The sequence below is a fragment of the Streptomyces sp. NPDC002386 genome (assembly GCF_053593175.1).
In genome coordinates this window covers 172,247-229,103 of sequence record NZ_JBSFBX010000009.1, presented here as the reverse complement: position 1 = coordinate 229,103, position 56,857 = coordinate 172,247, and the positions used below count along the sequence as shown (strand labels likewise).

The 56,857-nt window shown below is 71.6% G+C and carries 53 protein-coding genes and 2 pseudogenes (2 of these 55 cut by a window edge); 11 read left to right on the top strand and 44 right to left on the bottom strand.

Annotated features, from left to right (window positions below; genetic code table 11):
- The 3 genes from ACWCPN_RS20085 to ACWCPN_RS20075 all read left to right on the top strand — a co-directional run.
- Window positions 1-192 carry the final stretch of a tyrosine-type recombinase/integrase gene (locus ACWCPN_RS20085; protein ID WP_451207812.1) on the top strand. The gene continues 1,071 nt to the left of window position 1, outside the view, so only the last 192 of its 1,263 coding nucleotides appear in the window; its start codon lies off the left edge, out of view; it ends in the stop codon at window positions 190-192.
- 365 nt (window positions 193-557) lie between these two features.
- Complete coding sequence (locus ACWCPN_RS20080; protein ID WP_451207809.1) at window positions 558-959, top strand: DUF7144 family membrane protein; 402 nt, start codon at window positions 558-560, stop codon at window positions 957-959.
- A gap of 117 nt (window positions 960-1,076) precedes the next feature.
- Window positions 1,077-1,943 (top strand): hypothetical protein, encoded by an 867-nt coding sequence (locus ACWCPN_RS20075; RefSeq protein ID WP_451207806.1) that lies wholly within the window; start codon window positions 1,077-1,079, stop codon window positions 1,941-1,943.
- Between the two features lie 102 nt (window positions 1,944-2,045).
- Here ACWCPN_RS20075 and ACWCPN_RS20070 read toward each other — a convergent pair whose 3' ends face one another.
- A complete protein-coding gene (locus tag ACWCPN_RS20070) occupies window positions 2,046-3,185 on the bottom strand; it encodes a PP2C family protein-serine/threonine phosphatase (RefSeq protein WP_451207803.1) in 1,140 nt (379 codons plus the stop codon).
- Between the two features lie 70 nt (window positions 3,186-3,255).
- A pseudogene (locus ACWCPN_RS20065) lies at window positions 3,256-3,582 on the bottom strand (LysE family translocator); the annotation flags it as partial.
- Between the two features lie 118 nt (window positions 3,583-3,700).
- Here ACWCPN_RS20065 and ACWCPN_RS20060 point away from each other — a divergent pair.
- Window positions 3,701-4,357, top strand: a complete 657-nt coding sequence (locus ACWCPN_RS20060; protein ID WP_451207800.1) for a YceI family protein — start codon at window positions 3,701-3,703, stop codon at window positions 4,355-4,357.
- 72 nt (window positions 4,358-4,429) lie between these two features.
- Here the strand turns inward: ACWCPN_RS20060 and ACWCPN_RS20055 are convergent, their stop codons facing one another.
- The 5 genes from ACWCPN_RS20055 to rpsB form a co-directional block, all read right to left on the bottom strand.
- Complete coding sequence (locus ACWCPN_RS20055; RefSeq protein ID WP_451207796.1) at window positions 4,430-5,533, bottom strand: phosphatidate cytidylyltransferase; 1,104 nt, start codon at window positions 5,531-5,533, stop codon at window positions 4,430-4,432.
- A complete protein-coding gene (gene frr / locus ACWCPN_RS20050; protein ID WP_067041614.1) occupies window positions 5,533-6,090 on the bottom strand; it encodes a ribosome recycling factor in 558 nt (185 codons plus the stop codon). The genes ACWCPN_RS20055 and frr overlap by 1 nt, the downstream gene beginning before the upstream one ends.
- Window positions 6,091-6,274: 184 nt before the next feature.
- Window positions 6,275-7,033 carry a UMP kinase gene (gene pyrH, locus ACWCPN_RS20045; protein ID WP_199212182.1) on the bottom strand — a complete coding sequence of 253 codons (759 nt, stop codon included), beginning with the start codon at window positions 7,031-7,033 and terminating at the stop codon, window positions 6,275-6,277.
- Between the two features lie 192 nt (window positions 7,034-7,225).
- On the bottom strand, window positions 7,226-8,062 hold the full coding sequence (tsf, locus tag ACWCPN_RS20040; RefSeq protein ID WP_451207791.1) for a translation elongation factor Ts: 837 nt from the start codon (window positions 8,060-8,062) through the stop codon (window positions 7,226-7,228).
- A gap of 173 nt (window positions 8,063-8,235) precedes the next feature.
- Window positions 8,236-9,150 (bottom strand): 30S ribosomal protein S2, encoded by a 915-nt coding sequence (gene rpsB, locus ACWCPN_RS20035; protein WP_451207788.1) that lies wholly within the window; start codon window positions 9,148-9,150, stop codon window positions 8,236-8,238.
- Window positions 9,151-9,438: 288 nt separating this feature from the next.
- Between rpsB and ACWCPN_RS20030 the strand changes: the two genes are divergently transcribed.
- Window positions 9,439-10,014 (top strand): murein hydrolase activator EnvC family protein, encoded by a 576-nt coding sequence (locus tag ACWCPN_RS20030; protein WP_451207785.1) that lies wholly within the window; start codon window positions 9,439-9,441, stop codon window positions 10,012-10,014.
- Window positions 10,015-10,540: 526 nt separating this feature from the next.
- Here ACWCPN_RS20030 and ACWCPN_RS20025 read toward each other — a convergent pair.
- The 17 genes and pseudogenes from ACWCPN_RS20025 to ACWCPN_RS19945 all read right to left on the bottom strand — a co-directional run bounded on the left by ACWCPN_RS20025 (window position 10,541) and on the right by ACWCPN_RS19945 (window position 23,679).
- Window positions 10,541-11,098, bottom strand: a complete 558-nt coding sequence (locus tag ACWCPN_RS20025) for a TetR/AcrR family transcriptional regulator (protein WP_451208046.1) — start codon at window positions 11,096-11,098, stop codon at window positions 10,541-10,543.
- A gap of 65 nt (window positions 11,099-11,163) precedes the next feature.
- Window positions 11,164-12,006, bottom strand: coding sequence for an RNA polymerase sigma factor WhiG (whiG, locus tag ACWCPN_RS20020; RefSeq protein ID WP_199212180.1), 843 nt, complete (start codon window positions 12,004-12,006; stop codon window positions 11,164-11,166).
- A gap of 356 nt (window positions 12,007-12,362) precedes the next feature.
- The gene (dprA, locus tag ACWCPN_RS20015) at window positions 12,363-13,523 is read right to left on the bottom strand and encodes a DNA-processing protein DprA (RefSeq protein WP_451207781.1); all 1,161 of its coding nucleotides are present in this window, start codon (window positions 13,521-13,523) and stop codon (window positions 12,363-12,365) included.
- Window positions 13,520-15,139: a YifB family Mg chelatase-like AAA ATPase gene (locus ACWCPN_RS20010; protein WP_451207778.1), complete on the bottom strand. Its 1,620-nt coding sequence runs from the start codon at window positions 15,137-15,139 to the stop codon at window positions 13,520-13,522. Before ACWCPN_RS20010 ends, dprA begins: the two co-directional genes overlap by 4 nt.
- Before the next feature lies 1 nt (window position 15,140).
- The gene (locus tag ACWCPN_RS20005) at window positions 15,141-15,536 is read right to left on the bottom strand and encodes a YraN family protein (protein WP_451207775.1); all 396 of its coding nucleotides are present in this window, start codon (window positions 15,534-15,536) and stop codon (window positions 15,141-15,143) included.
- 85 nt (window positions 15,537-15,621) lie between these two features.
- Complete coding sequence (locus ACWCPN_RS20000) at window positions 15,622-15,930, bottom strand: DUF2469 domain-containing protein (RefSeq protein ID WP_003965949.1); 309 nt, start codon at window positions 15,928-15,930, stop codon at window positions 15,622-15,624.
- A 56-nt stretch (window positions 15,931-15,986) separates the two neighbouring features.
- Window positions 15,987-16,511: an NUDIX hydrolase gene (locus ACWCPN_RS19995; RefSeq protein WP_451207771.1), complete on the bottom strand. Its 525-nt coding sequence runs from the start codon at window positions 16,509-16,511 to the stop codon at window positions 15,987-15,989.
- Complete coding sequence (gene lepB, locus ACWCPN_RS19990) at window positions 16,501-17,277, bottom strand: signal peptidase I (RefSeq protein WP_451207768.1); 777 nt, start codon at window positions 17,275-17,277, stop codon at window positions 16,501-16,503. Before lepB (ACWCPN_RS19990) ends, ACWCPN_RS19995 begins: the two co-directional genes overlap by 11 nt.
- A 111-nt stretch (window positions 17,278-17,388) precedes the next feature.
- Window positions 17,389-18,402 (bottom strand): signal peptidase I, encoded by a 1,014-nt coding sequence (lepB, locus tag ACWCPN_RS19985; RefSeq protein WP_451207764.1) that lies wholly within the window; start codon window positions 18,400-18,402, stop codon window positions 17,389-17,391.
- Window positions 18,293-19,387 (bottom strand): annotated as a pseudogene (lepB, locus tag ACWCPN_RS19980) (signal peptidase I); the annotation flags it as partial. The gene lepB (ACWCPN_RS19985) and the pseudogene lepB (ACWCPN_RS19980), both read right to left, overlap by 110 nt.
- A complete protein-coding gene (gene lepB / locus ACWCPN_RS19975) occupies window positions 19,380-20,084 on the bottom strand; it encodes a signal peptidase I (RefSeq protein WP_365129421.1) in 705 nt (234 codons plus the stop codon). The gene lepB (ACWCPN_RS19975) and the pseudogene lepB (ACWCPN_RS19980), both read right to left, overlap by 8 nt.
- A 45-nt stretch (window positions 20,085-20,129) precedes the next feature.
- Window positions 20,130-20,480, bottom strand: coding sequence for a 50S ribosomal protein L19 (rplS, locus tag ACWCPN_RS19970; RefSeq protein ID WP_199212174.1), 351 nt, complete (start codon window positions 20,478-20,480; stop codon window positions 20,130-20,132).
- Between the two features lie 135 nt (window positions 20,481-20,615).
- Entirely contained in the window at window positions 20,616-21,449 is an 834-nt protein-coding gene (trmD, locus tag ACWCPN_RS19965; protein ID WP_392295154.1) for a tRNA (guanosine(37)-N1)-methyltransferase TrmD, read from the bottom strand.
- Entirely contained in the window at window positions 21,446-21,991 is a 546-nt protein-coding gene (gene rimM / locus ACWCPN_RS19960) for a ribosome maturation factor RimM (RefSeq protein ID WP_451207759.1), read from the bottom strand. Before rimM ends, trmD begins: the two co-directional genes overlap by 4 nt.
- A gap of 83 nt (window positions 21,992-22,074) precedes the next feature.
- Window positions 22,075-22,314 (bottom strand): RNA-binding protein, encoded by a 240-nt coding sequence (locus ACWCPN_RS19955; protein WP_109381758.1) that lies wholly within the window; start codon window positions 22,312-22,314, stop codon window positions 22,075-22,077.
- A 5-nt stretch (window positions 22,315-22,319) separates the two neighbouring features.
- Window positions 22,320-22,739, bottom strand: a complete 420-nt coding sequence (rpsP, locus tag ACWCPN_RS19950; protein WP_132889815.1) for a 30S ribosomal protein S16 — start codon at window positions 22,737-22,739, stop codon at window positions 22,320-22,322.
- A gap of 343 nt (window positions 22,740-23,082) precedes the next feature.
- Entirely contained in the window at window positions 23,083-23,679 is a 597-nt protein-coding gene (locus tag ACWCPN_RS19945; RefSeq protein WP_365129418.1) for a hypothetical protein, read from the bottom strand.
- Between the two features lie 524 nt (window positions 23,680-24,203).
- On the opposite strand from ACWCPN_RS19945, the gene ACWCPN_RS19940 reads away from it, so the two are divergent.
- Window positions 24,204-25,106, top strand: coding sequence for an SAM-dependent methyltransferase (locus ACWCPN_RS19940; RefSeq protein WP_451207755.1), 903 nt, complete (start codon window positions 24,204-24,206; stop codon window positions 25,104-25,106).
- Window positions 25,107-25,140: 34 nt separating this feature from the next.
- Here ACWCPN_RS19940 and ftsH read toward each other — a convergent pair whose 3' ends face one another.
- The 6 genes from ftsH to nsdA form a co-directional block, all read right to left on the bottom strand.
- Complete coding sequence (ftsH, locus tag ACWCPN_RS19935) at window positions 25,141-27,078, bottom strand: ATP-dependent zinc metalloprotease FtsH (RefSeq protein WP_451207752.1); 1,938 nt, start codon at window positions 27,076-27,078, stop codon at window positions 25,141-25,143.
- 92 nt (window positions 27,079-27,170) lie between these two features.
- Window positions 27,171-28,718: a signal recognition particle protein gene (gene ffh, locus ACWCPN_RS19930; protein WP_365129415.1), complete on the bottom strand. Its 1,548-nt coding sequence runs from the start codon at window positions 28,716-28,718 to the stop codon at window positions 27,171-27,173.
- A 118-nt stretch (window positions 28,719-28,836) separates the two neighbouring features.
- Window positions 28,837-31,287, bottom strand: coding sequence for a [protein-PII] uridylyltransferase (locus tag ACWCPN_RS19925; protein ID WP_451207749.1), 2,451 nt, complete (start codon window positions 31,285-31,287; stop codon window positions 28,837-28,839).
- A 25-nt stretch (window positions 31,288-31,312) separates the two neighbouring features.
- Entirely contained in the window at window positions 31,313-31,651 is a 339-nt protein-coding gene (locus ACWCPN_RS19920; protein WP_100828472.1) for a P-II family nitrogen regulator, read from the bottom strand.
- Window positions 31,648-32,991, bottom strand: a complete 1,344-nt coding sequence (locus ACWCPN_RS19915; protein ID WP_451207746.1) for an ammonium transporter — start codon at window positions 32,989-32,991, stop codon at window positions 31,648-31,650. The genes ACWCPN_RS19920 and ACWCPN_RS19915 overlap by 4 nt, the downstream gene beginning before the upstream one ends.
- A gap of 330 nt (window positions 32,992-33,321) precedes the next feature.
- Entirely contained in the window at window positions 33,322-34,800 is a 1,479-nt protein-coding gene (nsdA, locus tag ACWCPN_RS19910; RefSeq protein WP_199213677.1) for a transcriptional repressor NsdA, read from the bottom strand.
- Between the two features lie 456 nt (window positions 34,801-35,256).
- Here nsdA and ACWCPN_RS19905 point away from each other — a divergent pair, with 456 nt between their 5' ends.
- Window positions 35,257-35,919, top strand: a complete 663-nt coding sequence (locus ACWCPN_RS19905) for a bifunctional DNA primase/polymerase (protein WP_451207743.1) — start codon at window positions 35,257-35,259, stop codon at window positions 35,917-35,919.
- A 155-nt stretch (window positions 35,920-36,074) separates the two neighbouring features.
- Here the strand turns inward: ACWCPN_RS19905 and ftsY are convergent, their stop codons facing one another.
- Window positions 36,075-37,277, bottom strand: a complete 1,203-nt coding sequence (ftsY, locus tag ACWCPN_RS19900) for a signal recognition particle-docking protein FtsY (RefSeq protein WP_199212169.1) — start codon at window positions 37,275-37,277, stop codon at window positions 36,075-36,077.
- A 169-nt stretch (window positions 37,278-37,446) separates the two neighbouring features.
- Here ftsY and ACWCPN_RS19895 point away from each other — a divergent pair, with 169 nt between their 5' ends.
- Entirely contained in the window at window positions 37,447-38,919 is a 1,473-nt protein-coding gene (locus ACWCPN_RS19895) for a cytosine permease (RefSeq protein WP_451207740.1), read from the top strand.
- Window positions 38,920-39,013: 94 nt separating this feature from the next.
- Window positions 39,014-39,985, top strand: coding sequence for an LLM class flavin-dependent oxidoreductase (locus ACWCPN_RS19890; protein WP_451207737.1), 972 nt, complete (start codon window positions 39,014-39,016; stop codon window positions 39,983-39,985).
- 204 nt (window positions 39,986-40,189) lie between these two features.
- On the opposite strand, the gene ACWCPN_RS19885 is transcribed toward ACWCPN_RS19890, so the two are convergent.
- From ACWCPN_RS19885 to ACWCPN_RS19870, 4 genes are all read right to left on the bottom strand, one after another.
- A complete protein-coding gene (locus ACWCPN_RS19885) occupies window positions 40,190-41,608 on the bottom strand; it encodes a sugar porter family MFS transporter (protein WP_199212167.1) in 1,419 nt (472 codons plus the stop codon).
- Window positions 41,609-41,834: 226 nt separating this feature from the next.
- On the bottom strand, window positions 41,835-45,419 hold the full coding sequence (gene smc, locus ACWCPN_RS19880) for a chromosome segregation protein SMC (protein ID WP_451207734.1): 3,585 nt from the start codon (window positions 45,417-45,419) through the stop codon (window positions 41,835-41,837).
- Window positions 45,420-45,662: 243 nt separating this feature from the next.
- Entirely contained in the window at window positions 45,663-45,866 is a 204-nt protein-coding gene (locus ACWCPN_RS19875) for a hypothetical protein (protein ID WP_018544743.1), read from the bottom strand.
- A gap of 381 nt (window positions 45,867-46,247) precedes the next feature.
- Window positions 46,248-46,529, bottom strand: coding sequence for an acylphosphatase (locus tag ACWCPN_RS19870; RefSeq protein WP_199212165.1), 282 nt, complete (start codon window positions 46,527-46,529; stop codon window positions 46,248-46,250).
- Window positions 46,530-46,710: 181 nt separating this feature from the next.
- Between ACWCPN_RS19870 and ACWCPN_RS19865 the strand changes: the two genes are divergently transcribed.
- The gene (locus ACWCPN_RS19865) at window positions 46,711-47,805 is read left to right on the top strand and encodes a CAP domain-containing protein (RefSeq protein ID WP_451207730.1); all 1,095 of its coding nucleotides are present in this window, start codon (window positions 46,711-46,713) and stop codon (window positions 47,803-47,805) included.
- Window positions 47,806-48,883: 1,078 nt separating this feature from the next.
- Here ACWCPN_RS19865 and ACWCPN_RS19860 read toward each other — a convergent pair.
- A complete protein-coding gene (locus tag ACWCPN_RS19860) occupies window positions 48,884-49,468 on the bottom strand; it encodes a flavodoxin family protein (RefSeq protein WP_199212163.1) in 585 nt (194 codons plus the stop codon).
- A 117-nt stretch (window positions 49,469-49,585) separates the two neighbouring features.
- On the opposite strand from ACWCPN_RS19860, the gene ACWCPN_RS19855 reads away from it, so the two are divergent.
- The gene (locus tag ACWCPN_RS19855; protein ID WP_199212162.1) at window positions 49,586-49,984 is read left to right on the top strand and encodes a winged helix-turn-helix transcriptional regulator; all 399 of its coding nucleotides are present in this window, start codon (window positions 49,586-49,588) and stop codon (window positions 49,982-49,984) included.
- A gap of 187 nt (window positions 49,985-50,171) precedes the next feature.
- Here the strand turns inward: ACWCPN_RS19855 and mutM are convergent, their stop codons facing one another.
- From mutM to recG, 8 genes are all read right to left on the bottom strand, one after another.
- Window positions 50,172-51,029, bottom strand: coding sequence for a bifunctional DNA-formamidopyrimidine glycosylase/DNA-(apurinic or apyrimidinic site) lyase (gene mutM, locus ACWCPN_RS19850; RefSeq protein ID WP_392295145.1), 858 nt, complete (start codon window positions 51,027-51,029; stop codon window positions 50,172-50,174).
- Between the two features lie 83 nt (window positions 51,030-51,112).
- The gene (gene rnc / locus ACWCPN_RS19845; RefSeq protein ID WP_451207725.1) at window positions 51,113-51,904 is read right to left on the bottom strand and encodes a ribonuclease III; all 792 of its coding nucleotides are present in this window, start codon (window positions 51,902-51,904) and stop codon (window positions 51,113-51,115) included.
- A gap of 8 nt (window positions 51,905-51,912) precedes the next feature.
- Window positions 51,913-52,086, bottom strand: a complete 174-nt coding sequence (rpmF, locus tag ACWCPN_RS19840; RefSeq protein ID WP_003951102.1) for a 50S ribosomal protein L32 — start codon at window positions 52,084-52,086, stop codon at window positions 51,913-51,915.
- 2 nt (window positions 52,087-52,088) lie between these two features.
- Complete coding sequence (locus tag ACWCPN_RS19835) at window positions 52,089-52,733, bottom strand: YceD family protein (protein ID WP_451207721.1); 645 nt, start codon at window positions 52,731-52,733, stop codon at window positions 52,089-52,091.
- Between the two features lie 145 nt (window positions 52,734-52,878).
- Window positions 52,879-53,967 (bottom strand): cell division initiation protein, encoded by a 1,089-nt coding sequence (locus ACWCPN_RS19830; protein WP_451207718.1) that lies wholly within the window; start codon window positions 53,965-53,967, stop codon window positions 52,879-52,881.
- A gap of 57 nt (window positions 53,968-54,024) precedes the next feature.
- Entirely contained in the window at window positions 54,025-54,504 is a 480-nt protein-coding gene (coaD, locus tag ACWCPN_RS19825) for a pantetheine-phosphate adenylyltransferase (RefSeq protein WP_365130122.1), read from the bottom strand.
- 26 nt (window positions 54,505-54,530) lie between these two features.
- Window positions 54,531-55,118 carry a 16S rRNA (guanine(966)-N(2))-methyltransferase RsmD gene (gene rsmD / locus ACWCPN_RS19820; RefSeq protein ID WP_365130114.1) on the bottom strand — a complete coding sequence of 196 codons (588 nt, stop codon included), beginning with the start codon at window positions 55,116-55,118 and terminating at the stop codon, window positions 54,531-54,533.
- Window positions 55,119-55,227: 109 nt separating this feature from the next.
- On the bottom strand, window positions 55,228-56,857 hold the 3' portion of the coding sequence (gene recG, locus ACWCPN_RS19815; protein WP_451207714.1) for an ATP-dependent DNA helicase RecG. It continues 587 nt past the right edge of the window; only the last 1,630 of its 2,217 coding nucleotides appear in the window; the start codon falls outside the window, past its right edge — the gene reads right to left on this strand; its stop codon occupies window positions 55,228-55,230.

Below are 56,857 nucleotides of genomic sequence, written 5' to 3'. Positions count from 1 at the left end.
GCCTCGCTGCTGCTTGACGCTGGCGAGAGCATCAAGGCCGTCAGTGAGTACCTGGGGCACTCCGACCCTGGGTTGACTCTGCGGGTCTACGCGCACCTGATGCCGTCGAGCCAGGAGCGTACGAGGAAGGCCGTGGATCGGGTGCTTCTGCCGGCCCCGCGCGAGCCTGACGGCCCAGAGACGGCCCAGTGACCCAAACCCGGCCCCCCATCCGCGTTAAACGCGCTGGTAGGGGGCTTATTGATGCCCGGTCACTGCGAGTTCTCCGGGCTTGGGCATGGTGGTACCAGTGTCGCAGATCCATTTGGGTGACCTGCGGCGGTCGACTGCGCCACCGGCGCGTCGATCCATTCGGGTGACATACGGCCTGCTGGTCAGCGGGACCGAGGACACACCGACGTGTTCCGGCAGCTCTCGGGAGGAGCGGACGCCTCTCACTCGTGTTCCGCGCCCGGAAGGCGGGGCGGCTCGGAAAGATCCATCATGAGAGCGGGGAAGCGACCGGGCCGCACAGGAAGGCTGCTGCCATGACATCGGTGCCTGACAGGACACAGCGAGTGCATGGCGGACCCGGCGCCGGTGGAGCGATCGACGACGCGTCCAGGTTCGCCGGGCTGATGATGCTGATCAGCGGGCCTCTCAGCATTCTGATGGGCGCGGCCGGAATCGCACATGACACCCTGTTCGCCGCGTCCCGGTACGCGTACCGGTTCGACCTGACCGCTTGGGGCTGGATCCACCTCGTGATCGGAGTCGCACTCGTCATCGCCGGACTGGGAGTCCTGTCAGGCCGGAGCTGGGGTCGCGGGGCCGGTGGAGCGGTGGCGGCGATCAGCCTGATCACCCAGTTCATGTTCGTTCCGTACTACCCGCTGTGGGCCATCCCCGTGATGACACTCGACCTCCTGATCCTGTTCGCACTGACGCGGATCCACATCGAGACCAGGGGCGGTCATTGACCCTGGACGCGGCGGGAGCACTGATCACCCACGGGGATCCCGATCCCCACGGAAGGCAGGACGGCGGAGATCAATCGAGAGCGCCTCGTCAGGACACTGACGTTCTGGCTGCGGCCCGTGTTCGCGTTGCGGGTCATCAACCGGTTCCAGAAGATCGTCGGTTTCGACCGCTCGATGGCCCTCGCGTCCAGCGCCCTGACAGCGCTGGTCCCGGTCTCCATCTTCCTCGGTGCCGTCTTCGGGCAGTACGACGCCGCTGAGCGGATCGTCCAGCGCTACAACCTCACCGGTGCGGGTGCCGATGCGGTCAGGTCCCTGTTCTCTCCCGCCGGGGGGACCAGCGCGAGTGTGGGCGTCTTCGGTGTCGCGTTCCTGACGATCTCGATGCTGAGTTTCACGCGAGCGGCACAGCGGCTCTTCGAGCAGGCGTGGGAACTCAAGCCCCTCAGTGTGCGCAACACCCGCAACGGTCTGTGGTGGCTCCTCACCCTCGGTGGCTACGCGGCGGTCATCACCGCGCTCTCCGCCCTCCTCGGCGGGCACGGGGTGGGCCTGGTCGCCCTGGTGTGCGAGGTGCCGGTGACCGCGGTGTTCCTCGTCTGGACCGGCCGGCTCCTGTCGGCGAAGCGGCTCGGCTGGACGGACCTGATTCCCTTCGCCGTCACCGGCGCCGCCCTGAGCGCCGCGTACTCGGTCGGCGCGACCGTCTACATGCCGCGTCTCTTCAACTCCTCCGCCGCGCGCTACGGGGTGGTCGGGGCGGTCTTCGCGCTGATCTCCGCCCTGTTCACGGCCATGCTCGGCCTGGTCGCCTCGGCGGCGCTGGGACGGGAGGTGCGCGACGAACTCGGCCGGATCCGCTCGGGCAACCGCCCGTCCGACCGTGAGGTCCGCCTGCAGTGGGACAAGGTGGTCGAGCAGACGCGGTCGCGGTGGCGGACGGTCCGGGGCCAGGTCTCTCGTCGTCAGGACCCGGACCGGTGACGGTCACGCCAGGCCGCGCCCGCCTCGGATGGTCGCGGCGTCATCGGCCACGCCGAGGCCGGCCGGGCTTCGGGCGAGTGGCGCGGCCTGGCACCGCGCGGTTCACGGGGCGTGCCCGAAGCCGCTCGAGTGGATGACGCGGCCGTGACGGCGGTGACCGTGGCGGTCCGGGTGGCGGTGCAGGGCGACGAGGGCGGCGTCGTCGTTGAGGCGGCCGCGGGTGTGGGCGAGCAGATCGCGGTGGATGTGGTGGAGCAGTGATTCGGGGCCGCTCCTGGTCCACTGGGCGACGCGCGTCTCCAGGGGGTAGAAGCGGCCCTCGCGGTCGCGGGCCTCGATGACGCCGTCCGTGTAGAGGAGGAGGGTGTCGCCGGGTTCGAAGGAGGCCGCGTCGATGGCGTAGGCCTCCGGTCCGGTCTCCGTGGTCCCCAGCGGTGGTGCGGGGTGCAGGCTGGGGACCGTGAGGGCGCTGTTCGGACTGAGCAGCAGCGGAGGGGGGTGGCCGCAGCTGATCATCCGGATGACGTGGCCGTCGTCGGGGAGTTCGATCAGCAGCATGGTCGCGAAACGCTCGCCGGCCTCCGCGGTCGGCTCGAAGTCGGCCAGGTACCGGGTCACGCTGTGGTCCAGCGTGGTGGCCAGGTCGGGGAGGGTGGCGTGCCGGTGGGCGGCCTCGCGGAAGGCGCCGAGGAGGAGGGCCGCCTCACCGATGGCGGACAGCCCCTTGCCCCGGACGTCCCCGATCATGAGGCGTACGCCGCCGGTGATGCGGGTGGCCGCGTACAGGTCGCCGCCGATCTTCGCCTCGTCCTCGGCGGCCAGGTACAGGCAGGCGATCTGCAGGGGCCCCAAGCGCTCCGGCAGCGGCCACAGCAGGCCGTGCTGCGCGGCCTCGGCGACCGACCGCACCTGGGCGAGCTGGCGCTGGCGCCGCTCGCGCACCAGGCAGAAGACCACGCTCAGGGCCGAGAGCACCGCCAGGGCGAGGATCTGGACCAGCACGTTGCGCGAGAAGAGCACGCCGAAGTGCCAGCCGATGTACGCCTGCGCCGCCACCGCCAGGGTGCCGATCACACCGGTGAGCCACGCGCCGGTGAACGAGGCGGTGATCGCGGGGGCGATCACGAGCAGCGGGCCGAGGTGGATGTCCTCGGGGACCAGCTGGTCGACCGCCGTGATCACCACGATGAGAACGATCGGGATCAGCAGCAACGCGTGGCTCGACCGCCGTAGCTGCCACATACCGGCTGAGCTGTCCTCAGCTTTCACATCTTCCACATTGCCACCGTCGCGGACGCCCGACGAGCAGACACCGCGGTGCCGGTGCCCGGGGCACACGGACGGCACCGGTGCGGTCGCGCCGGCTGCGAAGCAGCGCCTGCGCTCCGAGGAAGGCCAGATACTCGGCGCCGGCCAGCCTGACCACCGTGTAGGCGGCGGACGCGGCCAGTACGGCCGCCGGCCCGGCCACGGTGAGCACGCCCCAGGTGAGCAGGCCGGCGGTGATGCCCCCGACCGTGCGCAGCCCGTCCCGCCGGCCGCACGCCACGGCCCGTTTCGTCACGACGGCCATGTCCGGGCCGGGAACGACGGTCAGGACGGCTAGGACACCGGCCGCGGCGAGCAGTTGTACGCGCACCCGCCCGTCCTCGCACCCTGGCGCGCCCCCTCCTCACCTGTGAAGTTCTGCTGGTGAACGGTCGGGTTTCCTGGTCGGGTCTTGCCGGGGCGGACGTGCTGCCGTAGCAAGGTGCTCCATGAACCTTTTCGGCCGCAGCCCTTTCCAGCGGCGTCCGGAGGCGCCCGCCTCCCCCGTCGCGCACCACTCCGCATCGGCGTCCGGTGCCACCGCCGTCCTGCCCGATCCCGGTCTGGCCTCCCTCACCGGGGAGTGGGCGATCGACCCCGCGCACAGCAGGATCGGGTTCTCCGTGCGGCACGCGATGGTGACCACGGTGCGCGGCGCCTTCACGGAGTACGAGAGCCGGCTCTACTTCGACGCCGGGGACCCGGCCCGGTCCCGGGCCGACATCGTGATGTACACGGCGAGCGTGGACACCGGGGTCGAGCAGCGCGACGCGCATCTGGTGGGCCGCGAGTTCCTGGACGCGGCGACGTTCCCCCGGATGACCTTCACGAGCAACGCCGTGCGGCTCGCGGGCGAGGACGTGTACCGGATGACCGGCGACCTCACCATCAGGAACGTCACCCGCCCCGTCGACCTGGAGCTCACCTATATCGGCCATGTGACCGACCCGTTCGGCTACGAGCGGGTCGGCTTCGACGGCACCACGACCATCAACCGGTGCGACTGGGGCCTGACCTACAACGCCAGGCTCGCCCAGGGCGGGGCCATGGTGAGCGAGAAGGTCCGACTCCAGTTCGACATCGCCGCCATCCGCACCTCCTCCTGAGACAGGCGCGCACGACGACGGGCCCCACCCTGGGCACAGGGTGGGGCCCGTCCTCCGTGTGCTCCGGGCGGCTCAGGCGGAGCCGACGAACAGCACCAGCAGGAGCCAGACCACCGGCGCCGTCGGCAGCAGCGAGTCCAGCCGGTCCATGATGCCGCCGTGACCGGGGAGCAGGGTGCCCATGTCCTTGATGCCCAGGTCACGCTTGATCATGGATTCGCCGAGATCCCCGAGGGTGGCGCTCGCGGCGACGGCGAGGCCCAGGAGGAGGCCCTGCCACCAGCGGCCGTCGTCGATCAGGAACTGCATGCACAGCGCGCCCGCGACCATGGCGAACAGCACCGCGCCCAGCAGGCCCTCACGGGTCTTGCCGGGACTGATGCGCGGGGCGAGCTTGTTCTTGCCGAAGCGCCAGCCGACGGCGTACGCGCCGGTGTCGCTGACGACCGTCAGGAGCAGGAAGGTCAGCACACGCCAGGGGCCGTCGTCGGCGGTGAGCATCATCGCGACGAACGTGGCCAGGAACGGCACGTAGAACGCGGCGAAGACACCGGCCGTGACGTCCTTGAGGTAGCCCTCGGGCGGTTCCGTCATGCGCCAGACCAGGACAGCGAGCGCGGTCAGCGCCATCGCGACCCACGCGCCCTCGGCGCCGCGGACGTACCCGGCGACCACCATCGCCGCGCCGCCCACCGCGAGCGGCACCAGCGGCGCCCCGATGTCCTTGCGCTCCCGCAGCCTGCTGGTCAGCTCCCACAGCCCGACGACCACCGCGACCGCGACGACACCCACGAAGACGGCCTTGACGACGAACAGGGACGCGATGATCACCACACCGAGTCCGACACCGACGCCTATGGCGGCGCTCAGGTCGCGGCCCGCGCTCTTCTTCTGCGGCGCGGGCGCCGGCTGCGGGGCGTCGGGCATGGGCTCCGGATTCTGCGTCTCGTTGCGGAACAAGGGGCCGCTCAGGCGAGCGGCCCCCCGGTCGTCGTCCTGGTCTCCGCCATGCGCGGGTACGTCGGGCACGATGGGCATGGGGCGAGTCTGCTGCGCCTCAGGCGCATCGTACGCGGGACCCGCCGGGGCAGCCCCCTGGACAGGCCCACCCTCGGTGGGCCCCCAGTAACCGGTCTGCCCCGCCGTTGGCGGCGCCCCCCAGGAAGAGTGGCTCATCAGACTTCGAGCAGCTCCGCTTCCTTGTGCTTCAGCAGCTCGTCCACCTGAGCGACGTACTTCGCGGTGGTGTCGTCGAGCTCCTTCTCCGCACGGCGGCCCTCGTCCTCACCGACCTCGCCGTCCTTGATCAGCTTGTCGATGGCGTCCTTGGCCTTGCGGCGCACCGAGCGGATCGACACCCGCGCGTCCTCCGCCTTGCCCTTGGCGACCTTGATGTAGTCGCGGCGGCGCTCCTCGGTGAGCTCGGGGAACACCACGCGGATGATGTTGCCGTCGTTACTCGGGTTGACGCCCAGGTCGGAGTCCCGGATCGCCTGCTCGATGTTGCGCAGCGCGCTCTTGTCGAACGGGGTCACGACCGCCATGCGCGGCTCCGGCACGGAGAACGAAGCCAGCTGGTTGATCGGCGTCGGCGCGCCGTAGTAGTCGGCAACGATCTTGTTGAACATCGCCGGGTGCGCACGGCCGGTGCGGATCGCGGCGAAGTCCTCCTTGGCGACCACGACGGCCTTCTCCATCTTCTCCTCGGCCTCGAGGAGGGTCTCTTCGATCACCACTTGCTCCTGCGTGTCTTGAGTGAGGCCCGGCTGCGGTTCCTCTGTCGGGCGGCGGCCGGCTGCGTCGCGTCTTCTTCCTGCACGGTTCCCGACCGGCAGGACATTGTCCATCCCCCGGCCTGGGTGCGTCCCGTCCGTCCCCCGGACAGGTGGCGCACCCGGGGCGCCCGGGGTGTGCCGGTCAGTCCCGGCTGCCCTGGTCACCCACCAGCGTGCCGATCTTCTCACCCTTGACGGCCCGGGCGATATTGCCTTCGGCGAGCAGCTCGAACACGAGGATCGGCAGGCTGTTGTCCCGGCACAGGGTGATGGCGGTGGCGTCGGCGACCTTGAGGTCCCGGGTGATGACCTCGCCGTAGCCGAGCGCGTCGAACTTCACGGCGTCGGGGTTGCTCTTGGGGTCGGAGTCGTAGACGCCGTCCACGCCGTTCTTGCCCATGAGCAGCGCCTCGGCGTCGATCTCCAGGGCGCGCTGGGCGGCGGTGGTGTCGGTGGAGAAGTACGGCATGCCCATTCCGGCGCCGAAGATGACCACGCGGCCCTTCTCCAGGTGGCGCACGGCGCGCAGCGGGATGTACGGCTCGGCGACCTGGCCCATCGTGATGGCGGTCTGCACCCGGCTGTCGATGCCCTCCTTCTCCAGGAAGTCCTGGAGGGCGAGGCAGTTCATCACGGTGCCGAGCATGCCCATGTAGTCGGAGCGGGCGCGGTCCATGCCGCGCTGCTGGAGTTCGGCGCCGCGGAAGAAGTTGCCGCCGCCGATGACGACCGCGATCTCGGCGCCGTCCCGGACGACGGCCGCGATCTCGCGGGCGATCTTGTGCACCACGTCCGGGTCCACGCCCAGGCCCCCGCCACCGGAGAAGGCCTCTCCGGACAGCTTCAGCAGAAACCGGCCGCGTACTTTGCCGTCGTCGCTCTTCTGGGCCTTGGTGGTCATGGAGATCCCGCCTCTTTCACGTGTTGCACATACGAAGAAGGCCATTGCCGGTTGGGGTCGCTTTTCGCTCCCATGCGCGGCAATGGCCTCCTCGTCAGATCTGCTGCCGTCCGCCACATGCCCGGGTGCGGCGGTGTACGCGGACGACTGCTGTCGACCCTATAGGGGTCGCGCGTCGATCGCGGTACGGACTCAGATGCCGACCTTGATGCGCGTGAAGCGCTTCAGGGTGACACCGGCCTCGTCCAGCACCTTCTGGACCGACTTCTTGTTGTCCAGCGCGTACGGCTGGCCGAGCAGCGTGGCGTCCTTGAAGAAGCCGTTGACGCGACCCTCGACGATCTTGGCGATCGCGGCCTCGGGCTTGCCCTCGGCGCGGGTGGTCTCCTCGGCGATGCGACGCTCGGACTCGACGACCTCGGCCGGCACGTCCTCCTTGGCGAGGTACTTCGGCGCGAAGGCGGCGATGTGCTGGGCGATGCCCTTGGCGACCTCGGCGTCAGCCTTGTCCAGCTCGACCAGGACACCGATCTGCGGGGGCAGGTCGGGCATGGTGCGGTGCATGTAAGCGGTGACGAAGCCGTCGGAGAACTGCGCGAAGCGGTCCAGGACGATCTTCTCGCCGAGGTTGGCGTTGGCCTCGTCCACGAACGCCTGGACGGTCTTGCCGGCCTCGATCTCGGAGGCGAGCAGGGCGTCGATGTCGGCCGGGGAGGTCTTCGCGACGTGCTCGGCGATGGTCCGGGCCGCGGCCTGGAACTTGTCGCCCTTGGCCACGAAGTCCGTCTCGCACTTCAGCTCGACGATGACGCCGGAGGAGTTGTCGTCGGCGATGATGGAGACCACGGCGCCGTTCTCGGCGGAGCGGCCCTCGCGCTTGGCGACGCCCTTCTGGCCCTTGATGCGCAGGGCCTCGACGGCCTTGTCGACGTCGCCCTCGGCCTCGTCCAGCGCCTTCTTGCAGTCCATCATGCCGGCGCCGGTCAGCTCACGGAGCTTCTTGACGTCGGCGGCGGTGTAGTTCGCCATGAGTCTGTGAGTCTTTCTCGAAGTCTTCGGAGAACGGAGATGAGCACGGTCCGCGTCCATGTGCGACCACGGATCACGGACGGCGTGCCGACCTACGGGTGAACGGTGGGGGCGGACTCATCCGCGCCCGAGGCGGGAGGGATTCCGTACCGCCCCCACCGTCACCACTGACGTCAGGCCTGCTCGCCCTCGGCGGCCGGAGCGGCCTCGGCGGCGGGGGCCTCGGCCGGCTTCTCGGCCTCGGCGGCGGGCGCCTCGGCGGCGGCCTCGGCCGGCTTCTCGGCCTCGGCGGGCTTCTCGGCCTCGTCGGCCTTCTTCTCGCCCTCGAGCAGGTCGCGCTCCCACTCGGCCAGCGGCTCGCCGGCGGCCTTCTCGCCCTTGTCACCGGTGGCGACACGGGAGCGGGAGATGAGGCCCTCGGCGACCGCGTCGGCGATCACGCGGGTGAGCAGGGTGACGGAGCGGATCGCGTCGTCGTTGCCCGGGATCTTGTAGTCGACCTCGTCGGGGTCGCAGTTGGTGTCGAGGATCGCGACGACCGGGATGTTCAGCTTCCGGGCCTCGCCAACGGCGATGTGCTCCTTCTTGGTGTCCACGATCCAGACGGCGCTGGGCACCTTCTGCATCTCGCGGATACCGCCGAGGGTCTTCTCCAGCTTGGCCTTCTCGCGGGAGAGGACCAGCAGCTCCTTCTTGGTGAGGCCGGAGGCGGCCACGTCCTCGAAGTCGATCTGCTCGAGCTCCTTGAGGCGCTGCAGACGCTTGTAGACGGTCGAGAAGTTGGTGAGCATGCCGCCCAGCCAGCGCTGGTTGACGTAGGGCATGCCGACGCGGGTCGCCTGCTCGGCGATGGCCTCCTGCGCCTGCTTCTTCGTGCCGACGAACATGACCGTGCCGCCGTGGGCCACGGTCTCCTTGACGAACTCGTAGGCGCGGTCGATGTACGACAGCGACTGGAGCAGGTCGATGATGTAGATGCCGTTGCGCTCGGTGAAGATGAAGCGCTTCATCTTCGGGTTCCAGCGACGGGTCTGGTGACCGAAGTGGACGCCGCTCTCCAGCAGCTCCCGCATCGTGACGACGGCCATGGCCGTATCTCCTTGAATTTCTCGGTTGTGCCGCGACAGCCGGTCGGCCGTCGCGCCTGACGCCCGCGTTGCGCCGGTGCCGCGAAGGACCGAGAGGCGCTGATACGGACCGTCCGACGGACACCGTCCGACAAGACCCGTACCGGGGCGTGCGAAGTCGACCCGGTGACCCGGATCGCCAGAAGAAGTGTACGGGACCGCCGGGGCGCCGGGTGACGCCGCTGTCCACAACCGGGGGATTCTCCACAGATCCCGGCCATGATCCGGCGGGTGCGGGAGGGTTCCGGCATGCGACGAGTGATGCGGCATTCGGGTGGGTGGGCGGGCTTGGTGCTCGGTCTCGCGGCACTCCTGCCCACCCCCCTGGCCTCAGCGGACACCCCGGCCCCGGCACCCGCATCGCCCTCCCGGGCACCGGTCCCGGCCGTCGCCCGCGCCTGGCCGGTGGGAGTCCGGCCGGCGGTGGTACGGGGCTGGGAGCCGCCGGCGACCGTGTACGGCCCCGGGCACCGGGGAGTTGACCTGGGCGCGCCGGCCGGTGCCCCGGTACGGGCGGTGGCACCCGGCCGGGTGTCCTTCGCGGGGCGGGTGGCGGGGCGGGGCGTGGTGACGGTGGAGCTGGCGGGGACGGACCTCCGCACGACGTACGAGCCGGTGGCGGCGTCGGTGCGGAAGGGGGACCAGGTGGACGCGGGTGACATGGTCGGCACGCTGGAGGCCACGCCCCCGCACTGCCCCGCCACCTGCCTGCACTGGGGCCTGCTGACCGGCGAGACCTACCTGAACCCCCTGGCCCTGCTCCCACCGTGGCTGCTGCACAGCGGACCGTCCCGCCTGCTCCCGGTACTGGACGTACCGACGTAGCGGCAGGGAGAGGCGGCGACACCGGCGGCGCCCGGGCCCGGGCGGTTCGGTGTGGCCACCGGCGGCGCCCGTGCGGCGGCGGCCGACGCAGCGGCCAGCCGGACCACGGACAGCCAAGGCCCCAGCCGCGGGCATGCCTGCCGCCACCGGCGGCGCCCACCCGGCGGCGGCCGACGACGCACCGGCCAGCCCGACCACGGCGAGCCGCCCCCTCCCAGCCGCGGGCATGCCTGCCGCAACTGGCAGCGCCCATGCAGCGGCGGCCGACGCACCGGCCGACCCGGCCGACCCGGCCGCGAACAGCGAAGCCCGAGCTGCGGACATGCGGCCACCCGGGCGGCACGAGTGGGCGCGGCGGCGTCCCGCGAGCACGGGCGACCGTGACGCCTACGGGCCCGGACCAGCGCGAGGCGCCCGTGGAGCACGGCCTGCCACCGCAGCCGCCGGCGGCAGGGCACGCCTCCAGAAGCCAGGGGGCCCGGAAGCCAGGAGAGCCGCGGACCCCGCTCGGTCCTGCGGCCGGTACTCAGCCCTGAACGCCCCGCAGGGCCATCCGTACAGCGGCGTCCGTGATCCGGGCCGGCTCCTCCGCCGCGCCCAGTTCGATCCGCCGCACGGCCGCGTCCACGACCCCCTGCAACAGCATCGCCGCCAGCCGCGGCTGCTCGTGCCCCGTCTGCGCCAGTGCCTCGACGACCATCGCGACCAGCCCTCCGTGGGCCGCGCGGATCTTCTCGCGCGCTCCCGCGTCCAGCTCGCTCGCCGAGATCGCCACTACGGCCCGGTGCCGCCGGTCCCCGACCAGTGCGAGCTGCTGCCGCACGTACGCCTCGACCTTGCCCTCGGGCGTCGCCGCGCGCTCCATCGCCGCCTCGACCTCCGCCGCCCAGACGGGGAAGTCGACCTCGCACAGCTCCTCGACCACGGCGGCGCGCGAGCGGAAGTACTCGTACACGGACGATCGCGCGAGGCCCGTCCGTTCGGCCAGCGCGGGAAAGGTCAGCGCGTCGGTACCGCCGTCGGACAGCAGGGACCGGGCCGCGTCCAGCAGGGCGGCTCGCTGCATCGACCGGTGCTCGGCCACGGAGGCCGCTCGAATCCTTGGCACGTCGACCACTTTACGGAGGCGCCCCCGCGAACGGGAGCGACTCAGCGTCCGAAGCTCGCCAGCTTCGCCCTCAGCTGCAGCACCGACTTGGTGTGGATCTGGCTGACCCGGCTCTCGGTGACCCCGAGCACGTTGCCGATCTCGGCGAGGGTGAGCCCCTCGTAGTAGTAGAGCGTGACGACCGTCTTCTCCCGCTCCGGCAGGGTGTTGATCGCACGCGCGAGGAACCTCCGCAGTTCCCGGTCCTCGGCGACCTCCACCGGGTTGTCCGCGGCGGTGTCCTCCAGCGTGTCCATGAGGCTGAGCCGGTCGCCGCCGTCGCCGCCCACGTGCAGCAGCTCCTCCAGCGCGACCACGTTGGCCAGCGACAACTGGCTGAACACGGCGTGCAGCTCGTCGACCTCCATGTCCAGCTCGGCGGCGACCTCCCCCTCCGTCGGGGTCCGCCGCAGCCGTGCCTCCAGGGTGGCGTAGGCCCGTTCGACGTTGCGCGCCTTCTGCCGGACGGACCGGGGGATCCAGTCCAGCGCCCGCAGCTCGTCGATCATGGCGCCGCGGATCCGGGTGATCGCGTACGTCTCGAACTTGATCTCCCGGTCGATGTCGAACTTCTCGATCGCGTCGATCAGTCCGAACACCCCCGAGGAGACGAAGTCGGCCTGCTCCACGTTGGGCGGCAGACCGACGCTGACCCGGCCCGCCACATACTTGACCAGCGGCGAGTAGTGCAGGATCAGTTGCTCCCGCAGCCGGTCGTCCCCCGTCGCCTTGTACGACCGCCACAGTTCGTCGAGCGTCGAGGGAGCGGGCGGCCGCACGCTGCCACCGTCGCGGGCGGCCGGTGGGACCGCCGCCCGGTCGGAGCCGGAGGTGTGCTGGGGCATTCGTCGCCTAGTGCCGTTCTGCCGTGAAGTGCCGTGATCTGCCGTGAGGTGCTTGAAGGTGAGTGGTGGACGGGTGGGCGGAAATGGTGCGCGGTCGGTCACCGCGGGTGGCGTGGGGCACCCGGGTGAGCTGCGGGTCTCGGGTCGGGTCGGCGCGGTCTGCGCCCGGACTTCGTGAGCGTAGCGTGACTGCGGAGTCGCGGTGTGCGAACAACGAGGCGCCACCCCTGCGCGGGGCACCTTCAGCGGCCGCACCCTCGCGTTCAGCGGCTCGCTCTGCGTGACCACCCGGATGCGTCAACTCCGGGAAATCCCAAGGGCTTAGGGCGTTCCCCCGGACGGCCGAACACGCTCGGTCAACACGGCGACGGGGCGCCCCGGGCCGAGATCAGCGCCTGGCGTGTCAACTTCCAGCCGTCGCCGTGTCGTTCGACGTAACCAAGTGCTCGGAGTTCGTACAGTCTCGCGATCGCGTCGTCCGGGGTGGTCCGGGCGCCGCGCGCGATCTCCCCGGCGCCGGCCGGGCGATGGCCGGGCAGGGCGGCCAGAACGGCCCGCGCCGCCGGATCCAGCAGGTCACGCGGGATCACGGGTCCGCACCGGGGCGGGGCCAGTTCGCCCATGTCGCCGACGAGTTCGATGACGTCGGCGGCGTCGGTGACCAGCGTGGCTCCGCCGCGCAGCAGTTCGTGCACCCCGGAGGAGAGAGAGCTGGTGACCGGCCCGGGGACACCCATCGTGAATCTGCCGAGCCGCTCGGCGGCCCGCGCGGTGGCCAGCGAGCCGCTGCGGCAGGCGGCCTCCACGACGACGGTCCCCCGGCCGAGCGCCGCGATCACCCGGTTCCGCAGGATGAACCGGCTCGGCGTCGGGTGGTCACCGGGCGGCAGCTCGCCGACCACCAGGCCCTGCTCCGCGATCCGGTCGATCAGCGCGGTGTGTCCGCGGGGGTAGGGCCGGTCGACGCCGCAGGCCAGCACGGCGACGGTGGCCCCGCCCGCGGCGAGGGCGCCCCGGTGGGCGGCCCCGTCGACACCGTAGGCCCCGCCGGACACGACCACCCAGCCCCGCTCGGCCAGCTCGGCGGCGAGGGTGGCCGCCACATGCGTCCCGTACTCGGTGCAGGCGCGGGCCCCGACCACGGCGACGGAGCCGAGGGCCCACATCCGCAGACTCGGTGCGCCGCGCACCCACAGGCCGGTGGGCCTCGCGTCGCCCAGGTCGTCGAGTGTGCCCGGCCACTCGGTGTCGCCCGGGCACACGAACCGCACGCCGGCGTTCCGCGCCTGGTCGAGGTCCCGCTCCGGCTCCGCCCGTCCGGCCCGCGCCACCAGCCCGGCCCACCGCTTCCCGCTCACCCCCGGCAGCGCCCGTCCGCCGTCGCGCAGCCGCCGGACCACTTCCGCCACGCCGTACTCCCGCAGCCAGCGCCCGCCGGCCTCGTCCCCCGGCTCTATGACCCGGGCGAGGAAGACCCGCCCCAGCCGTTCCTCCTCCGCGCCGGCTCCCGCGGTCATGTCAGGGCCCCGAGGGCCATGGGCGCGCCCCGTGGGATCCCGGTGCGCAACTGCAGGGCGAGGCGGACGTCGCCGGCGTCCGGGCGCTCGTGGCCGACGAGGTCCGCGACCGTCCAGGCGACGCGCAGCACCCGGTCGATGCCGCGGGCCGTGAGCACGCCCCGTTCGAGGCTGCGCTCGGCCTCGTCCATCGCTCCGGCGGCGGCGTGGAAGCGGCTGCGCAGCTCTCTTCCGGGCACCTCGCTGTTGGCGCCCCAGGGAGTCCCGGCGAGGCGGGCCGCGGCCCGCTGTCTGGCCGTCCGGACCCGGTCGGCGACGGCCGCCGAGGACTCGCCCCGGGCTCCCGGTGCGGTGAGCTGGGCACGGGTGACCGGATCGACCTCGACCCGCAGGTCGACGCGGTCCAGCAGCGGGCCGGACAGCCGGGCCTGGTAGCGGCGGATCGCCGAGGGCGGGCAGTCGCACAGGGAGTCCCGCTGCGAGAACCGCCCGCACGGGCACGGGTTGGCCGCCAGGACCATCAGGAACCGGGCAGGGAACCGGACCACTCCCGCGCTGCGGGCGATCACCACGTGCCCGGACTCCAGCGGCTGCCGCAGGGCGTCCAGGGTCTGACCGTGGAACTCGGGTGCCTCGTCCAGGAACAGCACCCCTCGGTGGGCCAGGGACACGGCGCCGGGCCTCGCGACGCCGGGGCCGCCGCCGACGAGGGACTGCATGGTGGCCGAGTGGTGCGGGGCGCAGTAGGGCGCCACGTCGACGAGGGGCTTGCCCGGGGGCAGCAGTCCGGCCACCGAGTGGACCGCCGTGACCTCCAGCGACTCCTGCCGGCTGAGCGGGGGCAGCACGGCGGGCAGCCGCTCGGCGAGCATGGTCTTGCCCGCTCCCGGCGGACCCTCCAGGAAAAGGTGGTGGCCGCCGGCGGCGGCCACCTCGACGGCCGTGCGCGCCGAGGTCTGCCCCACGACGTCGGCGAGGTCGTGGTCGGGCTGCGGTGCGCCTGCGCCGTGCATGCCGGTGGCCGCTCCGGCGCCGGGCACGCGCAGGCCGGCCAGCAGGGGGTCCGGACGCCCCTGCCCGTCCGGTTCCTCCTCGGGTACGGGCTCGTCGGTGAGGACGGCGACGAGCTGCCGCAGGCTGCGGACGCCGAGCACGGACACACCGGGGACCAGCGAAGCCTCGGCGGCGGCGCTCTCCGGCACGACCACCTGTTCGTATCCCGCGTCGGCGGCGGCGAGGACGGCGGGCAGGATGCCCCGTACCGGCCGCACCCGGCCGTCCAGTCCCAGCTCGCCGATCATCACGATCTCGGCGAGGACGCGGGGGTCGATCCGCTCGGCCGCGCCGAGCACGGCGCAGGCGACGGCCAGGTCGAAGCCGGAGCCGGCCTTGGGCACGGACGCCGGGCTCAGTCCGACGGTGAGCTTCTTCTGCGGCCATTCGCCGCCCGAGTTCACCACCGCCGCCCGGACCCGGTCCCGGCTCTCCGTCAGGCTCTTGTCCGGCAGGCCCACCAGGGTGAAGGCCGCCACCCCGGGTTCCAGGTCGGCCTGCACCTCGACGACCACGCCCTCGACGCCGACGAGGGCGACGGAGCACGTACGGGCGAACCCCATGTCAGACCACCCCCCGCGCGTGCTCGACGGCCGGGGCGCCCCGGCGGGGCAGCAGCACGCCGACCAGGTCGATGCGGACGCCGCCGGGCGGGGCGCCGCCGTGGGCCTGGATCCAGCGTTCGGCCAGGCCGTGCAGGCGTCGCGCCTTCTCGGGTGTGAGGGCGGCCATCGGGTGCTGGAAGTCACCGGCCCTGCGGGTCTTCACCTCGCAGACGACCAGCGTGTTCCCGTCCCTGGCCACGATGTCGATCTCGCCGGAACGACCGCAGCGCCAGTTGCGCCGCAGGATGGTCATCCCCGCCTCGGTCAGCCGCCGCGCGGCCAGATCCTCGCCGTACCTGCCGAGTCCACTGCGTGCACTGCTCATGTCGGCACCACCTCCGGCACCCACGGTCACGCAGCGGGCGAACAGAAGTGGATCTTGGTGGGCTACTCGCCGGTTGTGGACAACCCCGTCACCCGTACGAGGGAATCCGGGGCCGTCAGCCGCCCGGAAGTTCGAGGTCGCTCTTGTTCAGCTCCTCGATGTTCACGTCCTTGAAGGTGAGGACGCGCACCTGCTTCACGAACCGGGCCGGCCGGTACATGTCCCAGACCCAGGCGTCCGCCATCGACACCTCGAAGAACACCTCGCCCTGGACCGAGTGCACCTGCATCTCGTAGTCGTTGGTGAGGTAGAAGCGCCGCTCGGTCTCGATCACGTATTTGAACAGACCGACGACATCTCGATACTCCCGGTAGAGCTTCAGCTCCATCTCGGTCTCGTACTTCTCGAGGTCCTCGGCGCTCATGGCATGTTCCCCTTCAGCCGTGCGATCCCCCCATTGTGCGCCAGTCCGACGAGCCCTCAGACGATTTCCGTGTCCAGAGTCACGGGCCTGGCGGGGGGACCTTCGTCGAGCAGCGTGCGCAGCAGCCCGGCGAGTCTGGTCGGATACACCGTCTCATGTGCCCGGGTCAGTTCCTGGCACGTCCACCAGCGCGCTCCGGCGACGCTGCGCCGCTCCAGCTCGGTCAGGCCCAGGGCCGCGGTGGCCGTCTGGGTCGTGCGGGCGAGGTAGTACCACTCGTCCTGGTCCCAGCGCCGGCCGGCGAACGGGAAGGAGCAGCGCCTGCGCCACAGCACCGGGCCGAGGGCGACGTCGGTGATGCCGGTCTCCTCGGCGAGTTCCCTCAGCGCGGCCTCTTCGCGCGTCTCGTCGCCCTCCAGACCGCCACCGGGGGTGAACCACCAGTCGTCGGCCGGATCGTCCGGCTCATGACCGTGCAGCAGCAGGATGCGGTCCTCGGGGTCGAGCAGGACCACCCGGGCCACCCTGCGCAGTCCGCCCTGGTAGGTGTCCTCGCCCGTCCGGGTGGGCTCAGCGGGCACCGGCGGGCCCCGGGTGGTTGCGCTTGCGGGCCAGCCGCTTGGCGATCGAGCCCAAGGCGCCGCCGCCGAGGACCAGGACGGCGCCGCCGACGATCATCAGCTCGATGGTCCTGAGCGGGCCCGGCCGGGAGAGGGCGCCGAGCGTCTCGAATCCGGTGGGGCGTTCGAGCATGCCGTTCATGGGCCAGACGACGGAGTCGACTCGTGCGGAGACGGCGCCGCGCGCCACCGTGCCCCGGGCGGCGTCGGTGAGGTGGGCGGTCGAGTCCAGGGAGCCCTGGCGTTCGTCGCCGAGCAGGAACAGCCGGCCCTTGGGGACGGTGATGGTCGGGAAGTTCGTGATCTCGGCCGGGCTGCCCGCGGGCAGATAGGGCTCGTCGATCTTCTTGCCGTTGACGGTGAGCTTGCCGTCGGTGCAGCAGGAGACGGTGTCGCCGCCGACCGCGACGACCCGCTTGACCACGTTGGCGTTGGTGACCCAGCTCTTGTCGCGGAAGACGACCACGTCGCCGCGCCGCACCTCGGTGCCGTCGACGCGCTGGGCCAGGACCCGATCGCCGGCGTCGATGGTCGGCGTCATCGAGCTGGTCGGCACGGTGTACGGACGGTAGACCACGGCTCCCCAGGCGAAGCCGCCGAGGAACAGCACCAGGCCCAGCGCCATGGCCACCCCGGACAGCCGCTCACCGAGCCGGCCGCCGCCGGCCCGTGCCGTGCCTGTGCCCGCGGTGCGCGGGGCCGTACGCGTGGTGCTCTCGCCGCTCATGGACCCGCACCCTACCTGCCGGTACCGAACGGGGGCAGCCCCTCTTTCAGGACCCTGGGAACAGCTTTCCCGGAGCTTCACAGAGGGGCCGCACACGCGCGGCCGGCGGGTTCAGCGCTTTCCGGTGGCCGTCGTGCCCTGGACGCCGGTCCGCAGCCGGTCCGCGCGGCCGCGCCGCCAGATCGCCACCGGCAGCACGCCCGCCAGCGCCACGCCCTGCGGTGCGACGGTCAGGGACGCCGCGGCGGATGACTGCTGACCGAGGCCGGGCTGGTCGAAGGTGTCCGGCACCGGCAGCGTGCCCCAGCGGTTGACGGGCCAGGCGCGCACGATGGCGCGGCCGACGACCTTGTCGACGGGGACCATGCCGTGGTGGCTGTCGGACTGGTTGTAGCGGGAGTCACGGGAGTTCTGGCGGTGGTCGCCCATCACCCAGATGTAGCCCTTGGGGACCTTCACCTTGAACTGGCCGCCCTGGTCGTCCAGGCTGCACGGCGTGTTGCCGGGGTAGACGTACGGCTCGTTCAGCGCCTTGCCGTTGACCGTCAGCGGGCCGTTCTCCTTGCACTCGACCGTGTCGCCGCCGACCCCGATCACCCGCTTGATCAGGTCCTTCTCCTCCGCGGACGGCATCAGGCCGATCCAGCTCAGGACCTTCTGCACCGGGTTCGGGTTGGGCGCGGGCTCACCGGCCAGCCAGTTGTCCGGGTCGTGGAAGACGACGACCTCGCCGCGCTCGGGCTCCGAGCCGAACCACGGGGTGAGCTTGTCGACCAGGACGCGGTCACCCTGCTGGAGGGTGTTCTGCATCGAGTCCGAGGGGATCGAGAACGCCTGCACCAGGAACGTCTTGATCAGCAGCGCCAGGACGAGCGCGATGCCGATCAGGATCGGCAGTTCCTTCCAGAAGGAGCGCGGCTTCTTCGGCCGGTTCGACGTGCCGTCCGTGCCGTCGCCGTCGCTCTGCCGCCGGTGCTCCTGCGGACCGCCGTCCCCGGACGCCGAGAAGTCGGAGTTCCCCGACGTCACTCCGCCGTCCGAAGCGGGGACGTTCGCCTCCACGGGGTGCCCGCGGTGCTCCTCGCCGTCGTGTCCCGACCGTGCGCCAACCGCCACATCCCCCACGCCAACTCCTTACTCTCTGCCGCCGCCTGCGCCATCCACGGTGCAGGCCCACCACTCCCATAACGAGCGGGAGTTCCGCAGGGGTCGGGAGGCGGGTCATTCCGTTCGGATCGCCGGAGGCAACCCTATGCGACAGCGGAGGGGCCGCGGTCGACCCCGACACGGAGTCGGCAACGCTTGCGAAGGTTTTAGGTTCGTCGAGGCTGGTCCAGTGGCCGATCGGCCAGCCGATCACCATGGCGCGGCCCACCACCGAGTCCTCGGAGACCGTGCCGCCGTACGGCGTGTTCTGGTGCGCGCGGGAGTCGGCGGAGTTGTCGCGGTGGTCGCCCATCACCCACAGCCGCCCCTGCGGCACGGTGATGTCGAAGGGGGTGACGGACGGGGCGCTGCCCGGATTGAGGTAGCCGGTCTCGCTGAGCGGGCTGCCGTTGACGGTGACCCGGCCCTGCGCGTCACAGCACTTGACGTGGTCCCCGCCGACCCCGATGACCCGCTTGATCAGGTCCTTCTCGTTGTCTGAGGGCAGCAGGCCGATGAAGGTGAGGCCTTCCTTGAACTGCTTGACGACCACCGGGTCGTCCTTCTTCGCACTGGTCTGCTCGTCGGCCAGCCAGCCGCCCGGGTCGTGGAAGACGACGACGTCCCCGCGCTGCGGCTCGGAGCCGAACCACGGGGTGAGCTTGTCGACCAGGACGCGGTCGCCGATCCGGATCGTCTGCTCCATGGAGCCGGACGGAATCACGAACGCCTGCACGAGGAACGTCTTCAGGACCAGCGCTATGAGCACCGCGACGCCGACCAGAAGGGGGATCTCCCGAACGGCTGACCGTCTGCGCTTGCGCTTCACCTTGCGCTGGAGCTTGCGCCGCTCCGCGCGCGTGCGGCCGCCGCCCGTCCCGGAGCCGGTGCGGCGGGTCCCGGTGGGCAGCAGGCTCTCGGCGGCGGTCGCCGGCGCTCCGCGCGGCTTGCCACGGTTACCCATGCACGCCCTCCGCGGGGGTGGCCGCGGGCACGCGCGCGTAGGCCGCCGGCCGCGTCAGGTGCCGCCAGTGCCCGTACGGCCAGGCGACCCAGTCGGCCCGGCCGATGACGTCGTCCACCGGGATCATGCCGCCGCCGGGCGAGCCCAGGTGGTCGCGGGAGTCGCTGGAGCGGCTGCGGTGGTCCCCGAGGACGAAGAGCCGGTCCGCGGGCACGACGACGTCGAAGGGGACGCTGGACGGGCTGTCCCCCGGATGGAGGAACGCCGTCTCGTCGACCGGCCGGCCGTTCACCTCGAGCCTTCCCTCCTTGTCGCAGCAGACCACGTGGTCTCCGCCTACCCCCACAACGCGCTTGATGTAGTCGGCGTCCCCGAAATACCCGGTTCCGTCGAAGACAACCACGTCACCGCGGAGCGGCTGGGCTCCGAAACGGTACGCCAACTTATTTACGAGGACGCGGTCACCGATCCTCAATCCCTGTTCCATCGATCCGCTCGGAATCTGGAACGGTTGCACCACGAAAGCGTTGAGGAGAAGCAAAAACACCAGGCAGACCAGGAGGGTGAGGGTGATCCGGCCGCCCGGCAGCCCCGCGGTGATCCGCGGCACCAACGCGAAACGCGACCGTCCCTCCGTCCCCGTGGTACCGGGTCGGGAGGAGCGGTCGCGTTGCGTCGGCTGTGCTTCGGTGTCCATCGGAGCCAGATGCTATCCGCCCCGATGTGACCGAAGGAAAAGCGCTCAGTTCTCGCGCTTCTCCTTGATCTTCGCGGCCTTGCCGCGCAGCTCACGGAGGTAGTACAGCTTGGCGCGGCGCACGTCACCACGGGTGACCAGCTCGATCTTCTCGACGATCGGGGTGTGCACCGGGAAGGTGCGCTCGACGCCGACGGAGAACGAGACCTTGCGGACCGTGAAGGTCTCGCGGACACCGGAGCCCTGGCGACGGATCACAACGCCCTTGAACTGCTGCACACGGGAGCGGTTGCCCTCGATGACGCGGACGTGGACGTTGACGGTGTCACCCGGGCGGAAGGCGGGGACGTCGCTGCGCAGCGACGCGGCGTCGACGGTGTCGAGCAGGTGAGACATTTCGTCTGCTTTCTTCGCTGATGCCACAGGTCATCAACGGGAACTAGGTTTCCATGAGGACTGCCGTGCGAGTCGGTGCGGGCGTCGTGTCCCCCTGTGGCAGGGGCGCACGCCGGACGGACGCACAACAGCGGCCTATTGTTCCACGCCGTCGGCGTGGCGCCAAAACCGGCCGTACGGCTCCCCCTCCGGGTCCGGTTCCCAGCCCAGGATGGACAGCATCTCCCGGTCCTTCTTGTCGAAGGCCTTGGGGTCGCAGCCCTCGATCAGGTCGGGGCGGTTGGCCGTGGTGCGCCGCAGGGCCTCGTCGCGGCGCCAGCGGGCGATCCGGCCGTGGTGGCCGCTGAGCAGCGTCTCGGGGATGTCCCGGCCGCGCCAGACGGGCGGCTTGGTGTAGACGGGGCCTTCCAGCAGGTTCGCCATCGCGCCGGGCGCGAAGGAGTCGTCCCGGTGGGACTCGGCGTTGCCGAGGACGCCGGGCAGCAGCCGGGCCACGGCCTCGGTGACGACCAGGACGGCCGCCTCGCCGCCGGCGAGCACGTAGTCGCCGATGGAGACCTCGTAGACGGGCATCCGGGTCGCGTACTCGTCCATGACGCGCCGGTCGATGCCCTCGTAGCGGGCCGGGGTGAAGATCAGCCAGGGGCGCTCGGAGAGTTCGACCGCCAGTTCCTGGGTGAAGGGCCGGCCGCTGGGGGTGGGCACGATCAGCGCGGGGGCCCGGCCGCCGGTCTCGTAGCCGTCGGCGAGCACCGTGTCGAGCGCGTCGCCCCAGGGCCCGGTCTTCATGACCATGCCGGGTCCGCCGCCGTAGGGGGTGTCGTCGACCGTGTTGTGCCGGTCGTACGTCCACGCGCGCAGGTCGTGCACGTGGACGTCGAGCTGCCCGCGCGCGCGTGCCTTGCCGACGAGGGAGACGTTCAGCGGTTCGAGGTACTCGGGGAAGATCGTGACGACGTCCAGCCTCATGCGTCCTCTTCCCGGGACGAGGCGATCTCGGCGGCGTCGTCGATCAGGCCCGGAGGGGGCGCGATGACGGCCCTCTGCTCATCGAGGTCGATCTCGGTCACGATCTCCTCCACGAAGGGGATCATCACCTCGCTGCCGTCCGGACGCTCGACGATGAACAGGTCCTGGGAGGGCAGGTGGGAGATCTCGGTGATCCGGCCGACCTCCGTGCCGTCCTCGGTGACCACGTCGAGGTCCATGAGCTGGTGGTCGTAGTACTCGTCCTCACCCTCGGGCAGTTCCTCGGGGTCGATCTCGGCGATCAGCAGGGTGTTGCGCAGGGCCTCGGCGGCGCTGCGGTCACCCACGCCCTCGAAGCGCAGCAGGAGGCGGCCGCTGTGCACCCGGCCGGTGGCGATGGTGAGCGGTCCGGCGGAGGCCGGGTCGGTGGCCAGAACGGCTCCCGGGGCGAGCCGCAGCTCGGGCTCGTCGGTTCGTACCTCGACGGTGACCTCGCCCTTGATGCCGTGGGCTCGGCCGATCCGTGCGACTACCAGCTGCACTGTGGTTGCTCTCCTGTCATACGACTACGGGCCGGGGACGGCCCAGTGGCCCTCCCCGGCCCGAGCCGGTGCTGCGATAAGCGTCAGCGGACGTGGTCCACGTCGACGAGGTCGACGCGGACTCCGCGGCCGCCGATGGCGCCCACGACGGTGCGCAGTGCGCGCGCGGTGCGGCCGTTGCGGCCGATCACCTTGCCGAGGTCGTCCGGGTGGACCCGGACCTCGAGCACGCGCCCGCGGCGCAGGTCACGCGAGGCGACCCGCACATCGTCAGGGTTGTCGACGATGCCCTTCACGAGGTGCTCAAGCGCCTCTTCGAGCATGCTGCTCAGGCCTCGGTCGACTCGGACTCGGCAGCGGCCTCGTCCTTCTTCTCAGCCTTCTTCTTCTGGGTGATGGCCTCACCCTTGCCCTCGTCGTCACCGCCGAGAGCCTCGAACGACGGGCGCGTGGACTTCGGCTCGGCGACGAGGAGCGGCGCGGGAGCCGGCTCGCCCTTGAACTTCTGCCAGTCGCCGGTCTTCTTCAGGATGGCGAGAACGGGCTCGGTCGGCTGCGCGCCGACACCCAGCCAGTACGCCACGCGGTCGGCGTCCACCTCGATGACCGACGGGTTGTAGGTCGGGTGGTACTTGCCGATCTCCTCGATGGCCCGGCCGTCACGGCGGGTACGGGAGTCGGCGACGACGATGCGGTAGTGAGGCGAACGGATCTTGCCCAGACGCTTCAGCTTGATCTTCACTGCCACGGGAGTGGACTCTCCTGATTTTGACGTGGTTGGGCACGGCGAGCTGCCGCGTGGGGTTGCGGTACCCGATATGCCCGATGGACGCGTCAGCCGGAGGAGAGAGGGGTCCTGTGCGACTGTCGAGTACAGCTAGCCATTGTGCCACACCCCTCGGGTCGCTCTCCGCCGCGGGGCACTCCGCCGCGGAGCACGGCCGCATGCGGGCATGCCCGAGCGGCACCCGGCGCCGGGGTGAGATCGCGTCGGGTGCGCCGCCCGGCGCCGCGCGGACCGCCGACGGCGGGCCACGCGGGGACGAGCCCGCTTCCGGCACCCACGAGATGCCGGCACTCGCGGCTCGCGGTTACGCCACTCCCACGACCTCCGGGATCCGGAACGGCTTGCCGCAGCCGCCGCACACGATGGGGGCCTGGGCCAGGACCGAGGGCACCACCCGGACGTTGCGGCCGCAGTCGCAGACCGCCTTGACGCGGACGCCGCCGCCGGAGGAGCCGTGACGGGCGGCCGGGCCCCGGAAGGTGCGGGAGGTGTCGGCCGAGGTGGCCACCGTGTGCGCCTTCAGGGCTCGCTGGAGGCGCTCGATGGTCGGACGGTAGCGCCGCTTCGCCTCCGGATTGAGCGTGACCAGCGAGAAGCCGCTGCTGGGATGCGGCTCCTCGGGGTGGTCCAGGCCCAGTTCCTCGGCCACGGCCAGGAAGCGGCGGTTGTGGTAGCGGCCGGCGCGGGAGGTGTCGCGGACACCGCGCGCGGCGGCGATGCCGTGGACGGCCTCGTGGAGCAGGCGCTCGAAGGAGAGTTCGTGACCGCACGCGGACGACGACTCCCCGATCAGGGACTCTGGCGCGGCAAGGTCCGGCAGTTCGGGGTGGTACCGCTGAATGTCGGCCCACGCCTGTGCCAGCTCTGCGGCGAGAACAGGTGGTGTCTGTGTCGTGCTCACGTAATGACAACGAGCGTGGGTGCCAGAGTGTTCCGATTCCGGGGCATCCCAAATAATTTGCACGTACCCGTCAGTTGCCGCTGATGCGTCCTGACGAGGGCGGGTGCGCTGATCTGCGGAGAAGCCTCACAGCTCGTACCAAGCCGGTGCGTAGTCCGACGTACGACGCGGCGTCTAAGCGGTGCTGTGGCGGTGGGCGCCGGATGCGCAAGGTGGGTTTCGGTCGCTCTCGCGTGCGGCCGTCACCTCTGTCAGCGTCCGCGCCGATCGTGACGTTACCGGGTGGGTCCGCGCCCCTCGTCACCGGCCCGTCCGCCGCCGGAGCGACACCGTACGGGCGCCCGGGTTGCGTGCGTGTGAAATCTCGCCACTTATGCGCTCAGTCCCCAAGCGGGGCCCCACGACCCCTGGACGGCATCGCGAGCCGGGAGTTACCTGACATACGTGGAGGGTGCGAGCGATCGGCACGGGGGCCTCGCAATCGGGCACAGCGACGAACAGTCGGCGGATTGGGGCGCTTACCTATGACACCTACGCTCGTGCGGGAGCACTTGTCCCACCCGAGTCCCGTACCACCCGGCGTGAACCCGTGCGCACGCGCGCGGGACTGGTCCGAGATCCAGGAGCGGATGCTGGTCCCGCTCTACGAGGCCGTCTACGAGCGGCTCGAGGTGGGCCCCGCGACCCGGCTGCTGGGCCTGCGCTGCGGTTCCGGTCTGGCCCTGCTGATGGCGTCCTCCAGAGGGGCCGCCGTGACCGGCGTCGACTCCTGCCGGGAACTGCTCGCCCTCGCGCGCGAGCGCCTGTCGCCGGACGCCGCGCGGCGCACGCGCGCGCGTCCGGGAGGCGGAACGGGCACGGGGACGGGCACGGAAACGGCAACGGGCACGACTCTCGTCGAGGATCTGCCCGGCGGCGCGGCCGGCGCGCGGACGCCCGCGTACACCCTGATGACCGTCTTCGAGCCGATCGGCTGCCTGGCGGGCGACTCCGAGGGCCTGGGCGGCCTGCTGGCGGGCGCGGTACCGCTGGCCGCGCGCGGGGCGGCCGTGGTGCTGGCCGGCTGGGGCCCGCCGGAGCGCTGCGCCACCTCCTCGGTGCTGCGGGTGGCGACGAAGCTCGCCGATCCGCTGCGCAGCGCGGGCAGTTGGCGGCCCGCCCGCCGTGACGACCTGGAGGAGGTCGCCCAGCGGGCCGGGCTGAAGCCGGACGGCTCGGGGCGGGTCGCCTGCCCGTTCGGGTACGCCGATGCCGACAGCGCCGTACGCGGCCTGCTGTCGACCGGTCTCTTCGACGCGGCGATCGCGGCCACCGACGGCAAGCAGGTGGACAAGGAGCTGGCGGAGGCGCTGCACCCGTACCGGCGCGCGGACGGGACGGTGTGGATGCCGAACGTGTTCCGCTACCTGGTCGCCCGGGTGCCGTAGCGGCACCCCCGGCCGGTGCCGGCGGCCCGTGCCGCTAGGCCTCCCCGTCCTTCGTCAGGCGGGTGATGCCGGCGATCCGGTAGGCGTCCGCCTCCTCCAGCGTCTCGTTCTCCAGCAGCGCGTGCGCCAGCGCGTCCAGCCGGCCCCGGTGGTCGCGCAGCTTCTGGCAGGCCTCCTCGTAGCACTCGTCGACGATCCGGCGCATCTCGGCGTCGATCACGTCGAGGGTCTGCGGGGCGGCCGACAGTCCGTACGCCTGCTGGGCGTCGCTGGGGAGCGCGGAGAACCGGCCGACGCGCTCGCTCATGCCCCAGCGGGCCACCATCCCGCGCGCGATGTTGGTGACCTGCTCGAGGTCGCTCTCGGCGCCGGTGGTGACGACTCCGTAGACGACCTCCTCCGCCGCCATGCCGCCGAGCGCGCCGATGATGCGGCCGCGCAGATAGCCCTCCGAGTGCGCGTACCGCTCCACCTCGGGCGTGGACATGGTCACGCCGAGCGCCCGGCCGCGCGGCACGATGGTGATCTTGCGGACCGGGTCGGCGCCGGTCTGCAGCATGCCCAGCAGGGCGTGGCCGCTCTCGTGGTACGCGGTGCGGCGGCGGTCCTCCTCCGGCATCACCAGGGTGCGCTCGGCGCCGAGCTGGACCTTCTCCAGCGCCTCGGACAGGTCCGCCCGCGTCACCTGATCCCGCTTGCCCTTGACCGCGAGCAGCGCGCCCTCGTTCGCGAGATTGGCCAGATCCGCACCCGTCATACCGGGCGTCACCCGCGCGAGCTGGGTCAGGTCCACATCGCCGGCGAGCGGCATCTCCCGGGTGTGGATGCGCAGGATCGCCTCGCGTCCGCCGCGGTCCGGCGGGGCCACGCTGACCACCCGGTCGAAGCGGCCGGGCCGGGTCAGCGCCGGGTCGAGGATGTCCGCGCGGTTGGTCGCCGCGATGACGATCACGCCCTCGGAGCCGGAGAAGCCGTCCATCTCGGTGAGGATCTGGTTCAGGGTCTGCTCGCGCTCGTCGTGGCCGCTCATCGAGGCGCCGCCGCCGCGTACCCGTCCGATGGTGTCGATCTCGTCGATGAAGATGATCGACGGGGCCACCTTGCGGGCCTCGGCGAACAGCTCACGGACCCGGGAGGCGCCGACGCCGACGATCATCTCGATGAACTCCGACGCCGAGGCCGAGAAGAACGGCACGCCGGCCTCGCCCGCGACCGCGCGCGCGAGCAGGGTCTTGCCGGTGCCCGGGGATCCGGCGAGCAGGACACCGCGGGGCAGCTTGGCGCCCATCCGGCGGTAGGTGTCGGGGTGCTTGAGGAAGTCGACGACGTCGTCCAGCTCGCCCTTGACCTCGTCGATGCCGGCCACGTCGGCGAAGGTGGTGCGCCCGGTGCCTGGCCGGAGCTCGACGGGTCTGGGCGGCGCCTTGCGCCCGAACATGCCGCCCGCGCCGCCCAGCCCCGTGCCGACCCGCCGGGCGATGAAGATCCACACCGCGGCCAGCAGCACGATCGGGATCAGGGAGATCAGCAGGTTGGACAGGAGGCCGCGCTCCTGCACGACCGGGCGCGCCGTCACCGTGACGCCGTGGCTGCTCAGGTTCTGCCACAGCTTGTCGTCGGCGAAGGCCGGCCGCTGCGTCCGGAACTTGGTGTAGTCGCCGCCCCCGTCGGGGTTGGCCCGGGGGCTCTTGAGCTCGCCCTGGATCGCGTCGCCCTTGGAGTAGATCTTGGCGACGTTGCCGGCGCCGACCTCACGGCTGAACTCCGTGTAGGAGATCGTCGGCTCGTTTCCCTTGCCCAGGTAGTTCAGGCCGACGTACGCCAGCAGGAAGACGATCACCGCGGTGACGAGCAGGCCCCACCACTTGCCGCCGCGCAGTCCGCCGCCGGACGGCCGGGGCGTCTCGTCGGGGGTGCCCTCGGCGCGCCACGGCTGGTCAGGGGCCTTGCGGGGTGGCGCCGCATTGCTCATACCTGGACGTTACGGCACCACGCCTGCCTCGGCATGCGCTGAGGGCGCCCCCCTGGCTCGGGGAGGCGCCCTCAGTGACGTACGGGCGGGAGTCAGCCCATGAACTTCTTGAACTCGTCCGGCAGCTCGAACTCCTGGCCGCCCTGCTGCGGCAGCCCGAAGGCGCCGCCCTCGGCGGCCGCGGCGCGCCGGGCCGCCTCCTCCTGCTCCTGCTGCTTGCGCTTCATCGGGTTGCCGGAGCGCTGCTTGCCCTTGGCCTTCTTCGGCTGCTTCTTGGTCCGGCCGGGGCCACCGCCCATGCCCGGGATCCCCGGCATGCCGGGCATGCCGCCGCCCTGGGCCATGCGGGACATCATCTTGCGGGCCTCGAAGAACCGCTCGACGAGGTTCTTCACCGCGCTGACGTCGACACCGGAACCCTTGGCGATACGGGCGCGGCGGGAGCCGTTGATGATCGTCGGGTCCTGACGCTCGACCGGGGTCATCGACTTGATGATCGCGGCGGTGCGGTCGACGTCCCGCTCGTCCAGGTTGTTGATCTGGTCCTTGATCTGGCCCATGCCCGGGAGCATGCCGAGCAGCTTGGAGATGGAGCCCATCTTCCTGACCTGCTCCATCTGGGCCAGGAAGTCGTCCAGGGTGAAGTCCTGGCCCTTCTTGGACGCCAGCTTCGAGGCCATCTTGGCGGCCTCTTCCTGGCTGAAGGTCTTCTCCGCCTGCTCGATCAGGGTGAGCAGGTCACCGAGGTCGAGGATGCGGGAGGCCATCCGGTCAGGGTGGAACGCGTCGAAGTCGTCGAGCTTCTCGCCGTTCGACGCGAACATGATCGGCTTGCCGGTGATCTGCCGGATCGACAGGGCGGCGCCACCGCGGGCGTCGCCGTCGAGCTTGGAGAGCACCACGCCGTCGAAGCCGACGCCGGCGCTGAAGGCCTCGGCGGTGTTGACGGCGTCCTGACCGATCATCGCGTCGACGACGAACAGGATCTCGTCCGGGGAGACGGCGTCGCGGATGTCCGCGGCCTGCTGCATCATCTCCTGGTCGATGCCGAGACGGCCGGCGGTGTCCACGATCACGATGTCGTGGACCTTGGTCCGCGCGTGCTCGATGGAGTCCTTGGCGACCTTGACCGGGTCGCCGACGCCGTTGCCGGGCTCCGGCGCGTAGACCGCGACACCGGCGCGCTCGGCGACGACGCCGAGCTGGTTCACGGCGTTCGGGCGCTGGAGGTCGGCGGCGACGAGCAGCGGGGAGTGGCCCTGGTCCTTGAGCCACTTGCCGAGCTTGCCCGCGAGGGTGGTCTTACCGGCACCCTGCAGACCCGCGAGCATGATCACGGTGGGGGGCTGCTTGGCGAAGCGGAGCCGGCGGGTCTCGCCGCCGAGAATGGTCACCAGTTCGTCGTTGACGATCTTGAGGACCTGCTGGGCGGGGTTGAGCGCCTTGGAGACCTCGGCGCCGAGCGCGCGTTCCTTGACGTTCTTGATGAACGTGCGGACCACGGGCAGGGCCACGTCGGCTTCGAGCAGTGCGATGCGGATCTCGCGCGCCGTGGCGTCGATGTCCGCTTCGCTCAGTCGGCCTTTCCCACGGAGGTTCTTGAAGGTCGCACTGAGGCGGTCGGAGAGGGTATCGAACACGGCGGCGTCGGTCCTCGGAAGTCGGGGGCGTTCTGGGCTGCCCTCCAGGATATCCGCCCGGAGAGCGGATATCCCCCGCCCGTCCCACCACGCGGCGGACCGGGAGGGGGACCGCGCGTCATCCGCGCAACGTGTCCTCCAGCACCTTGGCCGTCGACGCCGCGTCCTCCGGCGGCAGCGGCGCCCCGGTTCCCGTCGTCACGTAGAAGGCGTCGACGGCGTTGGCGCCCAGCGTGCTGACGTGCATGCTGCGCACCCGCACCGCCGCCTTCTCCAGGGCCATACCGATCCGGAACAGCAGCCCGGGGGCGTCCTGGGCGCGTACCTCGATCACCGTGGCGTGGTGGGAGGCCGCCGGGGCCACCGTCACCCGGGGCGGCGGGGCGACCCAGCCGCGGCGGCGCGGATAGGCGGCGTCCCGTTCGGCCAGGCGGCCGGCGATGTCGAGGGAGCCGTCCAGGGCCCGGACCAGGTCGGCGCGCAGCCGGGTGGCCTGGGGCAGGGAGCCGTACTCGGCCGCGACCCGCCAGTTCAGCAGCAGGACCGACGCGTCCTCGACGTCGTGGGGCAGGCGCAGGGCGCGCAGCCCGGCCGTGCGGACCGTCAGCCGCTGCACGGCGAGGACACCGGCGACCGCCGGCAGCACGCCCGGCTGGTCCGGTACGGCGATGAGCAGTTCCACGCCGAGCGGTTCGGGCTCGCCGGGGGTGTCCTCCCCGGGTCCCGGTTCGGTCTGCGCGCGCAGGGCGAGGACGGGGCTGCCGGTGCGGAAGGCCTCGATGGCGAGGCGCTCCTGCTCGGCGGTGGGCGCGGTGGGCTCGGGTTCCTCGGCCGCGTCGCCGGCCAGCACGGCGGCCACACGGCGCACCAGGTCGGCGACGAGGGAGCCGCGCCAGGTGGACCAGGCGGCGGGGCCGGTCGCGAGCGCGTCGGCCTCGGTGAGGGCGTGCAGCAGCTCCAGGGTGCTCTGGCTTCCGACGGCCTCGGCGACCGAGTGGACGGTGGCGGGGTCGTCCAGGTCGCGCCGGGTGGCCGTCTCGATCAGCAGCAGGTGGTGCCGGACGAGGGTGGCGAGCACCGCGACGTCGGCCCGGTCGAAACCGATCCGCGCGGCCACGTCCCTGGCGATGATCTCGCCGGCCACGGAGTGGTCGCCGGGCCAGCCCTTGCCGATGTCGTGCAGCAGCGCGGAGACGAGGAGCAGGTCGGGGCGGCCGACGCGGCGGGTCAGCTCGGAGGCGCGGACCGCGGTCTCGATCAGGTGCCGGTCCACCGTCCAGATGTGGACGGCGTTGCGCTGCGGCCGGCAGCGGACCCGTTCCCAGTCGGGCAGGAGGCGGCTGATCAGGCCCTCCGCCTCAAGAGCCTCCCAGACGTCGATGGTCGGGCGGCCGGAACCGAGCAGCGTGACCAGTTGCTCGCGGGCCTCGGCGGGCCAGGGCGTGGGCAGCGGGCGGGTGGTGGCGGCCAGGCGCCGTACGGCGTGCAGGGACAGCGGAAGGCCGGCTTGGGCGGCGGCGGCCGCGGCGCGCAGCGGCAGTACGGGGTCGCGTTCGGGGCGTGCGGCGCGGGCGAGCACCACCTCGCCGTCCTGCTCGACCACGCCCTCGGCCAGCGGCGACCGCTCGGTGGCCGGTTTGCCGCCGCCCAGCATGGCGCGCAGCCGCGGGCGGACGGCCCGCGAGCGCAGCACGCGCCCCACCTCGCGCCAGGTGACGTCGCTGGCGTACGAGACGACGCGCGCCGACTCGTACACCTGGCGCAGCAGGGTGTCGGCGTCCAGCAGGCCCAGTCCGGCCGCGACCTGGTCCTGTTCCTGGAGTGCGAGCCGGTCGGTGGCGCGGCCGGTGGCCAGGTGCAGGGCGTCCCGGACGTCGAGCAGGTGCCGGCGGGCGTCGGCGAGGCCCTCGCGGGGGGCGTCGGCGAGCCAGGAGGCGGCCACGGCGCGCAGGGCGGTGGCGTCCCGGAGGCCGCCTCGGGCCTCCTTGAGGTCGGGTTCCAGGAGGTACTGCAGTTCGCCCTGCCGTTCGGCGCGCTCGGCGCACAGCTCCTGCAGCTCGGGCAGGCGTTTGGGTGCCTGGTTGCGCCAGTCGGCGAGGACGGCGGTGCGCAGTCCGGCGGTGAGGCCGAGGTCGCCGGCGAGGTGGCGGGCGTCCAGCAGGCCGAGCTGGACCTTCAGGTCCTCACCGGCCGTTCGGCGGGCCTCGGCCGGGGTGCGCACGGAGTGGTCGAGCGCGAGGCCGAGGTCCCAGACCGGGTACCAGAGGCGGTCGGCCAGGGCGGCGATCGCGCCGGGGTCACCGCCGTCGTGCAGCAGCACGAGGTCGAGGTCGCTGCGCGGGGACAGCTCCCCGCGGCCGTAGCCGCCGACGGCGACGAGCGAGACACCCCTGAGTCCTCCGGCCGCGGCCGTGAAGAGGCCGGAGAGCCAGTCGTCGGTCAGCTCGGCGAGGGCCGAACGGCGCGGCGGCCCGGACCGCGCCTCCTCGGTGAGGAGGCGCAGCCGGGCCGCCGCGTAGCCGCCGGGTCCCGAGTCGTCCGTCTCTTTCCGCACATCCGTACCCGTCACCCAGCGACTCCTGTCCTCGCGTCGTTCAGAGCGCGTCCGGGCCGCGCTCGCCGGTGCGGACCCGTACGGCCGTCTCCACCGGCAGCGACCAGACCTTGCCGTCACCGATCTTGCCGGTGCGGGCCGCCTTCACGATGACCTCGACCAGCTGCTCGGCGTCGTCGTCCTCGGCCAATACCTCGATACGGATCTTCGGAACCAGGTCGACGGTGTACTCGGCACCGCGGTACACCTCGGTGTGGCCCCGCTGACGACCGTAGCCGCTGGCCTCGGTGACCGTCAGTCCGTGGACGCCGAAGGCCTGGAGGGCCTCCTTGATCTCATCCAGCCGGTGCGGCTTGACGACGGCGGTGATGAGCTTCATGCGTCCACCTTCTTGGAGGGCTTGGCGGCCGCGGCCGGGCCGGGGGCGGAGGAGCCGATGACACCGCCGCCGGTGCCGCTGAAGTCGTAGGCGCTCTCGGCGTGCTCGGCCTGGTCGATGCCGGAGATCTCCTCGTCCTGACCGACCCGCATACCGATCGTCCTGTCGATCAGGAAGGCGAGGACGGCGGAGGCGACCAGGGAGTAGGCGAGGACCGCGAAGACACCGGCGCACTGCTTCCACAGCTGGTCGAAGGAGTGGTCGCCGTAGAAGACGCCGGTCGCGTCGGACTGGCCCTTGCCGGTGGCGAAGAAGCCGATGAGCAGCGAGCCGATGATGCCGCCGACCATGTGGACGCCGACCACGTCGAGGGAGTCGTCGTAGCCCCACTTGAACTTCAGGCCGACGGCCGCGGCGCAGGCGACACCGGCGATGGCGCCGACGGCGATCGCGCCGAGCGGGGAGACCGCGCCGCCCGACGGGGTGATCGCGACCAGGCCGGCGACGGCGCCGGAGGCGGCGCCCAGCGTGGTGAACGCGCCGTGGCGGATCTTCTCGTAGGCGAGCCAGGCGAGCATCGCGGCCGCGGTGGCGACCTGGGTGTTCACGAACATCAGCGCGCCGACGCCGTCGTCGTTGCCGAGCCAGGAGCCGGCGTTGAACCCGAACCAGCCGAACCACAGCAGACCGGCGCCGAGCATGACCAGCGGCAGGCTGTGCGGGCGCATCGGGTCCTTCTTGAAGCCGACCCGCTTGCCGATGACCAGGATGACGCCGAGGGCCGCGGCACCGGCGTTGATGTGGACCGCGGTACCACCGGCGAAGTCGATCACGCCGAGCTTGAAGGCCCAGCCGTCCGCGCCCCAGACCCAGTGGGCGACCGGGACGTAGACGATCGTGGCCCACAGGGTGATGAACAGCGACCAGGCCGAGAACTTGACTCGGTCGGCGAGGGCGCCGCTTATCAGGGCCGGGGTGATGATGGCGAACATCAGCTGGAAGACCATGAAGACGTAGACCGGGATCGTGTAGCCGTCCCAGAGCTCCGTCAGTCCGATGTTGCTGAGGCCGAGCCAGTCGGCGTTCCACCCGATCAGGCCGGATCCCGACCCGAAGGCGAGGGAGAAGCCGTAGAGCACCCAGAGGATGGTGATGATGCCCATGCTGATGAAGCTCATCATGAGCATGTTCAGGGTGCTCTTGACGCGGACCATGCCTCCGTAGAAGAAGGCCAGGCCCGGGGTCATGATCAGCACCAGGGCGGAGCAGATGAGCATGAAGCCTGTGTTCGCGGCGGACAACTTGGATGCCTCCGCGGCAAGCGTGATGGCTGGTGCCATCGGCGTCTCCTCGTCGGTTGTACGGCCCCGTGCGGGCGGTGCCTGGGCGGACCGGTCGGGTGAGGGGTGGGCCGGTTATGCGCCATGAGACTCGCGCAGCGCGGTTTCGGTGGAAGCCCCTCGTTGTTTCGCCCGGGTGACGAAGGCGCCCCGCGTGTTACGCGTCGGTGAAGAGCGGGATGCCGGGCTGCGGGATCGTTATCGTGGCGCAACCTTCTCGGCGCGAAGAAAACCGGCCGTGGCGGGCCTCTCCGATGACCTGGCGCGGGGGAGCCGAGTCGGGCGGTTCGGGAGGACCGGCCACGGCCGGCGCATGGGTGACCTGAGAGTTCAGACGGCCTCCGCGGCCTCCGGCAGGTCCACGGCGAGCTGGTCGGAGAGGTCGACGACGGCGGTGAGGTCGCCGAAGTCGCGCACCGCGGTGTCGACCGTCTTGCGGATCCGGGTGTTCACCCGCTCGGAACGCACCTTCTTGGCGACCCGCATGGCGTCGGAGGCGTACTGGGTGCTCTGCTCGGGCTCACGCCGCAGCAGGTGCACGGTGGCCATGCCGATCAGGTTCAGCGCGTACGACCGCTGGTGCTCCTGGTCCTTGGCGAACAGCTCCACAGCCCGCTCCATCAGCGGTTGGGCCAGGGAGGCGTAGGTGGGGCTGCGGCCCGCCACGTAGGCGAGGTCGCGGTAGGAGTGCGAGTTCTCCGCGAACAGTTCGGCCTCGGAGAAGAAGCGGATCCAGTCGGGGTCCGGCTCGTCCCACTCGTCGGCGTCGGCGAAGGTGTCCTCGGCCATCCGGACGGCCCGCTTGCACTTGCCGGGCTGGCCCATGTTGGCGTACGCGCGGGCCTCCATCGCATACAGCATGGCCTGGGTGCGCGGACTGGCGCAGTCGCGGCTGCCGTACTGCGCGAGATGGATCAGTTCCAGGGCGTCGTCGGGCCGGCCGAGATGGATCATCTGGCGGCTCATGTTGGACAGCACGTAGGAGCCGAGCGGTTTGTCGCCGGCCTCCTTCGCGGCGTGCAGCGCGAGGACGAAGTACTTCTGCGCGGTGGGCTGGAGGCCCACGTCGTACGACATCCAGCCCGCGAGCTCGGCGAGTTCGGCGGCGACCTTGAAGAGCTTGCGGCTGGTGGCCTCGGGCTGGGGTTCCTGGAGGAGGTCGGTGACCTCGTGGAGCTGGCCGACGACCGCCTTGCGGCGCAGACCGCCGCCGCACTGGGCGTCCCACTGGCGGAACATGCGCGTGGTGGACTCCAGCAGGTCCAGCTCGGGCCTGGACAGCCGGCCCGGCCTGCGGGAGTCGTGGACGGACTCGGGCTCCGGCGGGACCGGCGAGGAGGGGGCCGGCACGAGCCAGCGCTGCAGGGGCTCGACCAGGGACGGGCCCGCGGCCAGGGCCAGCGAGGTCCCGAGGAAGCCGCGCCGCGCCAGCATCAGGTCGCTGCGCGAGAACTCGCTGAGCAGGGCCACCGCCTGCGGGCCCGTCCAGGGCAGGTCGACACCGGACGCGGAGGGGGACGGGCGGGCGGCGCGCAGGCCGAGGTCCTCGATGGAGACGACACAGCCGAAGCGCTCGGAGAACAGCTCGGAGAGGATCCGCGGGATCGGCTCGCGCGGGTTCTCGCCGTCCAGCCAGCGACGCACCCGCGAGGTGTCCGTGGAGATGTGGTTGGCACCCAACTGGCGTGCCCTGCGGTTCACTTGGCGGGCCAGCTCGCCCTTGGACCAGCCGCTGCGCACGAACCACGAGCCGAGCAGCTCGTTGGGGCGCTTGTCAGCGTTCGTCCCGCTTCCGCCGTTGCCGCCCACTGGCACGCCCCCATCCCTGAGACCACTTGCCGCCGAGTGCGCCAAGCCCTATCAGAATGCCGGTAAACAGGGCCTCCCGTCCGCCGGTTCTCACCCTTCGAACGGACCGACGGCTTGCCTCCGGCATACCCGCGAGGGCATGTGCCCCCAGGCCTCACGCACTCACAGTAATCCCACGATCACCCGTCCAGCCATGGCGGACCTGGAAACGCCACCATTCGCCACCCCTTCGAATGAACTCACGGTCTGCGCAACGCGATTCACTTGACATAGGACGAAAGGCCGTCGGCGGGGTGATGCACACGGGGGCGCACGAATCCCTTCGCGCCACCCACGACGCTTCGACGCGCCGCCTCGGCCTCACGGAGCGAACGGAACCGCGGCCGTAGCGTCACGTTCCGCTTCCGTCTCGTTCCGCGTCGTAACCACCGGCGCGCCGGACCCGTTGGAGGGGGCATGGGCTTCACGATCGGCGGTATGCGCGAGATCCGTTCCGGCACACGTCGGCGCGGCCGTTCGTCGGAGTGCACCGCCGTCGCCGAGTTCACCGGACTCTGGGGCTGGGACGTGGTGCCGGGCGCACGGGCCGTGGCGGGCGTCTGCTCCTGCGGGCAGCCGGGCTGCCGGGCCCCCGGCGCCCACCCGCTCGGCTTCGCGCCGACGGTGCCGGCCGGCGCCACGCTCGGCGAGGTGACCAGGGCCTGGGCGGAGTTCCCGGGCGCCTCGGTGATGCTCGCCGTCGGCCGCGCGTTCGACGTCGTCGAGGTGGCCGAGCCCGCCGGGCGCCGCGCCCTGGTGCGGCTCGAGCGCATGGGCCTCCCGCTCGGCCCGGTCACCGCGACCGCCGACGGACGCGCCCACTTCTTCGTCGCCCCCGGCGCCGCCGCCGACCTCCCCCGGCTCCTCTACCGCATGGGCTGGGACGACCCGTCCGCGCTGGACCTGCGCGGCCTCGGCCCGGGGACGTACATCACCGCGCCGCCCTCCGACCGGGGCGGCCTCGGGCCGGTGCGCTGGCTGCGTCCGCCCGCGCTGGACTCGGCGACCCGGCCGCCGGCCGCCCGGCTGCTGCTGGGCACGCTGGCGTACGTGGCCCACCGGTCGCGGGCGAGGGACTGAGCGTTCTCCGCGTCCGGCCCCCACCCGAGCGAACTCCGTACGAGCGCCGTCCGCGCGACCGCCCCGTGCGGGTGTGCCGGAAAGGGCGAAGCGCCCGCCCCCCGTGTACTGGGGGCGGGCGCTTCTTCGATCCGGCGGGTGAGCACACCCCGTCGTCAGTCACCGATGAGCGCATCCACGAACGCCTCCGGCTCGAACGGCGCCAGGTCGTCCGCGCCCTCGCCGAGGCCGATCAGCTTGACCGGGACGCCCAGCTCGCGCTGGACCGCGACCACGATGCCGCCCTTGGCGGTGCCGTCGAGCTTGGTCAGCACGATGCCGGTGATGTCCACGACCTCGGCGAACACTCGGGCCTGCACCAGACCGTTCTGGCCGGTGGTGGCGTCCAGGACGAGCAGCACCTCGTCCAGCGGCGCGTGCTTCTCGACCACGCGCTTGACCTTGCCCAGCTCGTCCATGAGGCCGGTCTTGGTGTGCAGCCGGCCGGCGGTGTCGATGAGGACCACGTCGACCCCCATCTCCTTGCCCTCCTTCACCGCGTCGAAGGCGACGGAGGCGGGGTCGCCGGCCTCGGGGCCGCGCACGGTGTAGGCGCCGACGCGCTCGCCCCAGGTCTGGAGCTGGTCGGCGGCGGCGGCCCGGAAGGTGTCGGCGGCGCCCAGCACCACGGTGCGGCCGTCGGCCACGAGCACCCGGGCGAGCTTGCCGGTGGTGGTGGTCTTGCCGGTACCGTTGACGCCGACGACCATCACGATGCCGGGCTTGCGGTCCTCGGGCTCGGTCCGGACCGAGCGGTCGACGTCGGTGCCGACCAGCTTGAGCAGTTCCTCCCGCAGCAGGGCGCGCAGCTCCTGCGGGGTGCGGGTGCCGAGCACCTTCACCCGCTCGCGCAGCCGCTCGACCAGTTCCTGGGTGGGCTGCACACCGACGTCGGCGGTGAGCAGGGTGTCCTCGACCTCCTCCCAGGTCTCCTCGTCGAGGTGCTCGCGGGACAGCAGCGTGAGCAGGCCCTTGCCCAGGGCGTTCTGCGAGCGGGAGAGACGGGTGCGCAGGCGGACCAGCCGCCCCGCGGTGGGCTCCGGGATCTCGATCTCGGGAGCCTCGACGGTGGGCGGCTCCTCGACGACGACCGGGGCGGGGCCGCCGGGAAGATCCACCTCCTCGATCGTCCGGCGCGGTTCGTCGCGCGGTGTCTCGGCCTCTTCGCCGACGTGCGGCTCGGCCGGGGGCGCGGTGATGTCGGGCGTCCTGGGCGGCGGCGGGGGCAGCGGCTTGCGGCGCCGGCTGCCGACGATGAGCCCGCCCAGCGCACCGAGGACGACCACGGCGATGACTACAGCAAGGATGATGGTTTCCATAACGCGTCCAGTATCGGCCATGGGTCCGCCGCCGCCGGGTTCGTGGCTTCCTCCGAGAGACAAAAACCACTGGAAGGCATGAGTCGGATCAAAGTACGATGGTATTGGCTCCGTCCACGCGCGTAGAGTCCCCGACGTCCCGTCCCCCCACCCCGAGGCACCCTCTTTCATGAGCAAGACAGCCGAGGCCGAAGGCGCTCTCGAGACCCGTGGCATCGAGCAGGTACCCGACCACGAGCGGACCGCCAGAACCCGCGAACTGTTCCCGACCTGGGTCGGCGCCAACATCAGCGTGCTGCTGCTCACCATGGGCGCGAGCCTGGTGGTGGCGTACGGCCTGAACATCTGGCAGGCCCTCGTCGTCGCGGCCGCCGCTCCGGTCGTGGCCTACGGGCTGGTCGGCCTGATCGGCATCGCCGGCAAGCGGGGCGGCGCCCCCGGCATGGCGCTGTCGCGCGCGGTGTTCGGCCAGCGCGGCAACCTGCTTCCCGGTTCGCTGATCTGGGTCGCCCGCTGGGGCTGGGAGACGATCAACGCGGTGACCGGCGCGTACGCGATGCTGACCATCCTGGACATCGTGTTCGGCATCAGGGCGAACAGCGTGCTGGACATGGTGATGCTGCTGGCCTTCGTCGTCGCGACCTTCGCGATCTCCGGTCTCGGCATCAACGCCGTGCAGAGGTGCAACAAGTACGCGACCTATGTGTTCGGCGTCTTCTCCGTGCTGGTCCTCGGCTATCTGGCCGTGCACACGGACTGGTCGAAGGTCATGCACCACGGCGCGGGCTCCACGGCCTCCGTGATCACCGGCATCGGGATGATCGCGGCGGGCGGGGTCAGCTGGATCCCGTCCGCACCGGACTTCACCCGTTACCTGCCGCGCACCGCGTCGTCGAAGGCGATCGTGGGCACGGCGGTGGGCGGCGCCGGGATCGTGGTGCTGCCGATGGTGCTGATGGGCGCGGTCATGGCGGTCTCCACGCCCGACCTGGCCTCGGCGGCGGACCCGGTCTCCTTCCTCGGCGAGATCCTGCCGACGTGGCTCGCGGTGCCGTACCTGCTCATCGCGCTGATCGGCATGCTTCTGATCAACTCGATGTCCATGTACTCGGCGGGCTTCACCGCGCAGACCCGGGGCTTCAAGGTGCCGCGCCACTGGGCGGTCTCGGTGAACGCCGTGATCTCGCTCGTCCTCGGCGGGGTGCTGATGCTGGTGGCGACGAGCTTCATGGGCTCGTTCATCGCCTTCCTCTCCCTGCTGGCGGTCGCCTTCTCGGCCTGGGTCGGCGTGTTCGGCGCGGACATGCTGCGGCGCACCGAGTACGACGGCCGGGCCATGGCCGACACCACGCGCACCAGCGCCTACTGGTACCGGGGCGGCTTCTCCCCCGCCGCGGTGGCGGCCTGGGCGGCCGGCCTCGCCGGGGGCCTGCTGTTCACCACCTCGGACTGGTTCACCGGCCCGCTGGCGAAGAACAACGTCATCGGCGAGTACGGCCTCGGCTGGGTCGCCACGATCGTGATCTCCGGTCTGCTGTACACGGCCCTGCCGAAGCCCGCGGTGGTGCGCCCGGCGCCGGCCGGCGGGACCGCCGCCGGATCCGGCGAGCCCGCCGGGGAGCCCGCGGCCGCCGGCGTCTGACCGGGCCCGCGCCGCCGGGCCGCGTCGATGGCCACCTGACGTTCCGTCAGCTAGCGTCCCCCTGCACACCCATCCGGTGAAGGGGGACGCGGTCATGCCCGTCACGGTCGTACGGTTCAACCTGGCCGAGCCCGGCGCCACCCCCGCCTCCCTCTCCGCGCGCTACCGGGCCGCGCTGGAGATGGCCGCGTACGCCGACGAGCACGGCGTCACCACCGTGCAGACCGAGGAACACCACGGCGCCGACGACAACTGGCTGCCGTCGCCGTTCACCTTCGCGGGCGCGGTGCTCGGGGCCACCCGCCGGATCGCGGTGACGGTGGCGGCGGCGATCGGCCCGCTGCACGATCCGCTGCGGCTGGCCGAGGAGATCGCCGTGCTGGACCTGCTGAGCGGCGGGCGGCTGGTGACGGTGGCCGGCATCGGGTACCGGCCCGAGGAGTACGCCCTGTTCGGCGTGGACTGGCGGCGGCGCGGCCGGCTCCAGGACGAACTGCTGGAGACCCTGCTGAAGGCGTGGACCGGCGAGGAGTTCGGCTACCGGGGGCGTACGGTGCGGCTCACCCCGCGCCCGTACACCGCACCGCACCCGCCGCTGCTGGTCGGCGGTTCCTCCCGGGCCGCCGCGCGCCGGGCCGCCCGGCTGGGCCTGCCGTTCTTCCCCAGCGCGCACCTGCCGGAGCTGGCGGACTACTACGAGGAGCGGCTCGCCGAGTACGGCACCGAGGGCTGGACCATGATGCCCGCCGCCGAGAACCCGCTGCTGCACCTCTCCGAGGATCCGGACCGGACCTGGGCCGAGTACGGCGGGCACTTCCTGCACGAGGCGCGGACGTACGCCTCCTGGCAGCCCGGCGGGACCCGCTCCGCGGTGCGGTCGGCGGCCGCCACGGTCCGCGACCTGCGCGCGGAGGGCGTGTACCGGGTGCTCACCCCCGAGCAGTGCGTGCGCCTCGGCCTGGACGCCCTCGTGCTGCATCCGCTGGTCGGCGGGATGCCGCCGGCGGAGGGCTGGCGGAGCCTGCGGCTGTTCGCGGAACGGGTGGTCCCGGCGCTGGCCGGCTGACCCCGGCGAGGACGGCCGCCGGGCGGTGCCGGGGCGGGGCGGCGCGGCTGACCCCGGCGAGGACGGTCGCCGGGTGGTGCCGGGGCGGGGCGGGGCGACAAAGGGCCGTCCCCGCCCGGGCAGTGACCGGGCGGGGACGGCGGGGGGTTCGAGGAGAGGGGCAGCGGGGACTTGGCCCTTCTCCTCGGGACTCGGAAGGGGCGGTTAGCCCATCTCCTCCAGCGTCTTGCCCTTCGTCTCCTTGACGAACTTCAGGACGAACGGGATGGAGAGCGCGGCGAAGACCGTGTAGATCACGTACGTGCCGGACAGGTTCCAGTCGGCCAGCGACGGGAAGCTCGCGGTGATCGCCCAGTTGGCGATCCACTGGGCGGCGGCGGCCACGCCCAGCGCGGCGGCCCGGATCCGGTTCGGGAACATCTCGCCGAGCATGACCCAGACGACCACACCCCAGGACAGGGCGAAGAAGAGCACGAAGACGTGGGCGGCGACCAGGGCGACCCAGCCCTGGGTGGCGGGCAGCTTGCCGTCGACGAGGTCGTACGAGAACGCCCAGGCCTCCAGCGCCAGGCCGACGGCCATGCCGACGGAGCCGATGAGGGCGAGCGGCTTGCGGCCGATGCGGTCCACGAAGATCATCGCGATCACGGTGCCGACGATGTTGATGATCGACGTCGTGAAGGAGTAGAAGAACGAGTCCGTCGGGTCGACGCCGACCGACTGCCACAGCGTCGAGGAGTAGTAGAACGCGACGTTGATGCCGACGAACTGCTGGAACACCGACAGGCCGATACCGACCCAGACGATCGGCTTGAAGAAGAAGCCACCGCCGAGCAGGTCCTTGAAGGTGGACCTGTCCTCGCTCTTCATCGCGTGCTCGATCTCGGCGACGCGGGCGTCCAGGTCCACGTCACCGCCCTCGACCTCGGCGAGGATCGCGCGGGCGCGGTCACGCTTGCCGACGGAGAGAAGGAAGCGCGGGGACTCGGGGATCGCGAAGGAGAGCAGGCCGTACAGGACCGCGGGGACGACCATGACGCCGAGCATGACCTGCCAGGCCTCCAGGCCCATCAGCGTGCCGCGCTGGTCGCCGCCGGCGGCGTTCAGCAGACCCCAGTTGACGAGCTGGGAGATGGCGATGCCGACGACGATCGCGGCCTGCTGGAAGGAGCCGAGCCGGCCGCGGTAGGCGGGCGGGGCGACCTCGGCGATGTAGGCCGGGCCGATGACGGAGGCCATGCCGATGGCGAAGCCGCCGACGATGCGCCAGAAGGCGAGGTCCCACAGGGCGAAGGGCAGCGCGGAGCCGACGGCGCTGACCGTGAACAGCGCGGCGGCGATCTGCATGCAGCGGATGCGGCCGATCCGGTCGGCTATCCGGCCGGCGGTCGCGGCACCGATGGCACAGCCGATCAGGGCGATGGCGATGACCTGGGCCAGAGCCGCGGAGCCGATGTCGTAGCGGCCCCGGATGGCCTCGACGGCGCCGTTGATCACGGAACTGTCGTAACCGAACAGGAAACCGCCCATGGCGGCCGCCGCCGCGATGAAGATGACGTGCCCGAGATGATCGGGGTGAGCCGTCCCGGCTCGTGGCTTGGGTGCCTGCGCTGTGCTGGTCACGAATAACTCCTCGGGCCACGGCAACGCTGCCGCGTGGGGGTGAGCCCTTACAGGTATCCCGTGGTGCCGCGTTCACACCACTTAGACCTGAAGGTAAAAGCAACGTTGCAGAGACTATGCCTTCAAGTTTCGAAGTCAATACCTGCGTGCCTGTGAGTTATAAGACGCACTGGATCATCCTGTGTTCAAAAGATGAACACAGGGTGAGTTGATCTTGAAATGACGATCAGCGCAGGCGCTGCGAGATGACCTTCGACACGCCGTCGCCCTGCATGGAGACGCCGTAGAGCGCGTCGGCGACCTCCATCGTGCGCTTCTGGTGTGTGACCACGATGAGCTGCGAGCTCTCCTGGAGCTCCTGCATGATCCGGATCAGCCGCTGGAGGTTGGTGTCGTCCAGGGCCGCCTCGACCTCGTCCATGACGTAGAACGGGCTGGGCCGGGCCTTGAAGATGGACACCAGCAGCGCCACGGCGGTCAGCGAGCGCTCGCCGCCCGAGAGCAGGGACAGCCGTTTGACCTTCTTGCCCGGCGGACGCGCCTCGACGTCCACGCCGGTGGTGAGCATGTTGTCCGGGTCGGTCAGCACCAGGCGTCCCTCACCGCCCGGGAAGAGCCGGCTGAACACGCCCTCGAACTCCCGGGCGGTGTCCCGGTAGGCCTCGGTGAAGACCTGCTCGACGCGCTCGTCCACCTCCTTCACCACCTGCAGGAGGTCGGCGCGGGTCTTCTTCAGGTCCTCGAGCTGCTCGCTGAGGAACTTGTGCCGCTCCTCCAGTGCCGCGAACTCCTCCAGCGCCAGCGGATTGACCTTGCCGAGCTGCTGGTAGGCGCGTTCGGCGGCCTTGAGCCGCTTCTCCTGCTCGGCCCGCGCGAACGGCCGGGGCAGGTTGCGCGGGTGCTCCGGGTCCTCGGGCAGCTCCTCGCCGGCGGCGGGGAGCGAGGGCGGCACGGGCTGGTGCGGACCGTACTCCGCGACCAGTCCCGCCGGCTCCACGCCCAGCTCCTCCAGCGCCTTCGTCTCCAGTTGCTCGATCCGCAGCCGCTTCTCGGCGCCGAGCACCTCGCCCCGGTGCACCGAGTCCGTCAGCTTGTCGAGTTCCGACTTCAGCTCGCGGCCCGCGTTCCGGGCGGCGGTCAGCTCCTGCTCCCGCCGGGCCTTCGCGGCCTCGGCGGCGGCCCGCTCCTCCTCGGCCCGCCCCAGGGACACCTCGACGTGCGCGAGCAGTTGACGGGCGCCGGAGGCGACGGCCTCCGCGACGGCCGCCTCGTGCCTGAGCCGGGCCCGCCGCTGCTCGGCACGCGCGCGTGCCTCGCGCTCCGCGCGGGCCGCACGGTCCAGCGAGTCGGCGCGACCCGCGAGTCCCTTCACCCGTTCCTCGTGCGTACGGGCCTGGAGCCGGGCCTCCATCTCGGTCTGCCGCGCGTTGGCGCCGTCGGCGGCGAGCCGGTCCCGCACCGAGGTGTCCGGCTCCTCGTCGACCGGCACCTCCTCGGCGACGGCGAGCCGTTCGGACAGCTCCTCGGCCTCCAGCACGGCCTTGTCCAGCGCCTCCTGCGCGCGTGCCGTGGCCGCGGCCGACCGCTCGGCCTCACCCGCCGCGCCCCTCGCCTGCCCCGCGAGCCGCCCGAGCTGCTGGGCCACGGCCGACTTCTCCCGGTCGGCGGCCCGGCGCCGCTCCCCCAGCTCCTCCACCTGCGCGGCGGCCGAGGTGCGCCGCTCGGCCGCCGCGTGCTGGGCCTCGGTGAGCTCCTCGCAGCGGACGGCCAGCACCTCCAGCTCGGCGGCCGCCTCATCCACGGAGGCCTGCACCTCCAGCAGGCTGGGCGCGCCGGCCGAGCCACCGTGCGCGAAGTGCGCGCCGAGCAGGTCGCCCTCGGCGGTGACGGCGGTCAGCCCGGGGTGCGCGTTGACCAGGTCCTCGGCGTCCTCCAGAGTGCCGACGACCACGATCCGGCGCAGCAGCCGCCGCACGGCGGGCATGAGTCCGGCGGGGCCCCGCACCAGGTCGGCGGCGCGGAGGGCACCGCCGGGGCGCTCGTCCCCCGGTCCGTCGCCGGGGTCGTCCGGGCCGCCGCCGGGGGCCTCCCGGGTGTCGGTCAGGAGCAGGGCCGCCCGGCCGCCGTCCTGTTTGCGCAGGAGGCGGATCGCCTCGGCCGCCGCGGCCGGGGACGTCACGGCGACGGCGTCGGCCGCGGCGCCGAAGGCCGCGGCCAGCGCGACTTCGTGTCCGGGGGTCACCGTCAGCAGTTCCGCCGCCGGGCCCAGGACCCCGGTGAGGCGGTCGCGGGCGCCCAGGAGTATGCCGGTGCCGTCCTTGCGCCTCAGGCCCAGCGCCAGCGCCTCGTGCCGGGCCCGGGTCGCGGCGCGCCTGCGCTCCGCGGCGGTGGCCGCCTCGCGGGCCTCGGTCAGCGCGGCCTCGGCCCCGGCGAGGGCCCGCTTCGCCGTCTCGTGCCGTTCGGCGAGTTCGGCGTCGTCGGCGTCGAGACCGTCGACCTCGGCCTTCAGGGTCTCGTACTCCTCCTGGGCCCGGACCGCGCGCTCCTGCGCCTCGTCGCGGCCGGCGGCCAGCCGGTCGATCTCGGCCTGGGCCGAGGCGGCGCGCGAGCGGGCCGCGTTGACCTGCCCGGAGAGGCGGGCGAGTCCCTCGCGACGGTCGGCGATGGCGCGGGCGGCGTCCTTCAGCCGGCGTTCCTCGACCGCGAGTTCACGCTCCAGCTCGGCGCGGTGGGCGACCGTGTCGTCCAGGGCCCGCTGCGCGGCTTCGAGAGCCGCCTCCAGCTCGGCCTCCTGCTCGCGGATGCGGGCGGCCTCGCGCTCCATGTCCTCGGGCTCGCGGCCGCGCCGCTCCTCGGGGGGCGCGGAGGTGGCGCTCTTCACCCGGGCGTCGGCCAGCGAGACGGTGCCGCGGACCCGCTCGGCCAGCTGGGACAGCTCGTACCAGGTCTGCTGGGCGCGCTGCAGGCGCGGCGCGAGCCGCCGCACCTCGTCCTCCAGCGAGGCCTCCCGCTGGAGCGCCTTCCTGAGCTCCCGCTCGGCGGACTCCTTGCGTTCCTTCAGGGCGGCCTCGTCGGCGATCTCGGACTTCAGCGCCTCGCGCAGGCGTACGAGGTCGTCGGCGAGGAGGCGCAGCCGGGCGTCGCGGAGGTCCGCCTGGATGACGGCGGCGCGGCGGGCCACCGCCGCCTGCCGGCCGAGCGGCTTGAGCTGGCGGCGCAGTTCGTCGGTGAGGTCCTGCACGCGGGCGAGGTTGGCCTGCATCGCGTCGAGCTTCCGCAGCGCCTTCTCCTTGCGCTTGCGGTGCTTGAGGACACCCGCGGCCTCCTCGATGAACGCCCTGCGGCCGGTGGGGTCGGCGTGCAGGACGGAGTCGAGCTGGCCCTGGCCGACGATGACGTGCATCTCGCGGCCGATGCCGGAGTCGGAGAGCAGGTCCTGGATGTCCAGCAGACGGCAGGTGTCGCCGTTGATCTGGTACTCGCTGCCGCCGTTGCGGAACATGATCCGCGTGATGGTGACCTCGGCGTACTCGATGGGCAGGGCGCCGTCGGAGTTGTCGATGGTCAGGGACACCTCGGCGCGGCCCAGCGGCGGGCGGCCGGTGGTGCCGGCGAAGATGACGTCCTCCATCTTGCCGCCGCGCAGCGACTTGGCGCCCTGCTCGCCCATGACCCAGCTCAGCGCGTCCACCACGTTGGACTTGCCCGAGCCGTTCGGACCGACGACACACGTGATGCCCGGCTCGAACCGGAGTGTGGTCGCCGACGCGAACGACTTGAATCCGCGGAGGGTCAGGGCCTTGAGGTGCACGCCGCCGGACTTTACCCGCCGTCGCTATCTCACTCCACGGACACTCGCAACCGCACGGTTTCGCCATTGAACACGCAGGGCAAACCAAACGTTAAAGACGGTGAAAGGATGCACGGGGGAAGAAAGAAGGGACGCCGAAGCGTCCCTTGCCACGCTGGCGACCGGGTCGCGGCTGCCTTCTGCTAGTGCGGTTGATACGGGCGCCCCAACCGCTGCGACTGCTGTCGTGGAGCGGTGCAGCGATCAGGTGAGCGCAGGCTCCGCCTGGTGTGCGTCGATGCTCTCCATGATCCTGTCCTGAGAAGCGGCAGCCGCCAGCGCGTCGTTCTCCGCCTGGATCCGTACGAGCTCGGACTCCAGGTCCTGGACACGCTGCTGCAGCCGTCGCATCTCGGCGAGGAGTCGAGGGTCGGAGCCGCCGACGTAACCGAGAAGCGCCTTTGCCATGATGGATGGTCCTCCACAATGAGTGACCGACCGATGCGGTGTGGGTCGTGAGGGATTCGCACCCGCGGTGCTTGGCACACTCGAGTGTTGCTCTGCGTTCCTACATGCCAAACAGCTAAGGTGCGCGGGGCTTTCAGCGTCTCACCAAAAAGTTTGACGGTCAACACGATCACACCCCGTATTGGCGGGCGAACCCGGGGCGCGCGGTCACCGGACGGTGGCGCTGCGTCTCCTGCGGGGCCCTCGGGGCGTGGCGATCAGCTGTACCTGCGGAGCCTGCCATGTGGCGCTCTCCTTGGCAACCACCAGCCCATTTCTGCTGTGGGCATGTGCCAGGGGCAGGTCACCGTGCGGCTGCCGGGGCGGCCCCACAGAATCGGTTCACCGGATGGCGAAGCCGTCGTATCCGCCGCGGGGTGTGTCCCAGATCTCGGTGACTCCGTCGACGCGTCCGGGCGTGTCGCCGTCCTGGAGCCAGTCCAGCAGACCCTCGCAGCCGTTCCGGGACCCTTCGGCGACCACCTGGACGCGTCCGTCGCCCAGATTGAGAGCAAAACCACTCAGGCCGCCGATCTCCAGCGCCTTGGCCCGCGTGAACCAGCGGAAACCCACACCTTGGACGCGTCCCCTCACCCAGGCGACCAGCCGAACATCCTCGCTCATGGGTGCAACCTAACCGGCCAATGTCACTCGGGACACACCCCGCCCCAGTGGCATGCGGTACCGTCCGGACCCAATGAATCTCATATGAAACTCACTCCTTCGAGTGAGTGGAGTTGGCCAAACGGAGTCGCTCACCACCGTGGCGCCGGGTCGACCGCGAGACGAGGAAGAGGGCAAGGGCATGGGACGCCACCGACGCTCCGCCGCCGGCCGCGCCACCACCGGCCGGGCCACCGGGGTCACGCAGACGCACCGCTCGGCCACGGACGGCGAGAACCCGCAGGACTACGCGGGCGACCGCGCGCCCATGGGCATCGCCCCCTACCTGCACCCGGAGGCGTACGCCGAGACCACCGCCCGGAGCGCCGCCTACCTGTACGCGGTGGACGACGAGCCCGCGCGGACGCCCGGCGACGACGGCTTCACCCCGGCGGGCGGCACGCCCCACGGCCGCCGGCGCAAGAAGAGGGCCGCCACCCCGGTGCGCACCGGGCTGCTCGGCGTCTCGGCCGCCGTGGCCCTCGGCACCGTCGCGGTGGCCACCGGTGCGGTGCCCGGTCTGGAGAACTACCAGCTCGGCGGCGGCACCAACACCACCGGCGGCGACCGGGTGCAGGCGGCGGACTCCCCCAGCAACACCGCGTCCGAGCAGGGCGGCAGCTCGGGCGGCGCCGACAGCCGGGGCGGCGGCTCCGCCGCGAGCCGCGACACCCACCGGGCGACCTCGCCGGCCCCGTCCGACACCGTGTCCGAGTCGGCCTCGGCCTCGGCCCCGCCGACGAAGTCGCCCTCGGAGAAGCCCTCGTCCACGGCGAAGGCCCCCGAGCGGAAGACCACCCCGTCCCACCCGACGGCCAGGGCCCCGAAGCGGACCTCCGCGCCGGTGACGGTGTCGACGCAGACCGCCGTCGAGGCCGAAGTGCTGAAGCTGGTCAACGAGGAGCGGGCCAAGGTCGGGTGCAGCGCGCTCTCGGCGAACTCCTCGCTGACCTCGCTGGCCGAGGCCTTCAGCGACGACATGGCCGCGCGGGGCTTCTTCGACCACACCGACCCGGACGGGGCCAGCCCCTGGGACCGGGCCGCGAAGGCGGGCATAACCGACCTCGGCGGAGAGAACATAGCCCGCGGCCAGGCGGACGCGGCTGCCGTGATGGACGCCTGGATGAACAGCCCCGGCCACCGCGCCAACATACTGAACTGCGACTTCAAGACCCTCGGAGTCGGCGTGCACATGGGCTCGGGCGGCCCCTGGTGGACGCAGGACTTCGGCTATTGAGATAACCGCAGTTCAGACGGCTGAGCACCCTCCTGGGCCGTGTCGGGGCCGTCAGCCGTGGGTTCCTCGTCCGCGAAGACGCGATCCACGGCGGCCCGGGTCCGCGTCCCGCTCGACGGCATCAGGTGCGTGTTATGGAGGCCGCAGCACCGGCCACGGCCTCCGGAGAGACGGGGAACATCGTCACGCGGCACCCCCGCACAGCGAGCACGGGCCGTAGCCCTCCTCGTACCAGTCCGCACCACGTCGACGGCCCAGCACGCCCACACCTGTCGGGTGTCGCCACACTCGGGGCACGGCCCGTCCAGCAGGAACCGACCGCCACGCTCCCGAGCCTCATCGCTCATGGGGGAGAAGTGCGTAACGAGCGCCGCAAGCTCCCCAGCCCGCCGGTCGCGCTTGCGGTTCGAGAACCGCTCGGCGTGGGCTCGCTTCTGCTCAGCCGTTGACGACTTCGGCGTCCCAGCAGGTCAGGCAGGCAAGCACCCTCGCTCCTGAAGCGGTAGTCCACGCCTGGCGGGTGAGAGCATCTGTAGATGGCAGACGCACAGCTAATCCCAGGGTGGACCCTCCAGCAGATCCGCGACGTATCCGGGGACCAAAAGGCTGTCGCGCTAGATCCAGACCGGGCGGTGAAGTGGGTGGCCGACGCCGGAGCTCCGGAAAGGCTGCACCCAGAGATCATTCTCGGATTCCACAGCCTGTGCCTCGTGAAGCCCGTTCATGGTGACGACTGGTACATGGGAAGCCTGTACGACGACGGCAGCATCGACTGTTGGTCGGCCTACGACGATCTGTACGAGGCGCTACGCGGTCTGTAGCAGCGGGCTGGCTGGGCGCCAGGCGCCATGGCTCATGACGGAGCCGGGCCGTCTCTGGGCCGTCGGAGGGCGCTCAGCGACGATCAACGCTGACAACCACCGACAGCCAAGTCGCAGGTCGCAGCGTTGATCGATTACAGGGCCGCAGGTCAGAGGACCGGCCCTTCACTTCTTCGGCTACTGAGCCGGCTCCCCGCGCCCCCGGTCACGCGTCGGGCTCGCTGACCGCCGCCCGCCCGGGGCCGCCGGCCGCCCGCTCAGACCGCCGCGCGGCCGCGGGCCAGGACGCGGGCCGTCTCGGTGACCCGGCGGCCCAGGTGCTCCGCCGTGGCGATGTCCGCCTTGTGCACGGCGTCCGGGCCCTCGTCCACGTTGGTCTGGGCGGCCGCGCCCGCGAAGACGCCGAGGCGGTTGAGGTCGTGCTCGGAGCCCTCGCTGTTGTTCCAGCCCGGGTGCAGGCCGAGGTTGACCCAGTGCATGCCGTGCTGTCCGGCGAGGATCTGGAAGAACTGCAACGTGTGCAGCTTGTCGCCGCTCTTGGAACCGGAGTTGGTGAAGCCGGCCGCCAGCTTGTCCTTCCAGTCCTGGCCGAACCAGCGCTTGGAGGAGGCCTCGGCGAAGACGTGGAAGGCGCCGGAGGCGGTGCCCATGTAGGTGGGCGAGCCGAAGACGATCGCGTCGGAGCGGTCCAGCGTCTCCCACTGCTCGTCGGTGATCTCGTCGACCTTGATCAGGTGGACCTCGGCACCCGCCTCGGCGGCGCCGGCGCGGACGGCCTCGGCGAGCACCGCGGTGTGGCCGTAGCCGGAGTGGTAGGCGATGGAGACAACGGGCGTGGTCATGACGGACTCCTCGGAAATCCCGCGACGGGGCGGCTCACTGACGATGACGAAAGGAAAGCACTAACTTCTGGTTAGTGCAACCTGGTGGTGAGCGCTGCGCTCGCGTACGCTTGTGGTATGAGCACAGACCAGCAGCCCGTCATCGAGGACGACCTCGCGTTCAACGTGTTCGCCAAGTCGTGCCCCTCGCGCGGCACGCTCGAGCACGTCACGGGCCGCTGGGGCGGACTGACGCTCGGCGCGCTCCAGGAGGGCTCGCTGCGCTTCAACGAACTGCGCCGCCGGGTCGACGGCGTGAGCGAGAAGATGCTGTCCCAGACGCTGCACGCGCTGGAGCGCGACGGCCTGGTGCACCGCGAGGCCCAGCCGACCAACCCACCGCGCGTGGACTACGAACTGACCCCGCTCGGCCACCGGGTCGCGGAGCGGCTGCTCGCCCTCATCCACTGCGTGGAGGGCGCGATGGACGACGTACTCGCCTCCCGCGCGGCCTACGACGCCCGGCAGCCGTCCTAGGTCGTGTCCACAAAGTCACGCCTGCGCCGCGACGCCCGGCACGCACTCTCGCCGCACCGGCCGAAAGCCCGAGTACACCCAGTACGAGGGCATCCGGCCGGCACGCCGAGAGCACGCACCGGACGCCGCAACGCCCGCCCTGCGGGCGAACGACGCGGCTTCGCGGACACGACCCAGGGTCCGCCGCCTACTGGCCGCGCGGGGCCCGCTGGCACTTCGGGCAGAAGTAGCTGGACCGGTTCATCCACGGGCGGCGCCGCATGGGCGTGCCGCACCGCTTGCAGGGCAGACCCTCACGGCCGTACGCGTCCAGGGAGCGGTCGAAGTATCCCGACTCGCCGTTGACGTTGACGTAGAGGCTGTCGAAGCTGGTGCCACCGACGGCGAGGGCCGCGTTCATCACGTCCCGGACGTGGCCGAGGAGTTCGGCGGTGCGCGGCCGGGTGAGGCCGGCCGTGGGCCGTTCGTAGTGCAGGCGGGAGCGCCACAGGGCCTCGTCCGCGTAGATGTTGCCGACCCCGCTGATCAGCGACTGGTCCAGCAGGGCCCGTTTGATGGTCGTGCGCTTGCGGCGCAGGGCGAGGTGGAAGGCCTCGTCGTCGAACAGCGGGTCGAGGGGGTCGCGGGCGATGTGCGCGATGACGTCGGGCAGCCCGTCGGGGGTGTTGTCGTGCAGCGAGAGCCCGCCGAAGGTCCGCTGGTCGACGAAGCGCAGCTCGGTGCCGAGGGAGTCGGCGAACCGGACGCGGACACGCAGGTGCTTCTCGTCCGCCGTCTCGTGCGGCTGCACCAGGAGCTGGCCGCTCATGCCGAGGTGGGCGAGGACGGACTGGTTCGTCTCCTCCATCGGCAGCCACAGGTACTTGCCGCGCCGGCTGGGCGTGCCGATGTGGTGGCCCTTGAGCCGGTGCGCGAAGTCGTCGGCCCCCGCGACGTGCCGGCGCACGGCACGCGGGTGCAGTACCTCGACCTCGGCGACCGTGCGGTGGGCGACCCACCGCTCCAGACCGCGCCGGACGACCTCGACCTCGGGCAACTCGGGCATCGTGACCCCCGTACGAACCGTGGGATGAAGGCGAGCGCCCACCCCGGCGTGAACGGCGGGGCGGGCGCTCGGTGTTGCTCTTGTCAGGCGGGCGCGGACGACGTGTCGTCGTCCTGGACGGCCTCCTCGGCCGCCTTGGCGCGCTCGTCCGCGGCGGCCCGGATGGCCCGCCAGGCGGACTCGGCGGCCTGCTGCTCCGCCTCCTTCTTGCTGCGGCCGGTGCCGGTGCCGTACGAGACGCCTCCGACGCGGGCGGCAGCAGTGAAGGTCTTCTCGTGATCCGGGCCGGTCTCCGTGACCAGGTACTCGGGGACACCGAGCCCTTCGGTCGCGGTCAGCTCCTGGAGACTGGTCTTCCAGTCCAGGCCGGCACCGAGATTCGAGGACTTCTCGATCAGCGGGTCGAACAGGCGGTGCACCAGTTCGGAGGCCGCGTCGAGGCCCTGGTCGAGATAGACCGCGCCGATCACCGCTTCAAGGGTGTCGGCGAGGATGGACGCCTTGTCCCGGCCGCCCGTGCCTTCTTCACCCCGGCCGAGCCGGATGAAGGCGCCGAGGTCGAGGCCGCGGCCCACCTCCGCCAGCGCACGCGAGTTGACCACCGCGGCCCGCAACTTGGCCAGCTGGCCCTCGGGCAGGTCGGGGTGGGTGCGGTACAGCGTGTCCGTGACGACGAGGCCGAGGACGGAGTCACCGAGGAACTCCAGCCGCTCGTTCGTCGGCAGACCGCCGTTCTCGTACGCGTAGGAACGGTGGGTCAGCGCACGCACCAGAAGGGCGGACTCGAGCTGGTAGCCGAGCCGCCCTTCCAGAAGCGTGTGGGACGAGGCCTGGTTTTCCGCCGCCTTCTTGGGACTGGACACAGTGCCTCTCACCAGCCCGCTCAGACTTCGAGGACCTGGCGCTTGTTGTAGGTGCCGCAAGACGGGCACGCGATGTGCTGCTGCTTGGGCTCGTGGCAGCGCTCGCACGCAACCAGGGTGGGGACCGCAGCCTTCCACTGCGACCGGCGGTGGCGCGTGTTGCTGCGCGACATCTTCCGCTTCGGAACAGCCACGGCTACTTCTCCTGCTTCTCGTCGACGCCCGCTTCGGCGCCGCTCATCTCGTCCTTCTCGCCGTCCTGCATGGTGCCGGCGAGTCCCTGCAATGCCGCCCAACGAATGTCGACGGCGTCGTGGTGGTGGTCCGGGTCGTCCGCGAGCCGCGCTCCGCATGCGGAGCACAGGCCCGGGCAGTCGTCCTGGCACACCGGCTGCATCGGCAGTGCGAGCACCACCGCATCGCGCAGCAGAGGTTCGAGGTCGAAGAGTCCGTCCTCGAGGTAGAACCTGTCCTCGTCGTCCTCGGCGTCGTCGCCCGGTTCCGCGATCACGCGGCCCCGGTCGTCGGCGTCAGGGTACGAGAACAGCTCCTGGAAGTCCGCTTCGAGCTCAAGCCCGAGCGGCTCCAGACACCTTACGCACTCCCCCTCGGCCTGTGCACGGGCGGTGCCTGTGACGAGCACCCCTTCCATGACCGACTCGAGCCGGAGTTCGAGCTCCACCGGGGCGCCTTCCGGCACTCCGATGACTCCCTGGAGACCGAGGTCCCTGGGGGCGTCGATCGTGCGGGTCAGGCGCTGCTGCGCGCCAGGACGCCGGCCCAGCTCGTGCGTGTCGAACACGAGGGGGTTGCGGTGGTCCAGCCGGGCGTTGGGAGCCATTCCTGCTTTCGATCTTCGAACTCGGAGGGCCGCCGCCCAGAGGTGCCGCGGGCAGCGGTGATCGCGGACGTACACGCGACCGAAGAGCCAGGATACTGGACCTTTCGCTCAGGGCCCAATCCGGTGGTGGCTCCGCGGTCACCGGCTAGAGACCGCGCCCCTGTTCGTACGCCCGCAGCTGCTCCGCGCTGATCATGCCGGTGTCGAACAGACTGGTCTCGTCGAGGGCGTAACCCTGCTGGTCCTGCGGCTGCTGGGACTGCTGGGGGTCGTACGGGGCCTGCTGCGGGTCGTACGCGGCCTGCTGGGGGTCGTAGCCGCCCTGATAGGCGTAGGGGTCGGCCTGCTGGTAGCCGTACTGGTCCTGCTGCGTGTAGTCGGGCTGCTGCGGGAAGCCCCCGTACGGGTCGGGCTGCTGCTGGTAGCCGTAGGCCGGCTGCGGCTCGTACGACGGCTGCGGCGGCTGCGGCGGCTGGACGGGCCGCGGCGGCTGGGCCGGGCGCTCGGCCGGGGTGTCGGCGAGGGCCGCGAGGTCGGCCAGGTAGTCGGCGTCGCTGGAGTGCTGGAAGGTCGTGGTGTCGTCGGCGAGGGCGCCGAGGTCGTCCGTGGCGATCCGGCCGTGCAGCTTCTGCCGGCCGCGGCCGACGGCCTCCAGGGTCTTGGCGAGGACCGCCTCGAAGGCGCCGAGCTTGACGTCGACGTACGCGTCGGCGTTGTGGCGCAGGGTCTCGGGGTCCTGGCTGCGCTCGGGCGCATCCTCGTCCTCGTACCCGTTCTCGTCAAGCCCGGGGCCGGTGCCGAGCAGCTTCTCGCGGCCGCGGCCGACCGAACCGAGGGTCTTGGTGAGGACGACCTCGAAGTTGGCGAGCTTGGAGTCGACGTAGTCGTCGGCCTCGGCGCGGATCTCCTCCGCCTCCGTGCGGGCCTCGGTGAGGATCCGGTCGGCCTCGGCCTGGGAGCGGCGGGCGATCTCGGTGTCGGAGATCAGCGAGCCGCGCTCGGCGTGGGCGTTCTCGATGATCCGCCCGGCCTCGACACGGGCCTGCTCGACCATCTGCTCACGGCCGCCGATCAGCTCCTGGGCCTGCGCGAGCGAGCCGGGCAGCGCCTGGCGCACCTCGTCGAGGAGCGCGAGCAGCTCGGCGCGGTTGACCACGCACGAGGCCGACATCGGCATGGACCGGGCGCCGGTGACCGCGGCGACGATCTCGTCGAGCTTCTTCTGGACGTCCACCTGTGCTCGCCACTCTCTACTGCTGTGTTGGAGACGGACGGGACGACTGTAGTCCCATCAGCCCTTGTGCAGACGCCCGTTCAAGGCCTCGAGAACCGCGGGCGGCACCAGGTGGGAGACGTCGCCGCCCCAGGCCGCGACCTCCTTGACCAGCGAGGAGGAGAGGAAGCTGTAGGTGGGGTTGGTGGGCACGAACAGCGTTTCGACGCCGGTGAGGCCGTTGTTCATCTGGGCCATCTGCAGCTCGTAGTCGAAGTCGCTCACCGCGCGCAGTCCCTTGACGATGGCGGGGATGTCGCGCTGCTTGCAGAAGTCGACCAGGAGGCCGTGGAAGGCCTCGACCCGGACGTTGCCGTACTCGGCGGTGACCTCGCGGATCAGGTCGATCCGCTCCTCGATCTCGAACAGGCCCTTCTTGGACTGGTTGATCATCACCGCCACGTAGACCTCGTCGTACAGACGCGAGGCGCGGGCAATGATGTCGAGGTGTCCGTTGGTGATCGGGTCGAACGACCCGGGACAGACGGCGCGGCGCACTTGTGATCCCTCGCTCTCCGGTCCGGTCATCGTGCGTCTTCGCACGTAGAGGCGGCGCGACCGTACCAAAACGTTCCCTCGCCGTAGCGACGGGACCGGATCGCCTCGAAGCCGTCCGGCCAGTGGAACGGGCCGCCTCTGGTGCTGCGCTCCACGGTGACGAGGGCTTCGTCGGCGAGCCAGCCCTCCGTGCGGAGTGTGAGCAGAATCTCCCGAAGATCGTCGTCCGTGACGGCGTACGGGGGATCCAGGAAGGCCAGCTCGTAGGGGGCGGCGGGGGGCGCCGTCCTGATCACTTGTTCCGCTTTGCCCGCTCTCACCTCGGCGCCGGGCAGGCCCAGGTTCCGCACGTTGTCCCGGACGGTCCGGGCCGCGCGGGCGTCCGCCTCGACCAGGAGGGTGTGGCTCGCGCCCCGGGAGAGCGCCTCCAGGCCCACGGCACCGGATCCGGCGTACAGGTCGAGGACCCGTTCGCCGTCCAGGGGGCCGCCGAGCAGGGACTGCCAGGTGGAGAACAGACCCTCGCGGGCGCGGTCGGACGTGGGGCGGGTTCCGGTGCCGGGTGGTACTGACAGGCGCCGTCCGCCGGCCCGGCCGGCGATCACGCGGGTCATGTGGGGTCCTTCTCCGTGGGCGGTTGTCCGTCTCATTGTCGCCGGTCGCGCCCGCACGGCGGCAACCGCACGCGGAGTACGGCCCGTGACCGCTCCGGGCGGGTCCGTCTCAGCCCTTCTCCAGGTACTGCTCCCTCTCCTCGTCCAGCAGGGCGTGCAGCGCGGTCCGCAGGCCCGGCAGGCCCTCCAGCTCGGGGTCGGCCGCCACCACCGCCGCCGCCTCCTGCCTGGCCTCGGCGATCAGTTCCTCGTCCTCGATGACCGCGAGGACGCGGAGGCTGGTGCGGGCGCCGGACTGGGCCTGGCCGAGGACGTCGCCCTCGCGGCGCTGCTCGAGGTCGATGCGGGAGAGCTCGAAGCCGTCCAGGGTGGAGGCGACGGCGTTCAGGCGCTGGCGGGCGGCACTGGCCTCGGGCATCTCGCTCACCAGCAGGCACAAGCCCGGGGCCGAGCCGCGGCCCACCCGGCCGCGGAGCTGGTGGAGCTGGGAGACGCCGAAGCGGTCCGCGTCCATGATCACCATGGCGGTGGCGTTGGGCACGTTGACGCCGACCTCGATGACCGTGGTGGCGACCAGGACGTCCGCCTCGCCGGCCGCGAAGCGGCGCATGACGGCGTCCTTGTCGTCCGGGTGCATCCGGCCGTGCAGCACCTCCACCCGCAGGCCCTGGAGCGGACCGCGGGCGAGCTGGTCGGCCACGTCGAGCACCGCGAGCGGCGGGCGTTTCTCGGCCTCGTCCTCGGCGGACTTCTTCGCGCCCTTCCCGGGTTCGTCCTCCTCGTCGCCGATCCGCGGGCAGACCACGTAGGCCTGGTGGCCGTTCTCCACCTCCTCGCGGACCCGCTCCCAGGCGCGGGCGAGGAAGTGCGGCTTGTCGGCGGCGGGGACGACGTGGCTGGCGATCGGCGACCGGCCGGCGGGGAGCTGGTCGAGGACGGAGGTCTCCAGGTCGCCGAAGACGGTCATGGCGACCGTGCGCGGGATGGGGGTGGCCGTCATGACCAGCAGGTGCGGGGGCTGCTTGCCCTTGCCGCGCAGGGCGTCGCGCTGCTCGACGCCGAAGCGGTGCTGTTCGTCGACGACCACCAGGCCGAGGTCGTGGAACTGGACCTTGTCCTCGATCAGGGCGTGGGTGCCGATGACCAGGCCGGCCTCGCCGGTGACCAGGTCGAGCAGGGCCTGGCGGCGGGCGGCCGCGCCCATCGAGCCGGTGAGCAGCACCACCTTGGTGGCGTGCTCGGCGCCGCCCAGCATGCCGCCCTCGGCCAGTTCGCCCATCATCTCGGTGACCGAGCGGTGGTGCTGCTGGGCGAGGACCTCGGTGGGCGCGAGCAGCGCGGCCTGGCCGCCCGCGTCGACCACCGCGAGCATGGCGCGCAGCGCGACGAGGGTCTTGCCGGAGCCGACCTCGCCCTGGAGGAGGCGGTGCATCGGGTGCTCGGTGGCGAGGTCGTCGAAGATCTCCTCGGAGACCTTCCGCTGGCCCTCGGTGAGGGTGAAGGGCAACCGGCCGTCGAAGGCCGTCAGGAGGCCGTCGGGCCGGGGTCTGCGGGCCACCGCCGGGAGCTGGGCGTCGGCGTGGCGGCGGCGGGCGAGGGCGACCTGGAGGACGAAGGCCTCGTCCCACTTCAGGCGGGCCCGGGCGTCGGCGATGTCGGCCTGGGTCTGCGGACGGTGGATCTTGAGCAGGGCCTCGGGAAGGGTGACGAGGCCGCGGCCCTCCTGGAGGGAGGGCGGC

Coding starts and splice junctions, on each gene's coding strand:
- ACWCPN_RS19915 (WP_451207746.1), bottom strand. CDS start 32,991: ATGGCACCAGCCATCACGCTTGCCGCGGAGGCATCCAAGTTGTCCGCC.
- mutM (WP_392295145.1), bottom strand. CDS start 51,029: ATGCCCGAGTTGCCCGAGGTCGAGGTCGTCCGGCGCGGTCTGGAGCGG.
- ACWCPN_RS19940 (WP_451207755.1), top strand. CDS start 24,204: ATGACACCTACGCTCGTGCGGGAGCACTTGTCCCACCCGAGTCCCGTA.
- rpsB (WP_451207788.1), bottom strand. CDS start 9,150: ATGGCCGTCGTCACGATGCGGGAGCTGCTGGAGAGCGGCGTCCACTTC.
- ACWCPN_RS19955 (WP_109381758.1), bottom strand. CDS start 22,314: ATGCTCGAAGAGGCGCTTGAGCACCTCGTGAAGGGCATCGTCGACAAC.
- ACWCPN_RS19920 (WP_100828472.1), bottom strand. CDS start 31,651: ATGAAGCTCATCACCGCCGTCGTCAAGCCGCACCGGCTGGATGAGATC.
- rplS (WP_199212174.1), bottom strand. CDS start 20,480: ATGTCTCACCTGCTCGACACCGTCGACGCCGCGTCGCTGCGCAGCGAC.
- ftsH (WP_451207752.1), bottom strand. CDS start 27,078: ATGAGCAATGCGGCGCCACCCCGCAAGGCCCCTGACCAGCCGTGGCGC.
- trmD (WP_392295154.1), bottom strand. CDS start 21,449: ATGAGGCTGGACGTCGTCACGATCTTCCCCGAGTACCTCGAACCGCTG.
- tsf (WP_451207791.1), bottom strand. CDS start 8,062: ATGGCGAACTACACCGCCGCCGACGTCAAGAAGCTCCGTGAGCTGACC.
- ACWCPN_RS19875 (WP_018544743.1), bottom strand. CDS start 45,866: ATGGCAAAGGCGCTTCTCGGTTACGTCGGCGGCTCCGACCCTCGACTC.
- lepB (WP_451207768.1), bottom strand. CDS start 17,277: ATGAGCGGCGAGAGCACCACGCGTACGGCCCCGCGCACCGCGGGCACA.
- ACWCPN_RS20070 (WP_451207803.1), bottom strand. CDS start 3,185: ATGTGGCAGCTACGGCGGTCGAGCCACGCGTTGCTGCTGATCCCGATC.
- ACWCPN_RS19865 (WP_451207730.1), top strand. CDS start 46,711: ATGGGACGCCACCGACGCTCCGCCGCCGGCCGCGCCACCACCGGCCGG.
- ACWCPN_RS19890 (WP_451207737.1), top strand. CDS start 39,014: ATGCCCGTCACGGTCGTACGGTTCAACCTGGCCGAGCCCGGCGCCACC.
- ACWCPN_RS20055 (WP_451207796.1), bottom strand. CDS start 5,533: ATGAGCCACTCTTCCTGGGGGGCGCCGCCAACGGCGGGGCAGACCGGT.
- rsmD (WP_365130114.1), bottom strand. CDS start 55,118: ATGACCCGCGTGATCGCCGGCCGGGCCGGCGGACGGCGCCTGTCAGTA.
- ftsY (WP_199212169.1), bottom strand. CDS start 37,277: ATGGAAACCATCATCCTTGCTGTAGTCATCGCCGTGGTCGTCCTCGGT.
- ACWCPN_RS19835 (WP_451207721.1), bottom strand. CDS start 52,733: ATGGCTCCCAACGCCCGGCTGGACCACCGCAACCCCCTCGTGTTCGAC.
- ACWCPN_RS19870 (WP_199212165.1), bottom strand. CDS start 46,529: ATGAGCGAGGATGTTCGGCTGGTCGCCTGGGTGAGGGGACGCGTCCAA.
- lepB (WP_365129421.1), bottom strand. CDS start 20,084: ATGGACACCGAAGCACAGCCGACGCAACGCGACCGCTCCTCCCGACCC.
- ACWCPN_RS20030 (WP_451207785.1), top strand. CDS start 9,439: ATGCGACGAGTGATGCGGCATTCGGGTGGGTGGGCGGGCTTGGTGCTC.
- ACWCPN_RS19895 (WP_451207740.1), top strand. CDS start 37,447: ATGAGCAAGACAGCCGAGGCCGAAGGCGCTCTCGAGACCCGTGGCATC.
- whiG (WP_199212180.1), bottom strand. CDS start 12,006: ATGCCCCAGCACACCTCCGGCTCCGACCGGGCGGCGGTCCCACCGGCC.
- dprA (WP_451207781.1), bottom strand. CDS start 13,523: ATGACCGCGGGAGCCGGCGCGGAGGAGGAACGGCTGGGGCGGGTCTTC.
- pyrH (WP_199212182.1), bottom strand. CDS start 7,033: ATGACCACCAAGGCCCAGAAGAGCGACGACGGCAAAGTACGCGGCCGG.
- ACWCPN_RS20060 (WP_451207800.1), top strand. CDS start 3,701: ATGAACCTTTTCGGCCGCAGCCCTTTCCAGCGGCGTCCGGAGGCGCCC.
- ACWCPN_RS20000 (WP_003965949.1), bottom strand. CDS start 15,930: ATGAGCGCCGAGGACCTCGAGAAGTACGAGACCGAGATGGAGCTGAAG.
- ACWCPN_RS20010 (WP_451207778.1), bottom strand. CDS start 15,139: ATGGGGTTCGCCCGTACGTGCTCCGTCGCCCTCGTCGGCGTCGAGGGC.
- ACWCPN_RS19905 (WP_451207743.1), top strand. CDS start 35,257: ATGGGCTTCACGATCGGCGGTATGCGCGAGATCCGTTCCGGCACACGT.
- ACWCPN_RS19860 (WP_199212163.1), bottom strand. CDS start 49,468: ATGACCACGCCCGTTGTCTCCATCGCCTACCACTCCGGCTACGGCCAC.
- ACWCPN_RS19855 (WP_199212162.1), top strand. CDS start 49,586: ATGAGCACAGACCAGCAGCCCGTCATCGAGGACGACCTCGCGTTCAAC.